At 65.7% G+C, this 53,831-nt stretch carries 60 protein-coding genes (2 of these 60 running past the window's edge); 26 read left to right on the top strand and 34 right to left on the bottom strand.

Features of this window, described 5'->3' with window-relative positions; all coding sequences use genetic code 11:
• From PSV33_RS12035 to PSV33_RS11980, 12 genes are all read right to left on the bottom strand, one after another.
• Nucleotides 1-899: the 5' portion of a TolC family protein gene (locus tag PSV33_RS12035; protein WP_300562069.1), read on the bottom strand. 457 nt of this gene lie to the left of the window's left edge; 899 of the gene's 1,356 nt are visible here — the first part of the coding sequence; its start codon is at nt 897-899; the stop codon falls past the left edge of the window.
• Between the two features lie 71 nt (nt 900-970).
• Nucleotides 971-1,384 (bottom strand): hypothetical protein, encoded by a 414-nt coding sequence (locus tag PSV33_RS12030; protein WP_300562067.1) that lies wholly within the window; start codon nt 1,382-1,384, stop codon nt 971-973.
• Nucleotides 1,385-1,505: 121 nt separating this feature from the next.
• Nucleotides 1,506-1,790 (bottom strand): copper-binding protein, encoded by a 285-nt coding sequence (locus PSV33_RS12025; RefSeq protein WP_300562065.1) that lies wholly within the window; start codon nt 1,788-1,790, stop codon nt 1,506-1,508.
• Between the two features lie 16 nt (nt 1,791-1,806).
• Nucleotides 1,807-2,205: a DUF411 domain-containing protein gene (locus PSV33_RS12020; RefSeq protein WP_300562177.1), complete on the bottom strand. Its 399-nt coding sequence runs from the start codon at nt 2,203-2,205 to the stop codon at nt 1,807-1,809.
• A gap of 90 nt (nt 2,206-2,295) precedes the next feature.
• Entirely contained in the window at nt 2,296-2,796 is a 501-nt protein-coding gene (locus PSV33_RS12015; RefSeq protein WP_300562062.1) for a cupredoxin family protein, read from the bottom strand.
• 17 nt (nt 2,797-2,813) lie between these two features.
• A complete protein-coding gene (locus PSV33_RS12010; RefSeq protein ID WP_300562059.1) occupies nt 2,814-3,323 on the bottom strand; it encodes a periplasmic heavy metal sensor in 510 nt (169 codons plus the stop codon).
• Between the two features lie 91 nt (nt 3,324-3,414).
• Nucleotides 3,415-4,833, bottom strand: coding sequence for a copper oxidase (locus PSV33_RS12005; RefSeq protein WP_300562057.1), 1,419 nt, complete (start codon nt 4,831-4,833; stop codon nt 3,415-3,417).
• 1 nt (nt 4,834) lies between these two features.
• The gene (locus tag PSV33_RS12000) at nt 4,835-6,253 is read right to left on the bottom strand and encodes a TolC family protein (protein ID WP_300562055.1); all 1,419 of its coding nucleotides are present in this window, start codon (nt 6,251-6,253) and stop codon (nt 4,835-4,837) included.
• An 8-nt stretch (nt 6,254-6,261) separates the two neighbouring features.
• The gene (locus tag PSV33_RS11995; protein WP_300562053.1) at nt 6,262-6,576 is read right to left on the bottom strand and encodes a hypothetical protein; all 315 of its coding nucleotides are present in this window, start codon (nt 6,574-6,576) and stop codon (nt 6,262-6,264) included.
• A 114-nt stretch (nt 6,577-6,690) separates the two neighbouring features.
• Nucleotides 6,691-7,137, bottom strand: coding sequence for a hypothetical protein (locus PSV33_RS11990; protein ID WP_300562051.1), 447 nt, complete (start codon nt 7,135-7,137; stop codon nt 6,691-6,693).
• Between the two features lie 30 nt (nt 7,138-7,167).
• Nucleotides 7,168-7,557: a DUF3703 domain-containing protein gene (locus PSV33_RS11985; protein WP_300562049.1), complete on the bottom strand. Its 390-nt coding sequence runs from the start codon at nt 7,555-7,557 to the stop codon at nt 7,168-7,170.
• Nucleotides 7,554-8,198, bottom strand: a complete 645-nt coding sequence (locus tag PSV33_RS11980; RefSeq protein ID WP_300562175.1) for a cation transporter — start codon at nt 8,196-8,198, stop codon at nt 7,554-7,556. The genes PSV33_RS11985 and PSV33_RS11980 overlap by 4 nt, the downstream gene beginning before the upstream one ends.
• A 70-nt stretch (nt 8,199-8,268) precedes the next feature.
• Between PSV33_RS11980 and PSV33_RS11975 the strand changes: the two genes are divergently transcribed.
• Entirely contained in the window at nt 8,269-8,742 is a 474-nt protein-coding gene (locus tag PSV33_RS11975) for a Cd(II)/Pb(II)-responsive transcriptional regulator (protein WP_300562047.1), read from the top strand.
• Between the two features lie 112 nt (nt 8,743-8,854).
• Here the strand turns inward: PSV33_RS11975 and chrA are convergent, their stop codons facing one another.
• Entirely contained in the window at nt 8,855-10,021 is a 1,167-nt protein-coding gene (chrA, locus tag PSV33_RS11970; protein WP_300562172.1) for a chromate efflux transporter, read from the bottom strand.
• 142 nt (nt 10,022-10,163) lie between these two features.
• On the opposite strand from chrA, the gene PSV33_RS11965 reads away from it, so the two are divergent.
• The gene (locus PSV33_RS11965) at nt 10,164-10,781 is read left to right on the top strand and encodes a class I SAM-dependent methyltransferase (protein WP_300562046.1); all 618 of its coding nucleotides are present in this window, start codon (nt 10,164-10,166) and stop codon (nt 10,779-10,781) included.
• Between the two features lie 63 nt (nt 10,782-10,844).
• Here PSV33_RS11965 and PSV33_RS11960 read toward each other — a convergent pair whose 3' ends face one another.
• Nucleotides 10,845-11,519: a DsbA family protein gene (locus PSV33_RS11960; RefSeq protein WP_300562045.1), complete on the bottom strand. Its 675-nt coding sequence runs from the start codon at nt 11,517-11,519 to the stop codon at nt 10,845-10,847.
• An 11-nt stretch (nt 11,520-11,530) separates the two neighbouring features.
• Entirely contained in the window at nt 11,531-12,697 is a 1,167-nt protein-coding gene (locus PSV33_RS11955) for an MFS transporter (RefSeq protein WP_300562042.1), read from the bottom strand.
• A gap of 561 nt (nt 12,698-13,258) precedes the next feature.
• On the opposite strand from PSV33_RS11955, the gene PSV33_RS11950 reads away from it, so the two are divergent.
• The gene (locus PSV33_RS11950; protein ID WP_300562169.1) at nt 13,259-14,950 is read left to right on the top strand and encodes a long-chain fatty acid--CoA ligase; all 1,692 of its coding nucleotides are present in this window, start codon (nt 13,259-13,261) and stop codon (nt 14,948-14,950) included.
• Nucleotides 14,951-15,169: 219 nt separating this feature from the next.
• Complete coding sequence (locus PSV33_RS11945; RefSeq protein WP_300562040.1) at nt 15,170-16,063, top strand: ion transporter; 894 nt, start codon at nt 15,170-15,172, stop codon at nt 16,061-16,063.
• A gap of 11 nt (nt 16,064-16,074) precedes the next feature.
• Here the strand turns inward: PSV33_RS11945 and PSV33_RS11940 are convergent, their stop codons facing one another.
• On the bottom strand, nt 16,075-16,632 hold the full coding sequence (locus PSV33_RS11940) for a YaeQ family protein (protein WP_300562038.1): 558 nt from the start codon (nt 16,630-16,632) through the stop codon (nt 16,075-16,077).
• A 105-nt stretch (nt 16,633-16,737) separates the two neighbouring features.
• Here PSV33_RS11940 and PSV33_RS11935 point away from each other — a divergent pair, with 105 nt between their 5' ends.
• The 3 genes from PSV33_RS11935 to PSV33_RS11925 are packed head-to-tail and all read left to right on the top strand — an operon-like array spanning nt 16,738 to nt 20,014.
• Nucleotides 16,738-17,742: an LLM class flavin-dependent oxidoreductase gene (locus PSV33_RS11935; protein ID WP_300562166.1), complete on the top strand. Its 1,005-nt coding sequence runs from the start codon at nt 16,738-16,740 to the stop codon at nt 17,740-17,742.
• 41 nt (nt 17,743-17,783) lie between these two features.
• A complete protein-coding gene (locus PSV33_RS11930) occupies nt 17,784-18,818 on the top strand; it encodes a methionine synthase (RefSeq protein WP_300562036.1) in 1,035 nt (344 codons plus the stop codon).
• Nucleotides 18,819-18,829: 11 nt separating this feature from the next.
• On the top strand, nt 18,830-20,014 hold the full coding sequence (locus PSV33_RS11925; RefSeq protein WP_300562034.1) for a serine hydrolase: 1,185 nt from the start codon (nt 18,830-18,832) through the stop codon (nt 20,012-20,014).
• A gap of 17 nt (nt 20,015-20,031) precedes the next feature.
• Here the strand turns inward: PSV33_RS11925 and PSV33_RS11920 are convergent, their stop codons facing one another.
• Nucleotides 20,032-20,934: a cytochrome c gene (locus PSV33_RS11920; RefSeq protein ID WP_300562032.1), complete on the bottom strand. Its 903-nt coding sequence runs from the start codon at nt 20,932-20,934 to the stop codon at nt 20,032-20,034.
• A gap of 57 nt (nt 20,935-20,991) precedes the next feature.
• Here PSV33_RS11920 and PSV33_RS11915 point away from each other — a divergent pair, with 57 nt between their 5' ends.
• The 5 genes from PSV33_RS11915 (at nt 20,992) to PSV33_RS11895 (ending at nt 24,167) form a co-directional block, all read left to right on the top strand.
• On the top strand, nt 20,992-21,747 hold the full coding sequence (locus tag PSV33_RS11915) for a TetR family transcriptional regulator (RefSeq protein ID WP_300562029.1): 756 nt from the start codon (nt 20,992-20,994) through the stop codon (nt 21,745-21,747).
• Between the two features lie 106 nt (nt 21,748-21,853).
• Nucleotides 21,854-22,366: a cupin domain-containing protein gene (locus PSV33_RS11910; RefSeq protein WP_300562026.1), complete on the top strand. Its 513-nt coding sequence runs from the start codon at nt 21,854-21,856 to the stop codon at nt 22,364-22,366.
• 167 nt (nt 22,367-22,533) lie between these two features.
• Complete coding sequence (locus PSV33_RS11905; RefSeq protein WP_300562023.1) at nt 22,534-23,223, top strand: glycine zipper 2TM domain-containing protein; 690 nt, start codon at nt 22,534-22,536, stop codon at nt 23,221-23,223.
• A 188-nt stretch (nt 23,224-23,411) separates the two neighbouring features.
• Nucleotides 23,412-23,693, top strand: coding sequence for a DUF427 domain-containing protein (locus tag PSV33_RS11900; protein ID WP_300562020.1), 282 nt, complete (start codon nt 23,412-23,414; stop codon nt 23,691-23,693).
• 36 nt (nt 23,694-23,729) lie between these two features.
• On the top strand, nt 23,730-24,167 hold the full coding sequence (locus tag PSV33_RS11895) for a universal stress protein (RefSeq protein ID WP_300562017.1): 438 nt from the start codon (nt 23,730-23,732) through the stop codon (nt 24,165-24,167).
• A 716-nt stretch (nt 24,168-24,883) separates the two neighbouring features.
• Here the strand turns inward: PSV33_RS11895 and PSV33_RS11890 are convergent.
• The 3 genes from PSV33_RS11890 to PSV33_RS11880 form a co-directional block, all read right to left on the bottom strand.
• Nucleotides 24,884-25,639 carry an SDR family NAD(P)-dependent oxidoreductase gene (locus PSV33_RS11890; protein WP_300562014.1) on the bottom strand — a complete coding sequence of 252 codons (756 nt, stop codon included), beginning with the start codon at nt 25,637-25,639 and terminating at the stop codon, nt 24,884-24,886.
• Nucleotides 25,640-25,688: 49 nt separating this feature from the next.
• Complete coding sequence (locus tag PSV33_RS11885; protein WP_300562011.1) at nt 25,689-26,336, bottom strand: protocatechuate 3,4-dioxygenase; 648 nt, start codon at nt 26,334-26,336, stop codon at nt 25,689-25,691.
• 69 nt (nt 26,337-26,405) lie between these two features.
• A complete protein-coding gene (locus PSV33_RS11880) occupies nt 26,406-27,104 on the bottom strand; it encodes a pseudouridine synthase (protein WP_300562008.1) in 699 nt (232 codons plus the stop codon).
• A gap of 41 nt (nt 27,105-27,145) precedes the next feature.
• Between PSV33_RS11880 and atpE the strand changes: the two genes are divergently transcribed.
• A complete protein-coding gene (gene atpE, locus PSV33_RS11875) occupies nt 27,146-27,388 on the top strand; it encodes a F0F1 ATP synthase subunit C (protein WP_300562005.1) in 243 nt (80 codons plus the stop codon).
• Here atpE and PSV33_RS11870 read toward each other — a convergent pair.
• From PSV33_RS11870 to PSV33_RS11850, 5 genes are all read right to left on the bottom strand, one after another.
• Nucleotides 27,385-27,639, bottom strand: a complete 255-nt coding sequence (locus tag PSV33_RS11870) for a VF530 family protein (RefSeq protein WP_300562002.1) — start codon at nt 27,637-27,639, stop codon at nt 27,385-27,387. The genes atpE and PSV33_RS11870 overlap by 4 nt on opposite strands.
• 129 nt (nt 27,640-27,768) lie before the next feature.
• A complete protein-coding gene (locus tag PSV33_RS11865) occupies nt 27,769-27,912 on the bottom strand; it encodes a hypothetical protein (protein ID WP_300561999.1) in 144 nt (47 codons plus the stop codon).
• Between the two features lie 37 nt (nt 27,913-27,949).
• Nucleotides 27,950-29,257, bottom strand: a complete 1,308-nt coding sequence (locus PSV33_RS11860; RefSeq protein ID WP_300561996.1) for an NAD(P)/FAD-dependent oxidoreductase — start codon at nt 29,255-29,257, stop codon at nt 27,950-27,952.
• 697 nt (nt 29,258-29,954) lie between these two features.
• Nucleotides 29,955-31,232: a cytochrome c gene (locus PSV33_RS11855; protein WP_300561994.1), complete on the bottom strand. Its 1,278-nt coding sequence runs from the start codon at nt 31,230-31,232 to the stop codon at nt 29,955-29,957.
• Nucleotides 31,229-31,990, bottom strand: coding sequence for a c-type cytochrome (locus PSV33_RS11850; protein ID WP_300561991.1), 762 nt, complete (start codon nt 31,988-31,990; stop codon nt 31,229-31,231). Before PSV33_RS11850 ends, PSV33_RS11855 begins: the two co-directional genes overlap by 4 nt.
• 138 nt (nt 31,991-32,128) lie before the next feature.
• Here PSV33_RS11850 and PSV33_RS11845 point away from each other — a divergent pair, with 138 nt between their 5' ends.
• Nucleotides 32,129-33,577 (top strand): PLP-dependent aminotransferase family protein, encoded by a 1,449-nt coding sequence (locus PSV33_RS11845; protein ID WP_300561988.1) that lies wholly within the window; start codon nt 32,129-32,131, stop codon nt 33,575-33,577.
• Here PSV33_RS11845 and PSV33_RS11840 read toward each other — a convergent pair.
• From PSV33_RS11840 to PSV33_RS11825, 4 genes are all read right to left on the bottom strand, one after another.
• Nucleotides 33,574-33,972 (bottom strand): hypothetical protein, encoded by a 399-nt coding sequence (locus tag PSV33_RS11840; protein WP_300561985.1) that lies wholly within the window; start codon nt 33,970-33,972, stop codon nt 33,574-33,576. The two genes, PSV33_RS11845 and PSV33_RS11840, sit on opposite strands and share 4 nt — an antisense overlap.
• Nucleotides 33,973-34,147: 175 nt before the next feature.
• Nucleotides 34,148-34,897: an alpha/beta hydrolase gene (locus tag PSV33_RS11835; RefSeq protein ID WP_300561983.1), complete on the bottom strand. Its 750-nt coding sequence runs from the start codon at nt 34,895-34,897 to the stop codon at nt 34,148-34,150.
• Entirely contained in the window at nt 34,894-35,973 is a 1,080-nt protein-coding gene (locus PSV33_RS11830) for a M14 family zinc carboxypeptidase (protein WP_300561981.1), read from the bottom strand. Before PSV33_RS11830 ends, PSV33_RS11835 begins: the two co-directional genes overlap by 4 nt.
• A gap of 146 nt (nt 35,974-36,119) precedes the next feature.
• A complete protein-coding gene (locus PSV33_RS11825) occupies nt 36,120-36,416 on the bottom strand; it encodes a 2Fe-2S iron-sulfur cluster-binding protein (RefSeq protein WP_300561979.1) in 297 nt (98 codons plus the stop codon).
• 107 nt (nt 36,417-36,523) lie between these two features.
• On the opposite strand from PSV33_RS11825, the gene PSV33_RS11820 reads away from it, so the two are divergent.
• On the top strand, nt 36,524-37,285 hold the full coding sequence (locus PSV33_RS11820) for an SDR family oxidoreductase (protein WP_300561977.1): 762 nt from the start codon (nt 36,524-36,526) through the stop codon (nt 37,283-37,285).
• 77 nt (nt 37,286-37,362) lie between these two features.
• Nucleotides 37,363-37,881, top strand: a complete 519-nt coding sequence (locus PSV33_RS11815) for a GNAT family N-acetyltransferase (RefSeq protein ID WP_300561975.1) — start codon at nt 37,363-37,365, stop codon at nt 37,879-37,881.
• Nucleotides 37,882-37,899: 18 nt separating this feature from the next.
• Here the strand turns inward: PSV33_RS11815 and PSV33_RS11810 are convergent, their stop codons facing one another.
• Nucleotides 37,900-38,058 carry a hypothetical protein gene (locus PSV33_RS11810; protein ID WP_300561972.1) on the bottom strand — a complete coding sequence of 53 codons (159 nt, stop codon included), beginning with the start codon at nt 38,056-38,058 and terminating at the stop codon, nt 37,900-37,902.
• 277 nt (nt 38,059-38,335) lie between these two features.
• Between PSV33_RS11810 and PSV33_RS11805 the strand changes: the two genes are divergently transcribed.
• Together PSV33_RS11805 and PSV33_RS11800 are read left to right on the top strand one after the other, a co-directional pair.
• A complete protein-coding gene (locus PSV33_RS11805) occupies nt 38,336-38,887 on the top strand; it encodes a methylated-DNA--[protein]-cysteine S-methyltransferase (RefSeq protein WP_300561969.1) in 552 nt (183 codons plus the stop codon).
• A gap of 190 nt (nt 38,888-39,077) precedes the next feature.
• The gene (locus tag PSV33_RS11800) at nt 39,078-39,440 is read left to right on the top strand and encodes a hypothetical protein (RefSeq protein WP_300561968.1); all 363 of its coding nucleotides are present in this window, start codon (nt 39,078-39,080) and stop codon (nt 39,438-39,440) included.
• Between the two features lie 19 nt (nt 39,441-39,459).
• Here PSV33_RS11800 and PSV33_RS11795 read toward each other — a convergent pair whose 3' ends face one another.
• Together PSV33_RS11795 and PSV33_RS11790 are read right to left on the bottom strand one after the other, a co-directional pair.
• Nucleotides 39,460-40,605 carry a metallophosphoesterase gene (locus PSV33_RS11795; RefSeq protein WP_300561967.1) on the bottom strand — a complete coding sequence of 382 codons (1,146 nt, stop codon included), beginning with the start codon at nt 40,603-40,605 and terminating at the stop codon, nt 39,460-39,462.
• 75 nt (nt 40,606-40,680) lie between these two features.
• Complete coding sequence (locus PSV33_RS11790) at nt 40,681-41,094, bottom strand: DUF2177 family protein (RefSeq protein WP_300561965.1); 414 nt, start codon at nt 41,092-41,094, stop codon at nt 40,681-40,683.
• A 103-nt stretch (nt 41,095-41,197) separates the two neighbouring features.
• Between PSV33_RS11790 and PSV33_RS11785 the strand changes: the two genes are divergently transcribed.
• Nucleotides 41,198-42,127 carry a DUF808 domain-containing protein gene (locus PSV33_RS11785; protein ID WP_300561962.1) on the top strand — a complete coding sequence of 310 codons (930 nt, stop codon included), beginning with the start codon at nt 41,198-41,200 and terminating at the stop codon, nt 42,125-42,127.
• A gap of 199 nt (nt 42,128-42,326) precedes the next feature.
• Entirely contained in the window at nt 42,327-42,836 is a 510-nt protein-coding gene (locus tag PSV33_RS11780) for a DUF1993 family protein (RefSeq protein ID WP_300561959.1), read from the top strand.
• 413 nt (nt 42,837-43,249) lie between these two features.
• Here PSV33_RS11780 and PSV33_RS11775 read toward each other — a convergent pair whose 3' ends face one another.
• Complete coding sequence (locus PSV33_RS11775) at nt 43,250-44,209, bottom strand: LysR family transcriptional regulator (protein ID WP_300561957.1); 960 nt, start codon at nt 44,207-44,209, stop codon at nt 43,250-43,252.
• 175 nt (nt 44,210-44,384) lie between these two features.
• Between PSV33_RS11775 and PSV33_RS11770 the strand changes: the two genes are divergently transcribed.
• From PSV33_RS11770 to PSV33_RS11745, 6 genes are all read left to right on the top strand, one after another.
• The gene (locus PSV33_RS11770; RefSeq protein WP_300562164.1) at nt 44,385-45,263 is read left to right on the top strand and encodes an alpha/beta hydrolase; all 879 of its coding nucleotides are present in this window, start codon (nt 44,385-44,387) and stop codon (nt 45,261-45,263) included.
• 472 nt (nt 45,264-45,735) lie between these two features.
• Nucleotides 45,736-46,965 (top strand): efflux RND transporter periplasmic adaptor subunit, encoded by a 1,230-nt coding sequence (locus tag PSV33_RS11765; RefSeq protein WP_300561955.1) that lies wholly within the window; start codon nt 45,736-45,738, stop codon nt 46,963-46,965.
• 47 nt (nt 46,966-47,012) lie between these two features.
• On the top strand, nt 47,013-50,246 hold the full coding sequence (locus PSV33_RS11760; RefSeq protein ID WP_300561952.1) for an efflux RND transporter permease subunit: 3,234 nt from the start codon (nt 47,013-47,015) through the stop codon (nt 50,244-50,246).
• A gap of 25 nt (nt 50,247-50,271) precedes the next feature.
• Entirely contained in the window at nt 50,272-51,687 is a 1,416-nt protein-coding gene (locus PSV33_RS11755; RefSeq protein ID WP_300562161.1) for an efflux transporter outer membrane subunit, read from the top strand.
• Between the two features lie 74 nt (nt 51,688-51,761).
• Nucleotides 51,762-52,025 carry a heavy-metal-associated domain-containing protein gene (locus tag PSV33_RS11750; RefSeq protein WP_300516246.1) on the top strand — a complete coding sequence of 88 codons (264 nt, stop codon included), beginning with the start codon at nt 51,762-51,764 and terminating at the stop codon, nt 52,023-52,025.
• Nucleotides 52,026-52,122: 97 nt separating this feature from the next.
• Nucleotides 52,123-53,148, top strand: coding sequence for a tRNA-dihydrouridine synthase (locus tag PSV33_RS11745; RefSeq protein ID WP_300561951.1), 1,026 nt, complete (start codon nt 52,123-52,125; stop codon nt 53,146-53,148).
• Here the strand turns inward: PSV33_RS11745 and PSV33_RS11740 are convergent.
• A protein-coding gene (locus PSV33_RS11740) for an NUDIX hydrolase (protein ID WP_300561948.1) crosses the window boundary here: on the bottom strand, nt 53,053-53,831 show its 3' portion. 109 nt of this gene lie beyond the right edge of the window; the window shows 779 of its 888 coding nt (coding positions 110-888); its start codon lies beyond the right edge, outside the window — the gene reads right to left on this strand; its stop codon occupies nt 53,053-53,055. The genes PSV33_RS11745 and PSV33_RS11740 overlap by 96 nt on opposite strands.

Genomic DNA, 53,831 nt, shown 5'->3' with positions numbered 1-53,831 from the left:
ATGTTGGCGTATGCCGGGCCGCGCTGCAGGTAGGTGGCTTCCAGTGCCCAGTCGGACTTTGTGTTGGCCTGGGCCAGCCGGAGTTCGGTTTCTGCGGCATCCACTTGCGAAGCCAGCACCGCCAGCGGCGGATGCTGGCGGAGTTCTTCTTTGGACAACTTGCCTTCCAGAACGGTGTTCTGCCAGTCCGGTGTTCCCAAGAGCGGACGGGTGGTCTGGGTGCCGGTCCAGCGCATCAGCATCAGGTCGGCATTTCTGGCTTGACTGTCCATCTGGCTGAGCCGGTCTTCGATCTCGATCAGGGCGGTGCGTGCGGCAAACACATCGGCCTGCGCACCTTTGCCCTCGCGGAAGGCAATGAGGGCGCCTTGCTCCTGCAGTCGCGTTTCTTCCAGTTGTTGCAGCAGCAGTGTGCGCAAGGCCAGCGTGTAATAACGGTCCAGCCATGCCAGGGCGGTGTCACGCTGGATGCCGGCGAGGGCTTGCTGTCGCTGCGCCTGGGCACGCTCGGCATCGCGCTCGAAGCGTTCGGCCTTGAGCTGGCGTTTTTCCGCGCGCGGCAGCTCTTGCATGAGACCGATGCGGCGCATGGTCATGAAATCCTGCGTCAGGCTCAGCTGCGCCGGCCCGCTGAGAGGCAGGTTGTCGACGCCCAGCTTGAGCACCGGATCGGGCAACTGGCCAGCCGACACCGCCATGTCGCGCGCGGAGCGGGACAGCGCGTCCTGGGCCTGTAATTGCCGGGAGTGCTGCACGGCCAGTTGCTGCGCTTCCCGCAGGGACAGTGGCGGGGGCGCCGCGCCGGTGGCCCACAGCAGCGGTGCGGCAAGTACCAGCACGGATGACAGCGCCGCTTCCCGAAGCGGGCGCGCCCAATGAATCACAAAAAATGCAAGCATGAAACCTCCGACGACATGACCCAAGCCGGAGCACACCACGTGCTCAGGCGAAAACCAGGAAGCGGAAGGCTTTAAAGGCGGAAGCAGCAGTGACGCACAGCCACCGACAGCGCAGTGGTGCGCGCCGGCACGGGCGCTTGCAGGGGCACACCCGACGGCGTCAAGGCCAGCAGACGGATCACCGGATAGTCGCTGGCTACCGCGGCCAGCAACGCAAGGGCGGGAAGCTGGTACTTGTCGGCAGTTTGCTGGTCGGCCTTGCAGTGGGCCGCGCAGAGGCTGGGTTGCTCATCGTCCATCGTCAATGCCAAGGACTCTGCGCAGGGCATGCCCGCGTGGGCCGCCAGGGCGGCGGCCTGGTTCACCCTGGACTCCGTGGTTCCACCACCCGGACAAGCGTAAGCGGCCATCGCGAGCTGCATGAACACCACGTTCACCAGTGCGAAAAGCACGATGAACAGGCGCTTGCGACGGTTCCAGGTCATGGGAGTGAGACGGATGAAGTCATGATGAAAGGCACAGCGGATTTTAAGCGCGAAGGTCGGCTTCTTGACAAGGCCGCTCACCACTGTGACTGATACGCATCACACAACCTGCTTTGGCAACTTATTTGGGCTCAAGGGTCAGAACAGTGTAGGCCCCGTTGACCTTGTCCGCCGTGAAGCTGACCTTGTCGCCGGCCTTGACCTTGTCGAGCAGGGCTTTGTCTTTTACCTGGAACACCATGCTCATGGCCGGCATGTCCAGGTTCTTGATTTCGCCGTGTTTGAGGGTGATCTTGCCGGCATCCTTGTCGACCTTGCGGACTTCGGCATCGGTGGTGGGCAGCGCAGCCTGCGCAAAGGCGGCCGAGGTGAGCAGGGTGGCGATGAGGGTAGTAAAACGTTTCATGGGAAATCCTTTCGGTTCAGGTGCGGTTGTAACTTTGATAGACGCGGTTGCCGCCATTGCGGCTGAAAAGCACCACGTCATACGGGTCTTTGCGGTCGCCGTAAATGGCGCCGTCCATGCCGGGTGAGCCGACTGGCATGCCGGGCACCGACAGGCCGAGGGCGGCGGGGCGTTCTTTCAGCAGACGATGCACCTCGCGGGCGGGCACATGGCCTTCGATGGCATAGCCGCCGACCAGCGCGGTGTGGCAGGAGCCGAGCTTCTCGGGCACGCCCAGACGCTTGCGGGCGGCGCTGTTGCCGCTGTCGTGCACCTTGACGTCAAAACCGTTGGCTTGCATGTGGGCCACCCAGTCCTTGCAGCAACCGCAGTTGGGGTCTTTCCAGACTTCGACCTGCGGCCGGGTTTGCGCCATCAGGGCAGGCGCCAGCAGCGTCGTGCCGGCGAAGCTGACGACGGTTTGAATAAAGAATCTTCTTTGCATGAATTTCTCCTTGAATGAAATTTAACGGGAGGCCGCGGCGACACTGATCTTGCCGACCATGCCGGCCTGGTAGTGGCCGGCGATCAGGCAGGCAAAGTCAAATTCGCCGGGGCGGTTGAAGGTCCAGATCAGGCCGCCGCGTTTGCCGGCACCGACGTGGGCCATGTAAGGCTCGTCGTGCTGCATGGCGGGAAACTTCAGCATCATGGCGGCGTGTTCATCGAGCTCCTGCTTGGTGCCGATGACCAGCTCGTGCAGCAGCTTGCCTTTGTTGCGAATCACAAAACGCACGGTCTCGCCCTGCCTGAAGTCCAGCTTGTCGGGCGTGAAACGCATGTTGTCGTCCATGGTCAGGGTCACGGTGCGGGTCACGGATTTGGCATCACCCGCGATACCCCATTCCTTCTGTTCCTTGATGACTGCCGCGGACATGTGCGTTTTTGGATCGTCGCCATGCGCCAGGCTCAAGGTGGTGGCACCCGCCAGCACCATGGCTGTGAGGGCACGATGGTATTTTTTCATGAGGCGTCTCTTTCTGGTCAATGTTTGTGGAGGGGGGGGACGGCTGGCACGGCTGTATCGGGAGCGCCGGTGTAGCCGCGCAACTGGGCGTAGCGGGCGATCTGCTCGGGCTTCAGCAGCGCGGCCTGTTGCAGGTGGGTGTCCAGGTGCGACTTGCGCAGCAAAGCCTGCAACCGCCCAATGCGTTCGGTATGGTCGGCCAGCCGGGCCGCATCGATCTGGCGCGACGCAAAAGCCTGGTCCAGCGCCCGTTCGGCTTGCACCAGTTGCGCGCCCAGGTCGCGGGCCTCGGCCTGGTGGCGCTTCATCAGCGCTTCGCTGGCCTGTTTCTGCTCCGTGCTCAGTTCAAGTGGGGTTGCCAGCTCCAGCGTGTGCATGGGCCCGGGGTAGCCGTTCAGCTCGGCGGTCTTGGCCAATGCCATGCCTTTGCCGGCCAGCAGGTCTGCGGTCTGCTCAGGAGAGAGGGACTTGATCTCACGCGCTTGTTCGCCCGCATACGGACTGGCGTTGGATGAAGGTGGGTGCACATGTTGACCAAATGTGCCTCCAGCCCCCGTCAGTAAAGCGCAGGCAGCTATCAATTTCAGAGTAATTTCGGTGCGCATGTTGTTCCCTGAATCAGTGCCCGGCATGGCCGGTCGGTTTGCGGATCTGCACTTCAGTCACTGGGCCGGGGCCGGCCGCCGGCATGGCCTTGCTGCCCGCGCGCGGGCGCGCCGGGTCGGGCAGGGCGCCGGTCCACTCGTAGGCCTGCGTGCCGGGCGGCTGCTTGTACCAGCCCGGGTCCCGGTAGTCGCCGGGCTTCTGGCTCTTGCGCACCTTGAGCATGCTGAACATGCCGCCCATTTCCACGCCGCCATAGGGGCCGGTGCCGGTCATCATGGGGGCGGTGTTTTCGGGAATTTCCATTTCCATCTCGCCCATATCGGCCATGCCGCGTTCACCCATGACCATGTAGTCGGGCACCGCCTTCTGCAGTTTTTTGATCAGGCCGCGGTGGTCCACGCCAATCATGGTTGGCACATCGTGACCCATGGCGTTCATGGTGTGGTGGCTCTTGTGGCAATGGAAAGCCCAGTCGCCTTCCTCGTCGGCCAGAAACTCGATCTGCCGCATCTGGCCCACCGCAATGTCGGTGGTCACCTCGTACCAGCGTGTTGATTTCGGCGTGGGGCCGCCATCGGTTCCGGTCACCAGGAACTCGTGGCCGTGCAGGTGGATCGGGTGGTTGGTCATGGTCAGGTTGCCCATGCGTATGCGCACCTTGTCGCCCTTGCGCACATTGAGCGTGTCGATACCCGGAAAGACCCGGCTGTTCCAGGACCACAGGTTGAAGTCCGTCATGGTCATGATTTTGGGCGTCATGCTGCCGGGGTCGATGTCGTAGGCGTTGAGCAGGAACACGAAGTCACGGTCCACCTCGTCGATCAGCGGGTGTTTGGCCTTCGGGTGCGTGATCCAGAAACCCATCATGCCCATGGCCATCTGCGTCATCTCGTCGGCATGCGGGTGGTACATGAAGGTGCCCGGTCGCCGCGCAACAAACTCATAAACAAAAGTCTTGCCGACCGGAATGGCCGGTTGCGTCAGTCCAGAGACGCCGTCCATGCCGTTGGGCAGGCGCTGGCCGTGCCAGTGCACGCTGGTGTGTTCGGGCAGCTTGTTGGTGACAAAAATGCGCACCCGGTCGCCTTCCACCACCTCGATGGTCGGGCCGGGGCTTTGCCCGTTGTAGCCCCACATGTTGGCCTTGAAACCGGGCGCCATCTCGCGCACCACCGGCTCGGCCACCAGGTGAAACTCCTTCACGCCAGCGTTCATGCGCCAGGGCAGGGTCCAGCCATTGAGGGTGACCACCGGGTTGTAGGGCCGGCCCGTGTTGGGCACCAGCGGCGCCATGGTGTCCGGTTTGGTTTGAAGCACGGGTTCGGGCAGCGCCGCCATGGCGACGCGGCTCACCGCGCTGGCGGCCACCGCGGTTGCCGTGGCAGCGGCGGCGCCGGCAAAAAATCGTCTGCGTTCGTTGTTGATGCTCATGTCAGTGTCCTTTGGCGTCGCTGCCGCCCGTAGCAGCGCCGGCGGCCAGGGGCGCCATGCCGGCGGAGGTCCCTGTCAGTGTGGTTTGAAGGTCGGTGTCGGCCAGCCAGAAGTCGCGCTGCGCTTCAATGCTGGCGTTGACGGCCGCGATGGATGTACGCGTGTCGGCGAGCAGTTCGAACACGCTGGAGAGCATGCCGTTGTAACGCAGCAGCAGCTCGTTGTTGATGAACTTGCGCAGCGGCACGACCTCGTCGCGGTAGTGCAGCGCCAGGTCATGGGCGGTGCGCCAGCTGTGGTAACTTTCGCGCGCCTCGGAGCGGGCCTGGATGGCGGTTTCGCGCACGCGCGCCACCGACTGCATGTACTGGCCCTGCGCGCGCGCATTGCTGGCGCCGCCCCAGTCGAAAATCGGCAGCGGCAGTTCCAGCTCCCAGCCACGCTTGATCTCCTTGTCACCGGTTGCATTGTCGAACGTGGTGTTGCGTGAGTACTTCGCGTCGAGGGCGTTGATGAAGCCGGTGCTGCGGGTCAGGCCCATGTTGCCGGCCACGTAGCCGGCCTGCGCCACGCTGGTGCGCACGTCGAGGCGATCGCGCAGGGCTCTAGCCTCGATGTCCGGCATGTCGGCCAGGGTTTTGGGCAGGTCCGGCAGGCGTTCGCTCAGCGTGAACTGCGTCTGCGTGCCCCACAGGCCCATCAGGCGTGTGAGTTTTTCGCGTGCGGCATAAGCCGTGTTCTGGCTGCGTGCCAGCTGCGCGCCGGCGTCGGCGACAAAAGCCTGCTCGCGCGCCTGGTTCAGCTTGCTCCAGTTGCCCACACGCGCCAGGCGCCGCGCCAGCTCGCCGCTGGCTTCGGCCGCCTCCTTGGCGTCTTTCATGTAGCTGGCGGTCTGCTGCGCGGCGACGGCGTTGATCCAGGCCTTGCGCGTGTCGGCGGCAAGTTTGACCACCTCCTGCGCAGCCTGCAGCTTGGCCACTTCGTGCTGCTGGCTCTGGTATTTGGCGCGCCAGGGCAGGGTCAACAGGCCGATGACGTTGAAGCCAATGCCGCGTTCGATTTCCACCTTGCTGCCTTCAACAAAACGGCCAATGGAAAAGTGCGGATTTGGCAGGGTGCCGGCGCGCACACGGTCGGCATCGCTGATGCCCAAGGAGGCCATGGAGGCGTGGATGCCGGGGTTGTTCAGCAGCGCAATACGCACGGCCGACTCGGCGCTCAGGGGCTCAGCCAGCAGCTGCGTCACCGCTTCGCGGGTTTCTGCGCTGTCGCCGCGCCCGACCGGGGCGTTGATACCCGCGGTTTTGCCCGCAGTCAGGGTGTTGATGTCAGCCTGGTTGCCGTCGGGCGACAGGCTGGCGCAGCCGGCCAGGGTCGCGACCGCCAGCAGGGCCATTGCAGATTTGTGAAATGAAAACATGGTGCAGCTCAGTGTTTGTGGGGATGGGTCGCCGCAGGTTTTGCTGTTTCCGGCACGGTGGGCTGGCTCGGTGGCGCGGCCCGCTGCTGCTCTGCCTTGAGGATGTCGACATGGCCGCGCGTGAAGCGGCCAACCTCGTTATTGGCTTTTTTCCAGTCCTCTCGCCCGGCTTCCACGCCGGTGGGCAGGTCGGAAAACACGGAGCGGTAGCGCACCGCCGGCACCGGCGCCGCCGGGTCGGCGGCCTCTGGGGGCGATGCGCCTTCGGCATGGACGCTGCCCAGCGGCAGGAGCAGCAGGTAAAAAAGGATACGGAAAGTCACAAAAATCTCCTGACAGACAAGCGGGGGCGACATTAAAAAATCGCGCGGATCCGGCAAAAAGGGCGGGCTCGCCCGTGCCGGATGGCAAGTACAGGCCCACTACGGGCCTGGAAGTCAGGAAATGGGTGGTTTTTGGCCCAGCGCGGCGACGGCGCTGGCAAACCGGACGGCTGGCGAGTGCGGCAGCGCGGGGGGGACGGGGAGGGAGGCGGTGCTGATCGTCAGCGGCGACAGCGCGACCGTGTGGCAGGTCTGGCAGGCGGCGCAGGAGTCGCAGTGCCCGGTGGCTTCCGGGGTCATGGGGCCGGACGCCTGGCCAGAGGTGTGGCCTGCGCAATCCGGAGGAGTCGCCAGATGCGTCATGGATGCTGCCGGTTCCATCCCCATGTCATGGTCGAAATGACCGTCAGCCTTTGATGGGTGGGCGTGAGGTGCTACAAAGCTTGTAGCGGGCGAAAGCGGTTGCAGATGGCCGGCGGCCATGCCGGTGGCCATGGCATCGCCCACCATCCCGCGCAGAAGCAGCAGGAAGATCATGGCGATGAACAGAGGACGGCGCATAGATAGATGATACGGCGGCAGGCGGAAAGTTCAAAAGCAAGGCGGCGAAGGCGGCACGGCCACCGCAGCAGCCTGCCGGATCAGCCGGCTCAAACGCGCATCAACCGGCATGGGCGCCAACGCGCTGACAGTGGCCCGACCGGTGTTGCCATCGGGCAGGCGCTGCAGGAGATGGCCCGGCGGCACCAGGGCCAGGCGCAGCACCTGCCCCACCGCCTCGCCGAAGTCCCGGGTTTGCAGCGCGAAGCGCAGCATCGCGGTATGCGAGGCCCAGTGCAGGGCAAACTGCTGCTGCCCCACCACATGCGCGGCTTCGAGCCAGGCCCAGCGATCGGCGAGGTCTGCAGCACTGGCCGTGCTGAAGCGACGCATCAGCTCCCAAAAAAGCCGACGGCGCTGCGCGGGCGTGAGGCTCTTCATGCCGTTTTTTGCGACAGGCGCCCGGCCCGCAACTCGCGCCTGGCCTGCAGCATTACCGACCCGCCGCCCCAGATGGCCAGACCGCCCATGACCGCGGCCACGGCCAGATCCGGCCAGGCGCTCCTGGTCCCGAACACACCCAGCGCAGCCAGCATCACGGCAACGTTGCCGATGGCGTCGTTGCGTGAGCACAGCCAGACGCTGCGCATGTTGGCGTCACCCTCCCGGTACGCATACAGCAGGGCAGCGACCGACACGTTGGCGACCAGGGCGAGCAGGCCGATCGCGCCCATGGTCCAGGCCTCGGGCGCGCCGCCCTGGGTGGCCACCCACCCGGCCCGCGCCAGCACAAACACGCCGAAGGCCAGCATGCTGGCGGCCTTGAGCAGCGCCGCGCGGGCACGCCAGGCCAGACCCAGGGACAACACCGCCAGGCTCACGCCGTAGTTGGCGGCATCGCCGAAAAAGTCGATCGCATCGGCCAGCAGCGAGACCGAGCCGGACTGGAAGCCGGCGCCGATTTCGATGGCAAACATGGCGAAGTTGACGACCAGCGCGATCCAGAGGATTTTCCGGTAACGCGGGCTGTTGGCCCGGGCGGCGGTGGCGTTGTGGTCGTGATCGCAGCAGTGAGCAGACATCGAGGGGTTCTCCAGCGTTTTCGGGTTGATGGCATGATTGGAAACCCTCAAGTCACTTCAAGGTCAAGCGATGCCTGCGTCAAGTCCCTTCGCCCTCAGGGGTTACCAGATCGGCGAGGCCGCGCGCCAAAGCGGCGTCAGCCCCGCGAACATCCGGTTTTATGAGAAAGAAAACCTGCTCAGCCCGCATGGGCGGGGCGACAACAGCTATCGTTTGTATAGCGATGGCGACGTGCACCAGCTGCGTTTCATTCGCCTGTGCCGGGCCATGGACATGTCGCTGGCCGAGGTGCGCACCCTGCTGGGCCTGGACCTGAACAACCGGGCCGACTGCGCGACCGCACGCGAGGCGCTGGACGGACACCTGGGCCATGTGCGCGCGCGCCTGACGGAGCTGAAGGCGCTGGAAAAAGACCTCCACGCCTTGCGCAAGCGCTGCGACGGCAGCGACACGCATTGCCACATCATCGAGGCGCTACACCAGCTGGCCGACCAACAGACCGCGGGTGCCGCGGCGCCCGCCCCCGGAAAGCGCCACGTCTAGGTAAGCCCGGGATTCGTCCCTCCGTGCGCGGCCGGCCGCCGACGATGTCTGCGATGACGTTGAGGGGTTGCAGAAAACCTCTGTATGGTCACCGCCTGGCTCCTGGCCTGCGTCAGAGCGCCATGGCCCAGCCGGCCACGGCGGCGAGCAGCACCACCCAGAACGGGGGAACTTTGGCATAAACCAGCAGGCCGAAGGCCGCCAGTGCCAGACCGAAGTCCGCCTTCGAATGGATCGCGCTGGTCCAGACCGGGTCGTACAACGCGGCAAGCAGAATGCCGACCACACCGGCGTTGATGCCCGCCATGGTGCTCTGAATGCCACTGCGCTGGCGCAGCATTTCCCAGAAGGGCAGTGCGCCCACAAGCAGAAGCCAGGCGGGCACAAACACGATGGCAAGAAAAAACAGGCCGCCGGCCCAGCCGGTGAGGGGACCCGTCATGACTGCTCCCAGAAAGGCGGCAAAGGTGAACAGCGGGCCGGGCACCGCCTGGGCCGCGCCGTAACCCGCCAGAAAGTCAGGGTTGCTGACAAAGCCGCCAGGGACCACCGTGGCCTGCAGCAGCGGCAGCACCACATGGCCCCCGCCGAAGACCAGCGCACCCGCCCGGTAGAAACCGTCCACCAGGGCCAGCAGGGGCGAGCCGGTGCTGGCCGCCCAGACGGGCAACCCGACCAGCAACAGGCCAAAAATTGTCAAGGCAAGCACGCCGGCCCGCCGGGAGACCGGGTAGTTCTGGTGCTGGACCGGCGGCTGTGGCGGCAGTTGCAGCAGCCATCGGCCGATCAGCCCGCAGGTGACGATGGCCCCGACCTGGCCCAGCGCAGAAGGCAGCACGAAAGTGAGCAAGGCTGCCAGGATGGCCAGGCCGGCCCGGGTCCTGTCGGGGCACAGGGACTTGGCCATGCCCCACACCGCCTGGGCGACCACGGCCACCGCGACCACCTTGAGCCCATGCACGATGCCTGAGCCTGCAAGCGCGCTGTACTGCGCCATGCCGTAGGCGAACAGGATCAGCATCAGCGCCGAGGGCAAGGTGAAGCCGACCCAGGCCGCCAGTGATCCGGCCCAGCCGGCGCGTGCCAGGCCCAGCGCCATCCCCACCTGGCTGCTCGCCGGACCGGGCAAAAACTGGCACAAGGCCACCAGGTCCGAATAATTGCGGTCGTCCAGCCATTTGCGGCGCTCGACAAACTCGGTGCGGAAGTAGCCCAGATGCGCAACCGGTCCACCGAACGATGTCAACCCCAGCCGAAGAAAGGCCAGCAACACCTCCATGCCGTTTCCCGACCGAACGGGCACGGTTGGCGACGCAGGCACAGCGGGGTTGGGGTCGGTCATGGAGGACAATTCTTTCACAGATGGCCTGCGTGTTCATGAAGGTTTTATGATTCATCATTGCACCGTTTGGAGGGCTTTCATGGAATCAAAATCACATTGGGACGAGGTTTACAGCACGCGGTCGTCTGAGGCCGTGAGCTGGTACCAGCCGCACGCCACCCTGTCGCTGGAGATGATTCGTGCCGTGGCCGCGGACAAGTCGGCACGCATTGTGGATGTTGGCGGCGGCGCCTCGAGTCTGGTGGACGACCTGCTGGCGCAGGGCATGACAAACGTGGGTGTGCTCGATATTTCTGCGGCCGCGCTAGCGGTGGCGCGGCGCCGCCTCGGGCCCGATCAGGCATCGCGTGTGCGCTGGATGGAAGGCGATATCACCACCCTCCGCCTGGAAAAGGCCAGCATCGACATCTGGCATGACCGGGCTGTCTTTCACTTCCTCACCGATCCGGCGGATCGCGCGGCCTATGTGGCGCAGGTCCGTCACGCGGTGCGGCCGGGTGGACATGTCATCGTGGCCGCGTTCGCGCCCGACGGGCCGCTCGAATGCAGCGGCTTGCCGGTTGTGCGTTATGCGCCGGATGCCTTGCATGCCCAGTTCGGCGGCGCGTTCGAGTTGCTTGAGCATGTCAAGGAAGACCATCACACGCCTTCCGGGCTGGTGCAGCATTTTGTGTATTGCCACTGCGTGATGCACTGACCGCGCTGGCTCTGCTTCAGCAGGCGCCCTGCAAATGAAAGGGCTGGCCCCAGCGTCGACGCGTCAGGGCTCCGGTGTTTGCCCGGCCACGAGCTGCGTCAGTCGCTCCGCCAGTACATCGGCCCCGGCATAACCATTCGTCAGGATCTGCGCCTGGCCGTCCCCCACGACGATCAGGGTCGGGAAGCCGCGCACGCCCCAGCGCTGTGCCTGCAGGAAATCGTCACGCGTCTGCTGGCGCATGGCGTCGCTGTCGAAGTCGCGCAGAAAGTCAATGTGGCCCCAGGCCTCCTTGGTTCGGCCATGCACTTCGTCCCAGACTTCGCCGAGGACTGCCGCCTTGGTGACATCGCGCCCCTGCGCATAAAAGGCCTGCTGGATCGCGTGGTACATGCGCAGCGCCAGCGCAGGCGCGTGGTTGCGTACCGTGACGACCGCGCGGCAGGCCGGCTCGGTGTCGTAGATGAAATCCTCACGCTCAAACAGCGCCGGTGAAAACGGCTGGCCCGAACGCTGCGCCACACCGGCCCAGGACTGGCGCAGCTTGTCCTTCAAAGCGGCGTCCATCACCTGCGTGTTGTAGGCCCTCAGGCCGCCCAGCACCAGCTGCACCGGCAGCTCGGGGAATCGCTCGAGCAACTGACCCAGCGGCACACTGAATCCGTAGCACCAGGAGCACATCGGGTCGCCGACGTAGATCAGGGACAGGGCGGGGGCGGCGGTCGGGCTGGCGGTCATGGCGTGCTGTCTCAGACGGGGTTTGCGGGGGGGGCGGTCACAGGCCGGACATGCGCCGGTTCAAAGGCCAGCGTCAGCAGCGCCAGCAGGCCGAAGGGCACGCCCACCCAGCCGAGCTGCGACAGGTGAACCTGCTCCAGCAAGGCGCCACTGATGACGGCGCCCAGTGCCGTGCCCACATACAGCATGGAGCCGTTCAGGCTCAGCAGCAGCGGCGCCTGGGCCGGGGCCATGCCGGCCAGGCGGCTTTGCTGCGGCGCCATCACGCCAAAGCCGGCGATGCCCCAGACGATGAGTGTGGCCATGGTGGCGTAGAGGTGGCCACGTGTCAGCGGCAGCAAGGCCATGGTGGTCACCAGCACGGCCAGTTGCACGCGCATGGTTGGCAGCGAGCCGAAGCGGTCGTTGGCCCAGCCGCCCGACAGCGTGCCGGCCACGCCGGCCAGACCGAACACCGCCAGCGTGATGGAAAGCTGCGTGGAGCTCATGTTGTTGAGCGCCTGCAGCACCGGGCCAATGTAGGCAAACACACTGAAAATCGCCACAAAATAAAGCAGGGTGCGCAGCCAGGTGCGCAGCACGGCGGGCTGCCGCGCCGCCGCGCCAAAGCCGGAAAAATTGGCGCCGGCCGAAGCCAGATGGGCGGGCAGCAGCCAGCTGGCCGCCACCAAAGCCGCCAGGCTGGCGCCGGCCGAGAGCCAGACCGGCACGCGCCAGCCGTATTCAAAACCGAGCCAGGCACCGACCGGCACGCCCACCGCGTAACTGACGCTCATGCCCAGAAAAGTGATGGACAAGGCCCGGCCACGCAGTGCCGGCGCCACCAGGCTCACGGCCAGCGCTGAGGCCGCGGCCGAGAACATGGCGCCCGCGCCCATCAGCACCCGGCCCAGCAGCAGCATGGCGAGGTTGCCCGACAGCGCGCACACCAGGCAGCCAGCGGCAAACAGGGTCAGGGCCAGCTGCACGACGCGTTTGCGCGGCCAGCGGGCGGTGGCCATGATCAGCACCGGCGCCAGCAGCGCGGTGGACACTGCGTAGGCCGTCATCGCCTGGCCGGCCGCGGCCAGGCTGATGTGGAGCGACTCGCTGAGTGGCACCAGAATGCCGCCCAGCACAAACGCACCACTGCCGATGACGAGGTTGCACAGGGCGAAGAGATACAGGACAGGCGGCATGGGATACAGGTGGGAAAACAGCACCCGGGCGTTCGACGTATACCGGGTGGGTACTGGAAATACTCAATGAAACAGGGCCTCAGCCCCATACAGGCGGGCGCAGACTGCTATTAAAAACAGAGCGACTGTCGTCCGGCTATTTGCTGATTGTGCCCGGATGTCGGCAAACGCGCGCGGCGTCCGTCGCCGCCGGGCGTCGCTTGAGCGCGGCCACGCACCGGACTGTACGGCCGCATCGTTCGCCGGCGCGGCCGGGCCGCCACAAGTCATTCGAGGGCAGGAGAGGAAGGAGGACGTCACAGGGTGTTTCCGTTTTGTTGTTGTTGTTGTTGTTGTTGTTGTTGTGCTTTTTGGCGATCCCCTCGGGCAAAGGTCTCAGGCCTCATCACGGTCAGGCGCGGTCGCTGAGGCGACAGCTTTTTATACGGAGCTTCCCCGATGCAATGACGGCGCAGCCGGGGTAGGCTGGAGGCCCGCCTGAAGTGAAACTGGAGCCCTGACTTGTCCGACCACCCCACCATTGCACCGACAGCGATCCACCCAGCTCCCCCTCCCCATGACCTGCATTACAAGGTCTGGCCCAGGCGCCTGCCGCACCGCATCTCGGCACCGGCCATTTCGCTGTGGCACAACCTGGCGGTCAGCGCGCTGCGTTACCCCGACAAGGCAGCGCTGGTGTTTTTCGGGCGTGTCTTCACCTATGCCGAGGTGCTTGAAAAAGCCGAGCGCCTGGCCGCCACACTGCACGAGATGGGTGTCAAAAAGGGCGACCGGGTGGTGCTGGACATGCAGAACTGCCCGCAATGGGTGATTGCCCACTTTGCCATCCTGCGGGCCAACGCCGTGGTGGTGCCGGTCAACCCGATGAACCGCGCGGAAGAGCTCAAGCACTACATCACCGACCCGGACGCGCGGGTCGCCATCACCGCGGCGGACCTGGCGTCCGAGCTGGTCAAGGCCAATGACCAGTTGCCGCCGGAGCAGCAGCTGCAGCATCTGATCGTCACCCATTACAGCGACGCCTTTGACCTTCAGGCCGAGGCGGCGACCTTGCCGCCAGCCTGGCAGGAGTGGCTGGGTACGCAGCACCCGGCGCCCGCGGCCGGCGACTGCCGCGTCACGGCCTGGACCGAGGCGCTGGCGCAGGGCGCGCAGGGCCGGCTGCCCGACCACACGGCCGCGTCGCAGGACCTGGCGGTGCTGCCCTACACCAGCGGCACCACGGGCCTGCCCAAGGGCTGCATGCACACGCATGCGAGCATCATGCACAACGCAGTGGCCAGCAGCCTGTGGGGCAACAGCACACCGGAAAACACCGTGCTTTCGGTCGTGCCCATGTTCCACATCACCGGCATGGTGTCGGTCATGCATGCCTCGATTTACGGCGGCGCAACGCTGGTCATCATGCCGCGCTGGGACCGCGAGCTGGCGGGCCGGCTGATCTCCAGATGGCGCGTGACACACTGGACCAACATCCCGACCATGGTGATCGACCTGCTGGCCAGCCCGAACTTTGCGGCCTTTGACCTGAGCAGCCTGGTCTACATCGGCGGCGGCGGCGCGGCCATGCCGCAGGCCGTGGCCCAGCGCCTGTGGGAGCAGTACGGCCTGCGTTTTGCCGAAGGTTACGGCCTGACCGAAACCGCTGCGCCCTCGCACAGCAACCCGCCCGACGCCACCAAGCAGCAGTGCCTGGGTGTGCCTTTCCTCAATGTCGACGCCCGCGTGATCGACCCCTTGACGCTGGAGGAAATGCCGCTGGGCGAGCAGGGCGAAATCATCATGTGCGGGCCGCAGAATTTTTCAGGCTACTGGAAGCGGCCCGACGCCACGGCGGCGGCGTTTATTGACATCGACGGCAAGCGCTTCTTCCGTTCGGGCGACCTCGGCCGGGTGGATGAAGAGGGCTACTTCTTCATCACCGACCGGCTCAAACGCATGATCAACGCGTCGGGCTTCAAGGTCTGGCCGGCCGAGGTGGAGGCGCTGATGTTCAAGCACCCGGCCATCCAGGAGGCCTGCATCATCTCCACGAAGGACGCCTACCGTGGCGAGACCGTCAAGGCCGTGGTGGTGCTGCGGCAAAGCCACAAGGGGCAGGTCAGCGAGGCGGACATCATCGACTGGTGCAAGGAGAACATGGCGGCCTACAAGTACCCGCGAGTGGTGCAGCTGGTCGACGCCCTGCCGAAGAGCGGCTCGGGCAAGGTGATGTGGCGCACCCTGCAGGAGGCGGAAAGCCCGACCCGCTGAGAGTTTTACGATAAAAGTGGCTGTAGCCCTTGTTGGAAAAGCGCAGACAGCTATCAAAAACAGAGCATTCGGGCTGCGCCTGCCGCCGGAGCCGGTCCGGCCGGTGCAGGCGCACGCGGTGTCTGGCTGCTGGGCTGCGCAGGCGCCCGGCTACATCGGTTAAGGTTCGATTCCCGGACTTGGAACAGGTGCAACGCTGCACATGCGTTGCCTGCGCTCATGGAAAAACCTTCACTGCCCCCCTTTGACTCCTCGCACGACAAGCCGCTCGCCGGCTGGCGGCTGCGCGTTTACACCATCATTTTTGAAGCGGACACCCGTGCCGGACGCCTGTTCGACCAGGCCCTGATCGCCGTCATCCTGCTCAGCGTCGCCGTGGTGATGGCGGACAGCGTGCAGTCGGTGCACCGGGTGTATGGCAACGCCTTGAACGCACTGGAGTGGATTTTCACGCTGCTGTTCACCGCCGAATACATCGCGCGCCTGCTGTGTGTGCGCCGGCCGCTGCAGTACGCCACCAGCTTCTTCGGCATCATCGACCTGGTCGCCGTGTTGCCGACCTACCTGGCGCTGTTTTTCCCGGAGCTGCATGCACTCATCGATGTGCGTGTGCTGCGCCTGCTGCGGGTGTTCCGTATCTTCAAGCTCGCCGCCTATGTGGCCGAGTACCAGTTTCTCGGGCGCGCCCTGGCCGCCAGCGGCCGCAAGATCCTGGTGTTCCTGTCGGCGGTGCTGATGGTGGTGCTGGTCATGGGCACGGTGATGTATGTGGTCGAAGGGCCGGGCAACGGGTTCACCAGCATCCCGATCGCGGTCTACTGGGCGATCAGCACGGTGACGACGGTGGGGTTTGGCGACATCACGCCCAAGACGGACCTGGGCCGGCTGATTGCGTCCTTCATGATGCTGATGGGCTGGGGCATCCTGGCGGTGCCGACCGGCATCGTGACCGCCGAAATGGCCGCGCAGCGGAGGCACCAGCTGTTTCAGACGCCGACCACGCGCACCTGCCACGAGTGCCTGACCGAGGGGCATGCTGCGGAAGCGAATTTCTGCTTCAACTGCGGCGCCCGGTTGCCGCCTTACCAGCAGCAGGCCGACAAGGGGTCCTGACGACGTGAACTCTAGCCGCCGGCCGTGAGCCGGATCGGCGTGATCTCGACCGACTCACTGCCGGTGCTCATCCAGACCGTGCCGTCCTGGATCGTCACCTGAAGCTGGATGGTGCGGTTGGCGAGCTTGGCCAGCGCCTGACTTTGCGCTGCCTCGATCTGCCAGACCACCAGGTTGGCCGCGCGCGTGAGCTTGCTTTCGATGGCTTTCCACCACACTGGCGTGCTGCTGGCGAAGCTGTAGACGGTGACACGTTCGGCACGTCCGGCGGCGCGCATCAGGCGTTTGTCGTCGGGCTGGCCGACGTCGATCCAGTGCAGGATCTGGTCGGTGTAGTCCTTGTGCCACAGGGCGGCCTCGTCGACATCCCACAGGTCCTTGGCGAACTCCAGCTTGCCCTTGTTGTCGTCGGCTGTCACGTTCAGGGCGTAGGCCAGCAGGCGGATCATCATGCGCTCGTCGGCCTCGGAAGGGTGGCGCGCGATCGTGACGTTGTGGTCGGCATAGACGCCGCGGTCCATGTCGGCAATGGCCAGTTGTGCTTTGTAGATGGTGGCTTTGAGTGCCATGAAGGTCTGCTGGTTGGGTGAGGGGCGGGTGGTAACCCCCTATTGGAACAGACCTTTGCCAGGCCGCGTGTCCGGCTGCGGCAGGCTGGCTATAGTTCATGCATGATCCGATTGTCCGTTCTCGACCAGTCCGTTGCCGTCACCGGCCGCAGCGAAGATACCTCCATCCGCGAAACGCTGGCGCTGGCGCAGCACTGCGAGGACCTCGGCTACGAGCGCTTCTGGGTCAGCGAGCACCACAGCCACCCGACGATTGTCGGCAGCGCGCCCGAGGTGCTGATGGCCGCCATCGCCGCCACCACGCAGCGCATCCGCATCGGCAGCGCCGGCGTGATGCTGCCGCACTATTCGGCGCTCAAGGTCGCCGAACAGTTCCGCGTGCTGGAGGCGCTGGCCCCGGGCCGCATCGACCTCGGTGTCGGGCGCGCGCCGGGCTCGGACGGGCGCACCGCGCAGCTGCTCAACCCGAATGCGCGTCATGCGGCCGATGACTTTCCCCGCCAGGTGCGCGAGCTCCAGGCCTGGGTCAACGGCGTTGATCTGCCCGAAGGCCACCCGGGACGCGGCGTGACCGCCAACCCGACCGGCCCGGGCGCGCCCACGCTGTGGATGCTGGGCAGCTCGAATTACGGCGCGCAACTGGCGGCGCATTACGGCCTGCCCTACGCGTTTGCGTACTTCATTACCGACGGCCAGGGGGCCGAAGAGGCGCTGGCCCTGTACCGCGAGCTGTACCGTCCCAGCCCGCAACATCCCGAACCGCAGCCCGCGCTGTGTGTGTGGGCGCTGGCCGCCGATACCGAGGCCGAAGCCTGGCAACTTTTTTCCAGCCGCGAACGCTGGAAAATCGACCGCAACAAGGGCGCGCTGGGGCCGCTGCAGTCGCCGTCGGAAGTCGCGCGGCGGCCTTACAGTGCGGCTGAGCAGGCCGAGGCCGACAGGCTGCGTCGCACCGCACTGGTCGGCAGTGCCGGACAGGTCGCTGGCAAGCTGCATGCGCTCTCGGACGCCCTGCAGGTCGAGGAACTGGTGGTCATCACCTGGACCCATGACCCGGTGGCACGCCGCCGCTCCTACGAATTGCTGGCGGCCCAGTTTCCCGCAGCCTGAAATTTCAGAAAATACTTGCACAGAACAACAGGAGACCTTTCATGACACGACCCCTTTTCAGCGCCACCATTGCCGGCAGCCTGCCCAAACCCGCCTGGCTGTCGGAAACCCACAAACTCTGGCCGCAGTGGAAGGCCGAGGGCGCCGACCTGGCCCAGGCCAAGGCCGACGCCACGCTGCTGTGGATCAAGGCGCAGGAGGACGCCGGCCTCGATGTGATCGGTGACGGCGAGCAGTCGCGCCAGCACTTCGTGCACGGCTTTCTCGAGCAGGTCGAAGGCATCGACTTCGAGCACAAGGTCAAGATGGGCATACGCAACAACCGCTACGACGCCATGGTGCCGCAGGTCGTGTCGGCGCTCAAGCTCAAGGGGCGTGTGCATGCGGCCGAAGCGCAGCTGCTGCGCGCGCACACGACCCGAAAAATCAAGTTCACCTTGCCCGGCCCGATGACGATCGTCGACACCGTGGCCGACCAGTTTTATGGCGACCGCGTGAAGATGGCCATGGCGTTTGCCGAGCTGCTGAACCAGGAAGCACTGGCGCTGCAGGCCGACGGCGTGGACATCATCCAGTTCGACGAACCGGCCTTCAATGTCTACATGAAAGACGCCGCCGACTGGGGCGTGAAAGCGCTCGAGCGGGCCGCCCAGGGTCTGACCTGCACCACGGCGGTTCACATCTGTTACGGCTACGGGATCAAGGCCAACACCGACTGGAAGGAAACGCTGGGCCAGGAATGGCGCCAGTACGAGGCGGTGTTTCCCGCCCTCGCCAAAAGCAGCATCCAGCAGGTCAGCCTGGAGTGTTACCACTCGCATGTGCCACCGCACCTGATGGCGCTCCTCGAGGGCAAGGACGTGATGGTAGGCGTGATCGACGTGGCGAGCGACGAGATTGAAACCCCCGAGCAGATTGCCGACACCATTGGCGAAGCCCTCAAATACGTGCCGAAAAACCGCCTGCTGCCCTGCACCAACTGCGGCCTGGCGCCCATGGACCGCGAGGTGGCCCTGAAGAAACTGCAGGCGCTGGCCGAGGGTGCGGCGCTGGCGCGTGAACGTTACGGCGCGTGAGGCGGGCAACCATGACTGAACTGGCTTTCACTGCACCGGCCGCGGTGGGCCTGTGTCCTGAGCGTTTGCAGCGCCTGCTGACCGTGCTGCAGGCCGACATCGACTGCGGGCGCCTGCCCGGCGCGGTGGCGCTGGTGGCGCGCCGCGGCAAGGTCGCCCTGTTCGAAAGCCTGGGCCGGCAGGACCCGGCGGCCGGCAGCCCGATGACCCGCGAGTCCATTTTCCGCATCTACTCCATGACCAAACCCGTGGTGTCGGTCGCGGTGATGATGCTTGTGGAGCAGGGCAAGCTGTTGCTCAGTGACCCGGTGGCCAGGCACCTGCCGGAATTTGCCAACCAGAAGGTGGCCGTGGAGCAGGGCGGCCAGGTAATGCTGGCCGATGTTCACCGGCCCGCCACCGTGCAGGACCTGTTGCGCCATACCGCCGGGCTGACCTACGAATTTCTTGGAAACGCCGACGTGCAGCGCCAGTACGCCAGGCTGCAGATCGGCTCGCGCGAACGCAGCAATGCCGAGTTTTCCAGAGTGCTGGCCGGCTTGCCACTGATGTACCCGCCCGGCAGCGTCTGGGAGTACAGCCGCGCGACGGACGTGCTGGGACGGCTGGTCGAGGTGCTCAGCGGCCAGACCCTGGGTGCGTACCTGCGCAGCAACATCTTCATTCCCCTGGGCATGCACGACACCGCTTTCTCGGTGGACCCGGCCCACCATGCGCGTATCGCCGAACCCTTTGCCCACGACCCGGACGGCGGTGTGCCGATGCGCGTGCTGGAGCCGCGCCGCGCGGCGGCCATGGAAAGCGGCGGCGGCGGCCTGCTGTCCACCACCATGGATTACGCGCGTTTTCTCCAGTTCATGCGCAACCGGGGCGAACTCGACGGCGTGCGCCTGCTGGGCCCACGCACCGTGGACTTCATGACGGCCGATCACCTGGGCACCATTCCCGTCACGGGTGACGTGTTGCCACCCGGGTATGGCTTCGGCCTCGGCTTTGCCGTGCGCACCGCCACCGGCATCGCGTCCGTGCCCGGCTCGAAGGGGCTGTATTACTGGGGCGGCATCGCCGGCACCACGTTTTTTGTGGACCCGGTCGAAGACCTGTATGCGATCCTGATGATTCAGGCACCCAACCAGCGTGACCACTACCGGCCGCTGTTCCGTCAACTGGTCTACAGCGCAATGCTCGACGCCTGAATGTCGATGAGGGGCGTTCAGCCCTTGGGCTGCGGCGCCAGGGACTGCAGGTAGAGGTACAGGGCCTGCATGTCGGTATCGTTGATCTCCCGCAGCGAGCCAAAAGGCATGACTTTGATCTCGCTTCCGTCGGCGCGTTTTCCGCTCTTGAACATGCGGCTGAACGCGGTGGCGTTGGGGTACTGGCCCATGACCGAGCCTTCGCCCGGGGTGAGGTTGGCGGCCGCCGGCCAGTCGGGCGGACCGCCGGGAATCTTGCCGCCCGCGAGTTTCTCCCCGTGACAGCCCATGCACATATTGGCGACATAGGCGCCGTGAGGCACGTTGACACCGGCCTCAACGGGGGCGGACGGCGGCAGTGTGTGGTCGATTTTGGCCGCCGCGTCCGTGATCACGCCGAATCCATAGAGGGCGCGCACCGGCACAGGCAGCTCCAGGATGGGGCCCCCACCCGGGGCGGGCGGCAGACTGCGGATGTAGCCCACCAGCGAGGCGAGGTCGGTGTCGGTGAAGCGATTGAAGTCCTCGCTGGGCATGATCATCAGCGGGCGTCCGTCGGGAGCCACGCCGTGGCGGATGCTGCGCACCCAGTCTTCGGGCTTGTAGCCCGCCACCACATTGCCTGGTCCGGGGCTGATGTTGGGGCCGCCAATACGCAGGCCCTTGCCATCGTCCACAAACAGTTTGCCGGCGCCGTTGGCGCCATGACAGTCCACGCAGCCGCGCGAGGCATACAGGTATCTGCCGCGCCCCAGCGCCTGTGCGTCTTCGCCCCAGGCCACGGGCGACACCGTCACGGCCACCTTGCGTTGCATCTTTTGCCCGGCGAGCTGCACGCCCGCCAGCACCGCCGCGCCGGCCAGGCCCAGCAGCACGGCCATGCCGATGACGATGCGCTTGATCCAGATCTTTTTCCTCATGATTCCCTCAGTGTGTAAAATGTAGTTTGCTGGCAAAAATGAACACATAGTTCAAAAATGAATGATAAATTAAAATTAATGGCACCGTCAATACCCCCGCTGCCACCCGTTTTGACGCGCTGGTTGATGGTCGGGGAGGGGGCCGGTGAGCGGCCCGGCAAGCGTGAGCGCACGCGACTGCAACTGGTGCAGGCGGCGATCCAGGTGTTCTCGGCGCGTGGGGTGGCGGGCGCCACCATCCAGGAGATTGCGGAGGTCGCGAGCATGACCACCGGCACCGTCTACAACCACTTCGCCACCAAGGAAGCGGTGCTGCAGGAGGTGGCGCTGGTGCTGGCCCGCACCTTGTGTGAGCGCATTGCCCAGAGCTACCCGCAGGTCAAGGAAGGCGCGGAGCGCATGGCCATCGGCCAGCGCCGCTACATCTGGCTGGCCGAGCAAAGCCCGCAGTGGGCCCTGATGCTGCTCGATGTGTCGGCCGCCACGCCGCTGCTGTTGCAGGGCGTCCTGAAATACGCATTGGCCGACCTGCGGCTGGGCGTCAAGCAGAAGAGCTTCAAGGTGACCAGCGAAGAAGCCGCCATGGACATGATTAACGGCGCGGGCGCGCAGGCCATGCTGCGCGTGGCGATGGGGCAGGCGCCTCCCGACCATGGCGTGGCCGTGGCCACCCTGGTGCTGCGCGGGTTGGGCGTGCCACCCGACGAGGCTGCCGCCGTGGCCCGCCGGCCGTTGCCACCCTTTCCTGAAGAAGCGCCATCGGCAGAGGCGGTACCGGCGAGCGGGCGCAAGGCTGCGCGGGCCAGGGGCTGACGCTAGCGCAGGCGCTGATAAGCTGCCTCCCCGCGGGATCCATCCATCGCAGGCTGGCCTTGTGGTGGTGCTTGACTCGACCGCGCCGTGGTGTAGGCTTGCCTTCATGAGCACCCATTCCCACGACCCATCCCGCATCGCCGATCACTCCCATGTCAACACCGACTGGAAACACGACGGTGTGCGCGTGATCCCCGGTGGACAGCTGGACGGCAACGTGCCGTCCACGCCCGGCATGGACCGCAAGGCGGCGATCAATTTCGCTCGCGTCGGTGCCCAGAAACTCTGGGCCGGCACCGTCACCATCCATGCCAACGCCAAGACCGGCGCGCACCATCACGGTCATCTGGAAAGCGTGATTTATATCGTCAGGGGGCGTGCCCGCATGCGTTGGGGCGAGCACCTGGAGTTCACCGCCGAGGCGGGTCCGGGGGACTTCATCTACGTGCCGCCCTATGTGCCGCACCAGGAAATCAACGCCAGCCCGACCGAACTGCTCGAGTGTGTGCTGTGTCGCAGCGACGGCGAAGCGGTGGCCATCAACCTCGATATCGCGCCGGTTGAAAAGCCCGAGCAGGTGTTGTGGATCGATCCGACCCACCCGCAGGGCGGCGTGTAAAGCACAGGTCAAGCCGCGGTGAGCAGCGGGTGAAGATGCCCGCAAGTGCGCAATAACGCACGTTTCGAAGCGGGTCGCGCTAACCTTCCCTTACGAATGTCACGTCGTCCTACATCCGCGTTCACATGAGTTGGTTACAACTGAGGCTCAACCAAGGAGTACCCATCATGGATACAAACAACCAGACACCCGCCACCCCCGGCAGCCAGCCCGCTTTCTCGCAACGCATGCAGCACAGCAAATCGCTGATAGCGATTGTGGCCGTGCTCGGGGTCACCGTGATGGCGCTCGCCGCCGCACTCGTGGTCAACCGCTCCGATGCCCAGCCCGGCGGCACCGAAGCCCTGGCGCCAACGACGCAGTCCAGCACGGCCGCCAAGCTGGCCAGCAACAACACAACCAGCCCGACCGCGGCAACGCCTGCCCGACCGGCGCCAGCCAAACCGGTCGTTCAGCCACGGCCTGTCGTCGTGGCCCAGGCCCCGGCGCCCAAGCCAGTGGTCTGCGCCGACTGCGGCACGGTCGAAGCCGTGACTGCCGTGCAGCGCCAGGGCCAAGTCAACGGTGTGGCCGTGGGCAACACCACGGTCGGCCTGGGCACGGTGGCCGGTGGCGTCATCGGTGGCCTGCTGGGTAACCAGGTGGGCGGCGGCAACGGCAAGACGGCCATGACGGTACTGGGCGCTGCTGGCGGCGCCTTTGCCGGCAACCAGGTTGAAAAGAACATGAAGAAGGTCACCGTGTATCAGGTGCTTGTTCGCATGAACGACGGCTCGACCCGCACCGTCGAAGTGTCCAGCTCGATTCCCGTGGGCTCCCGCGTGATTGTTGAAGGCAACAACCTGCGCATGGCCTGATTCGCCGCCGCCTCGGCGGCACGCCCAGGGAACCGCATAGAAGCGTGATGCTCACCCATCACGCTTTTCTTTTTGCCTTTCGCAGACCGGGCCCGCAGGCTTTGCGGAATGTGCGAAGATTGTTGGCAGGCAAACCCCCTTTTTTCCTCCGCATACGGCGGACCCCGGCAACCCCTGAAAGAAGCGATATGAAGGCCATCTGGAACGGCGCAGTGATTGCGCAAAGTGACGACACCGTGGTGCTGGAAGGCAACCACTATTTCCCCGAAAGTTCGCTCAATCGCGACCACATCACCTTCAGCAACCACCACACCATGTGCGCATGGAAAGGGCAGGCCAGCTACTACTCCCTGCTGGTCAATGGCGAAATGAACACCGACGCCGCCTGGTATTACCCCGACCCGAAACCCGAGGCCGACAACATCAAGGGCCATGTGGCTTTCTGGAAGGGTGTGAAGATCGAACCCTGATGCAGGGCACCGAGTTTTTGTGAAGAAAGCCTGATCATGTTCAAACACATCCTGCTGCCCGTGGACGGTTCGTCCACCTCAATGATGGCGGTCGACAAGGCCCGCGGACTGGCCCAGGCTTTCAAAAGCACGGTGACGGTGATTTACGTGATCGATCCCTACGCCTTCAGCGGGGTCGGCACCGATTTCGCCTATGGCCAGGCCCAGTACCTCGGGGCGGCCACGGCAGAAGCCAACGAAGCCCTCAAGGGCGCCACACAAGTGCTGGAAGCGGCAGGCGTGACAGTCAAGGCCTCCATCATTGAAGGCCACGCGATTTACCGGGGCATTCTGGAGACTGCCAGTGCGGTCGGTGCCGACCTGATCGTGCTTGGCTCCCACGGCCGCCGCGGTCTGGAAAAACTCGTGCTCGGCAGCGTTGCCGCGCAGGTGTTGTCGCATGCCCACCTGCCGATTCTGGTGGTGCGGGATTGAGTTTTTCGCGTATCCTTTTCGCGTATCCAATAGGCCGCTGGCCAATTTAGGGCGGGCGCAGTTGGCTATAAAAGTAATAGCGAACTCCTGCGCTGTCTGTCATCCCTGACTTGATCCTGGATCCATGTCTGCCAACTACTTCAGCGCTTCGCTTGTTTGTAGTTCACCAGCAAGCCGGGGGTTGCCCGGCGGCAACTCACTTTCTTTTTGCGTCGCCAAAAAGAAAGTAAGCAAAGAAAAAGGCGACCCGATGGTCTGGGTCCTTACGCTTCGCTGCAGGCAACCTGCGCTGCTCGACTGCGGCGGGGGTCGGCAGAACTCGGCTAGCGCCTCGGACAACTGCCGCCCTGATCCCGCCTCCGTCTGCGCTGCTCGGCCCAGCCCGACGGGTGGAGAAAGAAACCCGGATTCGGGATCGGGTGCGGGGAGACATGACGCGCGCAGCGCGTCATGTCGGAGTCAAGTGGCCGTCATGTTTGCACGCGGTTGCAGCACACGCAGCCACATGAAGCCCCCCTCCATCGCCCAGCGGAGCGAGGGAGGGTTAGGGGTGGGAGTGGGGAGTTAGTCCTGCTGTCCATGGCGGACCGCAGGCGCAGCGTGACGCCGAAAAATATTTCCACCGAGAGTTTACGCACGAAATATGCCCTCAGCCCAATACCCACATGCGAAAGAAGCTATCAAAAGTATAGCTAACTGAGGTTGCTGACCGGACTTCAGTCACGCACGTCGGCCACCGGCTGGCTGCCAAAGTCTGGCCGGGCCAGGTAGGCCAGGATGCGTGCGGCGGCTTCGTCCGGCGACGTCAGCTGGCCCTTGTCCTTGAGGTTGATGAAATTGACCTGGTCGGGAAAGGCCGACGCGTCGGCGCTGCGCAGCTGGACCTGCATGTCGGTGTCGATCACCCCGGGTGCCAGCGAGCAGACCGCTGCGCCGTTGGGCTTGAGGGCTTCCTCGAGCGCCACGCAGCGCGTGAAGTGGTCCATGCCGGCCTTGGCCGCGCAGTAGATGGACTGCGAGGCCATGGCCTTGCGTCCCAGACCCGATGAGATATTGAGCACCTTGCGCCGCGCCGGCCAGCTTTCGGTGGCGCGCAAAAAAGCCGCGCTCAGCTGCATGGGCGCTTCCAGGCCGACGCGCAGCCCCAGGCGCAGGTCGTCGGCATCGGCGTCGCTGAGCGGTCCGATGCGCGGAATCATGCCGGCATTGTTGATCAGCACGGCGCTGGAAAAAACGGCGTGGGCCTGCTCGCGCAGCCATTGCTCGAGCCGCGCGCTGGCGTCTGCGCTTCGCGCCAGGTCCAGCGTCCACTGCAGCAGCGGCGTGCCGGCAATTTTGGCCTGCGCGGCCAGCGTCTCATTGGCCTTGCGTGAAATGCACAGCAGGGTGTTGCCCGGCATGAGCAGCTTGCGCGCCATGGCCAGGCCCATGCCGCGGGAGGCACCGGTGAGGATAAAGAGGTGTTGGGTCATGGCTGGGATGTTACCGACAAACAGCGGCGCCGACCGGTGTGCTGGCGGTTCAGGCGGCCAGCACGATGGAAAAGCGCGCCTGCAGGCCGTCGCTGCCCGGCGCAAACGGCACGGTCAGGGCCGCCCGGTCCGCCTCGCCGAGGCTGCGCCATAAAAAGTCGCGTGGGTTGCCGGGATCGTCAGCCACATACAGCTGGGTGGTCAGCAGTTCCCGCTGGCCAAGCTTGACCTTGAGGTGGATGTGCGGTGTACGCCCGCCATACGCCACCGGGCGCAGGGTGCGAAAGCGGTAGCGGCCTTCGGTGTCCGCCGTCATGCGGCCAAAGCCCTGGAAGCGGCGGTCGGCGCGGTTGCCGTCACCGGGGTGGTGGTAGTGGCCGGCGTGGTCGCATTGCCAGATCTCCACCTGCGCACCGGCCACGGGTTTTCCGGCCAGGTCGGTGACGCTGCCCTCGAGCCAGGCGCTTTGCCCTTCAGGGTAGTTCAGTGCGCCGTTGCGCAGCAGGTCATGGTCGCTGTCCCGCGGCAGAACCACCGGATAAAACGGCCCTTCGGTTTGCGCCGGGGTGGCGCGGCGGCTGGCGACCGGCTGGGCGCGCGAGCCCAGCCACAGCGCGGGCGCCGCCATCAGTGCTGCGGCCACGGTGCGGCGGCGCAGCGGGGCGCCGGGGGAGGGGGCTGGCGGGACAGGGCGCATCGACAATCTCCGGTGATCAGTTTGGGATGCAAAGCCTGCGCTGAAGTTCCAGCCTGGCGCGCCGGTTGGTCAGAAGGGCGCGGGGCTGTCGAACTGCAGGGGCAGGCCGCTGACGGGATGCACAAAACCCAGCGCGCAGGCATGCAGCAGCAGCCGGGGCGCGCGGGCCTGCACGTCCTCGGGTGCATACAACCTGTCGCCCAGAATCGGGTGGCCCAGGGCCTGCAGGTGCACACGCAGCTGGTGCGAGCGGCCGGTGAGGGGTTCAAGTTCCACGCGTGTGCTGCGGGTGGCGGCGTCAACCGCCACGGCCCGCCAGCGTGTCTGGCTGGGCTTGCCCCGTTCATCGTCGATGATGCGCAGTGGCCGGCGCGGCCAGTCCACCACGATGGGCAGGTCGATCAGGCTCCAGCCTCCGGGATCGGCGCTCACGGCCGCAGGCTGGCCATCCACCACGGCGATATAACGCTTGTGAATCTGGCGCCGCTCGAACAGCGCGCCCAGGGCTCGCTGGATGCTGATGCTGCGCGCCATCAGCATCAGGCCCGAGGTGGCCATGTCGAGACGGTGCACCACCAGCGCGTCGGGGTAGCTCGCCTGGACGCGTGCGCTCAGGCAGTCCTGCTTGTCCTCTCCCTTGCCAGGCACCGCCAGCAGGCCGGCGGGTTTGGCCAGCACCAGCAGGGCGGCATCTGCGTACACTAGTTCAAAACCGCCCGGGACGCCATGACCTGCGAGGTCATGGTTTTGCTGCAGTGTCGCGTTCATGATTCACCCATCAGCAAACAAACTGGACAAGGAGAGAAATCATGAGTGACGCAGGTGCCATTTCGATTGCATGCGGTTTGATGATCGGTCTGGGCGCGATTGGCGCCTGCCTGGGGATCGGCGTGATGGGCGGCCGTTTCATCGAAGGGTCGGTGCGCCAGCCCGAACTGATGGAGCCGTTGCAGGTCAAGATGTTTTTGCTGGCGGGCCTGATCGATGCCAACTTCCTGATCGGTGTCGGCGTGGCCATGATGCTGCTGTTCGCCAACCCGATGGCCACCTAGCTTTTGGGCGGCGGGAAGTTGTGCACGGTCGGGGCGGCACGCCGCTGCTCACGCAGCATGAAGAGGTAAAGGCTTTCCACTTTTTCCCGGGCCCAGGGGGTCTTGCGCAGGAACTTCAGGCTGGACGCGACACTGGGCTCGAAAGTGAAGCAGCGGATCGCGATGCGCTGGCCGAGCTCCTCCCAGCCGTAATGGTCTGACAACGCCGTGACCATGGCTTCCAGCGTGACGCCGTGCAACGGGTCTGTCATGGAGCCCCCACGCTTGTCGCTTCGCGTGCCTTCGGCGGTTCGCTGCCCCTTGCACGAAGAAGAGGGGCGCTGCGCCTGCGGCCCGGCAAAGCCGGTTCCGCGGCCCCGGCTGGTAAAGAGGTCACTGCCTTATTTGTTTTTCAGCTTGCCGCGCAGGGGCACTTGCGTGACGATGGTTGGGCGCACCGCATCGGGCGACACCGCTTTCGGGGGCGCCGTGTCCTTCTTGGGCTTCTTGACCATCTTGTCCTTGTTTTGCTGTCCTTTTGCCATGGTGTTCTCCGGAAGGTTGAGGGGGTTAGCGTGATTATCAGTGCAACTTGATGCGCGGACGATAGGTGCGGTCAATCATTTCCGACAGCGTGATCAGGGCGGTTTTTTTCCATCCGCCCAGCGCCAGCTGGTGCTGCTTGTGCAGCGCCCAGTACATGATCTTGGCGAGTTGCCCCTCGATGAAAAAGCTGCCCTTGGTCAGGCTCCCCATCAGGCTGCCGACGGAGGAATACTCCGACAGCGACACCAGCGAACCCTGGTCCCTGAAGACAAAGGGCGACACGGCCTCGCCGCGTTGCAGCCGCGGCAGCGCCCTGACCAGGTACATGGCCTGCTGGTAGGCGGCCTGCGCGCGCGGCGGCACCCAGGTGCCGTCGGGCTGCTGGCAGGCGGCGCAGTCGCCGAAGGCATAGATGCTGGGGTCGGTGGTCTGCAGGTTGCCGTTGACGACGAGCTGGTTGAGCCGGTTGGTTTCCAGGGGCGCATCGCCGCCCAGTGTCTTCAGGAAATCCGCGGCCTTGACGCCGGCCGCCCAGACCGAGAGGCTGGAGGAAATCACCTTGCCGCTGGCCATCTTCAGGCTGTTTTCCGTGACCTCCACCACTTTTTCATTGGTATGCACCTCGATGGCCAGCTTGCGCAGTTCGCGCAGTGCCGCGTCGCTCAGCCGCTCGGGCAGTTGCGCCAGCAGGCGCGGCGCCGCCTCGACCAGCACGATCTGCAGGTCTTTTTCGGGGTGGATATGGTCAAAGCCGAAATTGGCCAGTACCTTGGCCGAGGCGTGGAGCTCGGCGGCAAGCTCCACGCCCGTAGCGCCACCACCGACGATGGCCACCGTCAGGCGGCCGCTGCCGGCGCTGCGCGGCACGGTTTGCGCCCGTATGCAGGCGTTGATCAGCCGGTTGTTGAACCGTTTGGCCGCCTGTGGGCTGTCAAGCTTGATCGTGTGTTCGGCCGCCCCCAGGGTGCCGAAGTCGTTGGTCTGGCTGCCCACCGCAATCACCAGCGTGTCGTAGCCGAGCTGCTGGGCCGGCGTGATCTCGCGCCCGGCCTCGTCGTGGCTGGCCGCCAGCTGCAGGGTCTTGGCGGCGCGGTCCACGCCCGCCAGGCGGCCGAGGCGGAACTTGAAATGGTTCCAGCGCGCCTGCGCCAGGTACTCGATCTCTTCGGCGTGGGTGTCAAAACTGCCGGCCGCCAGCTGGTGCAGCAGCGGCTTCCACACATGGGTGCGCGCGGCGTCCACCAGCGTGATCTCAGCCTGGCCCTTTTTGCCCAGACGCTTGCCCAGTTGCGTGGCCAGCGCCAGCCCCCCTGCGCCCCCGCCGACGATGACGATGCGTTCCATGAATTTTCCTCCTCGGCATCAGGCTGCCGGCAGTGTTGTTGTGGCGACATGGTAACTGCCGGAGGTGCGTGATACGGCTGCGGGTTTGGGGTGGGGACTCTATCGTTGTGAAAGTTGGTTCAGGGGAGCTATTTTTTTTGGTGGTGGGTGTACATCAGGCGGTGGTGGTTTTCCAGCAAGCCGGGGGTTGCCCGGCGGCAACTTACTTTTCTTTTGCGTCGCCAAAAGAAAAGTAAGCAAAAGAAAAGGCGACCCGACTGTCTGGGTCCTTCCGCTTCGCTCCAGGCAACCTGCGCTGCTTGACTCCGGCGGGGGGCGGCAGAACTCGCTTCGCTCGGACAACTGCCGCCCTGATCCCACCTCCATCTGCGCTGCTCGGCCCAGCCACACGGGTTGGGAGAGGGAGGCCGAATTCGGGGAGACATGACACGCGCGGCGTGTCATGTCGGATTCAAGCGGCAGTGATGTTTGCTCGCGGGCGCAGCACAGGAGGCCAAATGAAGCTCCCCTCCATCGCCCAGCGGGGCGAGGGAGGGGCGGGGGAGGGAGTGGGGAGTCGGACCCACTGTCCATCGCTAGCCCCCAACGCAGCGTGAGGCTTGGGGCGACTGGCAGGAAGTGCCTCGCCCGCCGGGGCGAGACCCGGCTTGCTGGCGGCACCACTGCAGATCGAGGAAGCAAAAAAGGCACCTGACACTCACCGCTGATTCTCCCCCCGCATGCGATGGATCTCGGTAGGCGTCACCGCGCTGGCCTGGTGGCCCCAGGCGCTGCGCAGATAAGTCAGCAGCGTGGCCAGCTCGGTGTCGTCGAGCACCAGCACAAACGGCGGCATGCCGAAGGGGCGCGGGTTGCCGGCCGTTGCCGGCGCATATCCGCCGTTGAGCACGATCTGTACGAGGTTGGCGGTGGAGTCCATGGTCACGGCGCGGTTGCCGGCCAGCGGCGGGTAGGCGCCGGGCACGCCTTGCCCCTGGTCGCCGTGGCACTGCGCGCAATGCTGCTCGTAGAGCTTGGCGCCGGCGGCCGTGGTCGGGCCTGGCGCCGCGGTGGAAGTGCGGGCTGCCGGCGCGGGTGGCAGCGATTGGAGGAACACGGCCATCGCCGTCAGGTCGGGATCGCTCAGGTGCTGGGTGCTTTGCAGCACCACCTCGGCCATGGGCCCGAGCACCGAGCCGCGCGGCGACACACCGGTCTTGAGCAGGGCCGCAATGTCCTGCGGCGTCCAGTCGGCCACGCCGGCCTCCGACGCCGAGGTCAGCGAAGGTGCGTACCAGTTCTGCATCGGGATCAGGCCGCCAGCCAGGTCCAGCGGGGTGTCGGTCGCCCCCAGCGCATTGCGCGTGCTGTGGCAGGCGCTGCAGTGGCCCAGGCCACGCACCAGGTAGGCGCCGCGGTTCCACTCGGCCGTCTGTTTCGTTTCCGGCTCGTAATGCCCCGGGCTGAAATACAGGGCGCGCCACACCGCCAGCGCGGCCTGCGTGCTGAAGGGCCAGCGCAGGGCATGGGGTGTGTTGGGCTGGACGGCCGGCGGCAGGCTGTGCAGGTAGGCGTAGAGCGCATCCGAGTCTTCCCGCGTGACTTCGGTGTAGTTGGTGTAGGGGAAGGCCGGGTAGAGCAGGCGGCCGTCCCGGGAGCGGCCGTTGTGCATGGCACGCCAGAAATGAGTGGACGACCACTGGCCGATGCCGGTGCCGGGGTCGGGTGTCAGGTTGCTCGAGAAAACCGTGCCGAAGGGCGTGTCGATGCCGCGACCGCCGGCGTAGGGCGTGCCGCCGCGTGTGGTGTGGCAGCTCATGCAGTTGCCAGCGCGTGCGAGGTAGGCGCCACGTTCTATCCGCGCCGGCAGGGTGGCTGCAGTGGCCATCGGGGTTGTGACATCGGGTTCGTCCCGCACATTGAGTTGCCAGACGAGGGCGGCCAGTGCCAGCGCCGCCGCTGCGCTGCCAAGAATCCACGTGGTCAGCCTTTTCATGGCCGGGTTCCCCGCGGTGTGGCGGCGCTGCCGCAGGTCGGCACCACAAGGCCGCCGGGCGCGGGCGGCGGGGCCGCCGCTGCTGGTTTGCTGCTGGCCGGCAGGGCTTGGGCTGCCAGCCAGCTGGTGGCCGCATGGATGTCTGCGTCGCTCATCCGCCCGACGATGTGGGCCATGCAGTCCGGCGCGTGGGCGCGCCGCTGTCCGGTGCGCCAGGCGCCGAGCTGCGCGTTCAGGTAGTCGCGCGGCAGCCCCAGCAGGCCCGGGACATGGGGGGTGACCCCGGTCATGGCCTGACCGTGGCAGGACACGCAGGCCGGCAGGCGCTGGCCGGGGTCACCGTGCAAAACAAGCGCCTGTCCGCGTTGCAGCACCCCGGGCGCAGCAGCGGGTGCGGCCGGGGGCGGGTAGGGCAGCTCCAGCGCCGAAAAGTAGCGCGCAATTTCCATCAGGTAGTCGTCGGACAGCGGATCGACAAGCTGTGTCATCAGCGCGTAGTGGCGCCGGCCGTCGCGGAAGTTGAGCAACTGGTTGTACAGGTAACCGGCGGGTTTGCCCGCCAGGCGCGGGTAGTAACCGTCGGGGCCGGCGCGACCCTGGGCGCCGTGGCAAGCGGTGCAGGCCATGGTGCGTTGGGCGATGGTGTCTTCAAAAGGTGCGGCGGCCAGCGCTGGAGCGAGGGCGAGGATGGAGCCGGCCAGGGTGGCGACCGCCAGCCGGTGCACCCAGGGGAAAGTCGCTGAAGAAGTTGTTGACATGTTCGCATCATGAGCCATGGCGCCGACGGACGTAAGACTCAGATGCCGTGCAAAAAACCATATCAGATGAAAAAACTGAAAAAATTACAATATCAGATTCGGCCCCCGGGCCGTGCCGGAACCAGGAGCGGGCAAGCCATGAAGCGTTACGAACAACTGGTCGAACTGCTGGCCACGGACATCCGCAACGGGCGGCTGGCGCCGGGCGCACGTTTGCCCTCGATCCGGACCATCACGGTGCAGCACGGCCTGAGCGCGTCCACCGCCTTCAAGGCCTACTACCGGCTGGAAGAAAAGGGTCTGGTTCGGGCACGTCCGCGATCGGGCTATTACGTGATCGGCCCGCCGGCGCAGCTGCCACCGCCCGCCGCACTGTCGGGCCGTGAAAAAAGGACATCGGCGCTGGTGTCGTCGCGGCTGCACATCAGTGAGCTGGTGTTTTCGGTACTGGACGCGGTGCAGGATACAGACATCGTGCCGCTGGGCTCGGCCTTTCCCAGCCCGGACCTGTTTCCGCTGCAGCGCCTGGGCAAGTCGCTGGCCCGTGTCGCACCGCGCCTGCACGGGCGGGAGATGGTGGCGCATCTGGCGCAGGGCCACCCGGCGCTGCGCCAGCAGATTGCGCTGCGTTATCTGGCGATGGGAATGGCGCAGCCGATGGACGAGCTGGTCATCACCAACGGTGCGCTTGAGGCCCTGAATCTGTGCCTGTCAGCGGTCGCGCAGCCGGGCGATCTGGTGGCGATCGAGTCGCCCGGGTTTTACGCCAGCCTGCAGGCGCTGGAACGGCTGAAGATGAAAGCGCTGGAAATACCGGTGCACCCGCAGGACGGGCTGGACCTGGCCGCGCTGGCCAGGGCGCTGGAGCGGCACCCGGTGAAAGCCTGCTGGTTCATGACCTCGTTCCAGAACCCGACCGGCACCAGCTTGCCCCGCGAGAAAAAACAGGCGCTGGTGGCGTTGCTCGCCGGGCGCGGCATTCCGCTGATCGAGGACGATGTCTACGGCGAGCTGTACTTCGGCGAGCGCGCGCCGTGGCCGGCCAAGGCCTTTGACCGCGAGGGCCTGGTGATGCACTGCAGCTCCTTCAGCAAGACGCTGGCACCGGGCTACCGCGTGGGCTGGGTCTCGCCCGGGCGTTTCGGCGAGCGTATTGCCGGGCTCCAGCTCATGACCACCCTGTCGGCCAGCCTGCCGGCCCAGCTGGCGCTGGCCGACTACCTGCAGCACGGCGGTTACGACAAGCACCTGCGCAAGCTGCGTCATGTGATGGAGGCCCGGCTGGCCAGCTTGCTGGCCGCGATCGTGCGGCATTTCCCGCCCGGTGTGCGCGTGGGGCGGCCGGCGGGCGGCTATTTTGTCTGGGTGGCATTTGACGCGGGTTTTGATGCCCTGGCCCTGCACGAGGCAGCGCTGGCACGCGGCATCAGCGTGGCGCCGGGGCCGATTTTTTCAGCGCGCCGGGATTTCCGCCATTGCCTGCGGCTCAATGGCGGCCATCCCTGGAGTGCGCGCCTGGAGGACGCGGTGCAGACGCTGGGTATGCTGGCCCGCCGGCAAAGCCCGTATGCCGGGCCGGACGCCTAGCGTTTCGGACTGGAGCGCAGGCAGGCGAGAAGGTGGTCCCAGCTCGCCTGCAGCTCGTTCATGCGAGCGCCTTTGTCGAGCACCGCGCCGCTGGCCGCCTCGGTGCGCCGGACCACCTTGGCCAGGGCGCTGGCCGGCAGCGGGCCGACCTGCTTGCGCATGGCGCCGGCCTTGAGGCGCATGCTGGAGATCGCGTCCTTGACCTGTGACTTGTTGGAAGCGCAGGCAATGCCACCCACCAGTTCGGCCATCTCTGCCAGGGCCGGGTCCAGGTACCAGACTGCCGCCGTGCCCAGCGCCAGTGCCCAGATGCGCTTGTCGCGCGTGGGCGCGACGTGCACCGACCCGACAGCGGGTGCCGCGGCCTCCTGGGACTGAACAATGGGCGTTTTCATGGGAATGCTGAGCTTGGCAGGCAAAGCTGAATTTTCCCTGACTTGTCCGGCGCCTGCTGGCCGGTGCCTGCAAGACCCCCTGCGACTGCTGTGCACTTTGATGGCGATACTGATGGCGATACCGGCCACAGCGCCTGTCAGGAAAGCGCGGGCAGCTATCAAAAACAGAGCAAATTCATGATGCGGCCAGCCAGCGGTGAAGCTGTTCGCCAACCCAGCTGGCGTCGTCGTGCGGCAGGTCGTGGCCGGCCCAGGGGTGGCTGTGGTGGGCTGCCTGCCAGGCCCGGGCCACCCGTTGTGAGCAGCGCGGGTCCACCAGTCGGTCCGCCGTCGACGACAACACCAGCGCGGGACAGGTCGGCGCCTGGGGGGCGCACGAAAACTGCGCGGCGGCCAGCAGCTGTCGCCAGGCGTTGGCCCGGCTCACCGGGGCTGTCTGGCGAATCTGGACCCATGCCGCGAGATCGGCCTCGCGCGAGGAGGTGTTGTTGCAGGTCAGCCGGTGGATGGTGCGTTCGGCGTGGTCTGCGTTGTGCCAGCGCGCGGCCAGCAGCGCCAGGGCCGGCCAGTTGCCGGGGCGCAGCCGTTCGGCCACGGGGCTGAAGGGCCGCATGCTGCTGTTGATGAGGACCAGCCGGCTGACCTCCTGCGGATGCTGCTGCGCCCAGTCGGTCGCCACCATGCCGCCCAGCGACATGGCCAGCAGGTGCCAGGGCGGCGCCACGCCCTGCGCCTGCAACTGGCGGCGTGCCAGCGCCATGATGGCGCGCACCGAGGACGGCGACGCTTGGCCGTGAAACACGCCGTTGCCCGGCAGGTCCAGCGTCACGACCTGGCCGGCGCCCGGCAGGCCGGCCAGTTGCTTCGCCAAGCCGCCCCAGTGCCTGGACTCGCGGGTCAGGCCGCGCAGCAGGACCCAGGTCATGGCATCCGCTGCGGGCGCCAGTGCGCGACCGCCAGTTGGCCGAGCTGGGATCGGCGCTCGCCCGAGGGTAGCCAGCCCGGCGCAGCGTAGGCGGCGCGGGTCAGGAAATCGAGCAGGTCGGCATGGCGCCTGAGCACCCGCTTGACGCGGTGCGCCTTGATCGGGTTGAACATGCCGTGGCGCGAGAACAGCTGGCGCGGGTTCTTGCGTATCCACAGCCAGGAGCCAAGCTCGAGTGTCATCGGCAGAAACACGTGGCCGGCCGGCGCCTGGTCATAGGCGTGGTCCCAGAGGTCGCCGTGCAGCAGGTACTGGTTGCTTTGTGGCTCGAAGCTGTAGTCATGGTGCGGGTGCGATTGCTCGAGCATGGTCTTGAGCGCGAACATCTCCGGCAGATGTGGCATCAGCCGGCGCGTTTTGGCGTAGGGAAACCAGAGGCTGTCGTCAAAACCGTAGCCCGAGTGGCAGTCCAGCGCCAGGCTGAAGGGCCGGCTCGCCAACTGCTCGCGGACCACCTGCAACAGGGCCGCGCTTTCGGTTTCCATGGGCGCGCCGGGCCGGCCGCAATACCAGGGCAGCAGCGGACCGAAGGTCTGCCCGCCCGCCAGGAAGGGGACCGGACTTTCTGCTTTTTGCGGTGCGTTGCGCATCAGGTCCACGCCGTGGGGGTTGGCGCGCTTGTGTGACCACATGCCGCCCGGATTGACGATGGGCATGAACACCAGCCGCACTTTTTGCAGTTGCTGGTGCAGCAGTTCGTCCCATTGGAGGCGGAATAGCAGCGCCCGCATCCAGGCCAGGATCAGCTGGGTGCCGATGCGTTCCAGACCGTGAATGCCGCCGAAAAAACCGACGGCCGGTGCCTGCGGGTCGCGCGAACCGATGCTGGCGGTGTACAGCGCGAAAGACGGGCCGCGGGTGGCAATCTCGCCCACCGCCTGGATGTCGAAATGTGCGCTGCCGGCCAGCAGAATGGCCTTGAGCTCTTCGTGTTCGGCAAAGGTGGCGGCGCTGTCAGGGGTGGCCGACAGACGGGAGAGGTCAAAACCGCCGGCAGGCGGACGCAGAAAGTCCATGTCTCCATCCTGACACAGCGGTGTGACAGAACGATGTGCGGCGCCGACTGTGGCGGCTGATTTTAAATTGCTATGAAAAGCATAGCTGCTTGCGCTCGCCCCTGTTGGGCTGGAGCCTGATTTCGTTCATCTTTTTTGGTCGACGTTCAGAGCGGCAGCGTGATCACCAGGTCGGATGCCGGGTAGGCGACGCAAGGCAGGATGTAGCCGTCGGCTTTTTCTTCGGCACTCAGACCCGGCCACTCGATGCGGTAGACCACCCGGCCGCTGGCCAGGCGGCAGATGCAGCTGCGGCAGGTACCGTTGCGGCAGGAACTTTCAAGCGTGATACCGGCCTGCAGTGCCGACTGCAGCAGGGGCTGCGAGGCGGGCGCCGCGAAGGGCGGGCCTGCGGATTCCAGCCGAGCCTGGAAAACGGCGCTGTCGTCGGGTATGGCGGGCATGGTGCCAGTTTAGGCGCTGCCGCGTACGCGACGGCCGGTCCCAGGCGGGACAGGTTCTGGCAAGGCGGTCCGTATGATTTTCCTTTTGTCGTTCAAGGAACCCTCAGGTGCAAACATCATTCAAGGACAGGGTCGCCCTCGTCACGGGCGGCGGCGGCGGGATAGGGCGCGCGACCGCGCTGGCTTTTGCGCGGGCGGGCGCCCGTGTTGTCGTCGCCGACATCGCCGCCGATGCCGGCCGGGAGACGGCGGCGCTGGTGCAGGCCGCGGGCGGTGAGGCGAGTTTTGTCCGCACCGACGTGACGCAGGCGGACCAGGTGCAGGCCATGGTGGCCCACACGGTGGCCGCTTATGGCCGGCTCGACTGCGCCTTCAACAATGCGGGCATCGAGGAGGAACACCTGCGCCTGGCCGACTGCAGCGAAGCCACCTTCGATCGCATCATGGGCATCAACGTCAAGGGTGTGTGGCTGTGCCTGAAGTACCAGCTTGCGCAGATGCAGCAGCAGGGCGGCGGCGCCATCGTCAACACCGCCTCGGTGGCCGGCCTGGTCGGCGCACCCAAGATGGCGGCCTACAGCGCCAGCAAACACGCGGTGCTGGGCCTGACGAAATCGGCGGCGATCGAATACGCACGCAAGGGCATCCGTGTCAATGCGGTGTGCCCCGGCGTGATTCGGACCGCCATGTACGAGCGCGCTGTCGCGTCCGACCCGAAGATCGGTGTGGCCGCCGCGCAGATGCACCCGCTTGGTCGCCTGGGCGAAGTTGACGAGGTGGCGGCCGTGGTGCTGTGGCTCAGCTCGGACGCGGCCTCTTTTGTCACCGGGCATGCCCACACGGTCGATGGTGGCTTGACCGCCGTTTGAGCGCAGCAGGGGGCGCAGAGGCATTTGCTGCGACAATCCGGGTCCCCCAACAACGATTCGTCTGCGCGTCTTTTTTCATGTCCAGCTACCAAGTTCGCCCCGCCACCGTGCGTGATGCCAAAGCCATCGCCGAAATCAACGACGCCTCTTCGCGCGCCGCCTACAAGGGCCTGGTGCCCGATGACCAGCTCGGCACCCTGGCGGTGGACAAGCGCCAGCAGTTCTGGCGCGACGCCATCGAATACATGGAGCCGCAGGTGCATGTGGCCACCGACGGCGAGCGCATCGTCGGCTTTGTCGGTTTCGACCGCTCGCGCGACAAGGGCACACCCTCGACCTGCGGTGAGATCTGGGCCATTTATGTGGACCCGGCGCACTGGGACAAGGGCGTCGGCGTGCTCCTCTGGGATGCGGCCAACGACGGCCTCAAGGAAGAAGGCTGCACCAAGGTCACCCTCTGGGTGCCGGTGCGCAACGAACGTGCACTGCGCTTTCACGAGCGGGCCGGCTTCAAACGCGAGATGACCTCGCTGAAGACGGTGGTGATCGGTTCCGTCAAGCTCGAGGAAATCCGTCTCAAGCGCGACGTGGGCTGAAGCAGCCCGTTACCGGGTTCAGGACGGCACGTCGATCACGCGTTCGTCGTCCGGAATCACCGGCATGTCTTCTTCCGGGCTCAGCGGCAGGTCGTCGGTGTCGTCGTCCTGCCCGGCGGCTTCCTCCGGACTGTCCTGGTTGCGGCGTCCGCTGCCGCGGGTGATGGATGTGGGCATCATGTGCTCCGCTGGATGGTGGTGATGGGGCCTCCATGGTGCGCCGTTTGCATCGGCCGGCGTTTGCGAAAAACCCTGTTCGTCTGTCAGCGCAAGCCGACAGGGCGACGAACGGACGAAGCGGCCGGGGCTGGTGTTCAGGCATGTTTTTGGGCGCGGGCCGTTGCTGGAATTGCGCCAGATGCTATGAATTCAATAGTGCTGTCCAACCGGCAGGGAGCCAACGGAGCCACCGGAGCCACCGGAGCCACACGCCTGTATTACGATGACTGCTTGCATGCACACCGCCACCGACACGCCCTTTTTCGCCTTGTTTGACACCGCCATCGGCTGCTGCGGCATCGCCTGGGGCGAGGCCGGCATCCGGGGTGTGCAACTGCCCGAAGGCGGGGCGCCGCAGACCCGCGATCGCATGCGCGAACGTTTTCCCGACGCGCAGGAGCTTGGGCCGTCCGCCGCTGTGCAGGCCGCCATCGAAGGCGTGGTGGCGATGCTGCGCGGGCAGGTGCACGACTTCAGCACGCTGGTGCTCGACCTGCGCGGCGTGCCCGAATTTCACCAGCGTGTGTATGCGGTGGCGCGCAGCATCGGCCCCGGCCAGACCCTGACCTACGGCGAGGTAGCCGCCCGCCTCGGCGAGCCCGGCGCGGCGCGGGCGGTGGGCCAGGCGCTCGGACGCAACCCTTTTGCACCCGTGGTGCCTTGCCACCGCGTGCTGGCAGCCGGCGACAAGCCGGGCGGATTTTCAGCCAGCGGCGGCATCCGGACCAAGCTCAGGCTGCTGCTCATCGAAGGCGCCATGCGCGGCACCCCCGGCCTGTTCGACTGACCCGCCGGTTCCCCCTGCAGGACAGGCCGGGTCCAGTGGCTCCCTTGTCCTACAGCCAGCGCCTCCCCCTCCGCACAAGGTGCAGGCGCTGCGTGCCGGAAAGTGTTGTGTGCGCCCGAAACCATGGCCCTCCATGACTTGGGTGACGCAGTTTTTCTGACCCCCACCGTATTCACCAAAGGACTTCACCATGGAAAAATCCACCGCCAGCGCCTACCCCGGCTCCGTCAGCTCGTCGAACGAAAGCGCATTGCTGCGTGGCGTGGACCAGGCCGGCAGCACGCTTCACGACACGATTGACAAGGTGGCCGAACCTGCCCGCAACACTGTGGATCGTGCCGCGAGCGCAGCCCACGAGACGGTCGATAAACTGGCCAGCGGCGCCAACTCGGTGGCCGGCAAGTTCAGCGACCAGGCGCATCGCCTGACCGACGCCCCCATGCAGGCCGTCGACCATTCCAAGGCCTACATCAAGGACCATCCGCTGCAGGCGGTCGGCTTTGCGATGCTGGCCGGTTTTGTGTTGGGCCGCCTGACCGCCCGCCGCTACTGATCTGCCCGGCCGGCAAGTCTTAAACGGGGATCAGCCGCAGGTGCGTGATTTCCGAGGGCGCCCCGAAACGCTTGGGCGGCCCCCAGTATCCCGTGCCGCGGCTGGTGTAGATCCAGAGCTTTTCCAGCCGGTGCAAACCGGCAGTGAAAGGCTGCTGGAACCGCACGAAAAAATTCCAGGGCCAGAATTGACCGCCGTGGGTATGGCCCGACAGCTGCAGGTCAAAGCCCGCTTTCTCGGCCTCGTGCGCGCTGCGCGGCTGATGTGCCAACAACACACGCAACGGTGCGTGGGCTGGTGCGCCGGCGATGGCGGCGTGCGGATCGCTGCGGTGGCTGGCATCAAAATGCCCGGCGCTGTAGTCGGCCACGCCGGCCAGCACGAGCGCCTGCTGCGCAGCCGCCTGTCCATGCTGCAACACCACATGTTCATTCATCAGGACACGAATCCCCAGACGCTGCAGTTCATGAATCCAAGCGTGGGCGCCCGAGTAGTACTCGTGGTTGCCAGTGACAAAGTAGGTGCCGTGGGTAGACGTGAGCCCGGCCAGCGGCGCCACATGGTGCGCCAGTTCGGCCACCGTGCCGTCAACCAGGTCGCCCGTCACCGCCACCATGTCCACCTTCAGCATGTTGACCGCACGCACGATCGCCTGCAGGTAGCCTTGTTTGATGGTGGGGCCGACATGGATATCGCTGATCTGGGCGATCGCAAAGCCGTGCAGCGCAGGTGGCAAGCCGCTGATCGGCACGTTGACTTGCACCACGGCGGCCGTGCGTCTGGCATTGAAGAATCCGACCAGGCTCATGAACAGCCCGGCCGCAGGAACTGCAGCGGCCGAGACCCGCGCCGCGGCATCGAGCGAAAACGCCGCAGGCGCCACGGCCAGCAGTGCCAGACCAGCCAGCAGCGCCGCGTCGCGCAGCAGTGTCAGCACAAAGAGCGAGGAAAACAGGCCCATCGCAAGCATGCCGGTCCAGGCCATGCGGTCCGACAGCGGCTGCGACTTGAAGCGCCGGGCGGTCAGCCCCAGCGGCGTCAGCACCGCAGAGGCCAGCAGGATCAGGCCCAGCAGCCACTGCGCGGCCGGCCAGCCGGCCAGCCCGGGAACCAGACGGATGCCCACGTAGGCATGCAGAAAAAACGAGAACAGCAAAAGCGGCATGGACAGGGCGGGAAGTGGAGAGCTTTCGTCAGCTGGCTCCAAAGCGGCCAAATACAAGAGACACGGCAGACCTGGCTACGCGGCATCCCGGGCGCGTGGGCGGGCCGCGAGGAAGGCCACCGTGGCGGCTGCTGCCGTCAAGGCAGTGCCCCAGAGCATGTCCACCAGCGTCAGCTCCAGCGGCCAGCCCTTCAGGGTGGCCAGGTTGCTCAGGTCGTAGGTGCCGTAGGCCAGCAGACCCAGCAAGGCGCCCAGAGTGGCCGCATGGGTCCAGCTGGAGCGCTCCAGGGCGGGCAGCACGGCAAACACCACCACCCCGACCGGGTAGAGCAGGTAAAACGCAGCGGCCGGCAGCAGCAGGGGCTGTGCGCGCATCAGCGGGCCTATCCACGTCTGGTACTGCTGAGGCATCAGCAGCCCGAGCCAGAGGCCGTCGGCCACCAGCACAAAGAGCAGGGCGGCGAGGTAGGCGATCAGTGTTTTTTTCATGGTGGCGGCCATTCTGCGCGGATTTGCCCCCGACCGTGCGGCGGGGCCTGCTTGCCCGACGACAATATGTTTTTTTTGTTCCCCTCTTTTCAGGAAGACCTTCATGGCCAGTAGCCTGTTTGCGCTGATCGACGACATTGCCACGGTACTCGACGATGTCGCCTTGCTGACCAAGGTGGCCGCCAAGAAAACCGCGGGTGTGCTCGGGGACGACCTGGCGCTGAACGCCCAGCAGGTTTCCGGGGTGAAAGTGGACCGTGAACTGCCCGTGGTGTGGGCGGTGGCCAAAGGTTCTTTTCTGAACAAGGCCATCCTGGTGCCGGTGGCGCTGACCATCAGCGCGTTTGCGCCCTGGGCCGTCACGCCCCTGCTGATGGTCGGCGGCGCTTTCCTCTGCTACGAGGGTTTCGAGAAGCTGGCGCACAAATTCCTGCACAGCCGGGCCGAAGACGAGGCGCGGGAAAAGAAATTGCTGGAGGCGCTGTCCGATTCCTCGGTGGACCTGGTGGCGGTCGAAAAGGACAAGATCAAGGGCGCGATACGCACCGACTTCATTCTCTCGGCCGAAATCATTGCGATCACGCTGGGCACGGTACAGGCCAGTCCCTTCGTCACCCAGGTCGTGGTTCTCAGCGGGATTGCGATTGTCATGACAGCGGGTGTGTACGGACTGGTGGCCGGCATCGTCAAGCTCGACGATGCGGGGCTCTACCTGAGCCAGAAACCAGGCGACAGCGGGGCAGCCCGCCTGCGGCGCAGCCTGGGTCGCGGCATCGTGCTGACCGCGCCCTGGCTCATGAAAGCCCTGTCGGTGGCCGGCACGGCCGCGATGTTTCTGGTTGGCGGCGGCATTCTCACGCATGGCGTTCCGGCGCTGCACCACGCCATCGAAGCGCTGGCTGAACGCGCCGGCAGCGTGTTGGGAAGCGTCATCCCCTTGCTGGCCGACGCGCTGGTGGGCATGCTTGCCGGTGCGCTGGTGCTGGGCGTTGTGACGCTGGTCCAGCGTATGCGGAACCAGAAATCCGGCTGAGGGTTCGCCGGGGGGCCGGCCCGCGCAGACGCCAGACCGCAACGCCTGGCCGCGCCTGCGCTTCCCGGCCCGATTGGCCATAATGACTGGCGTTGCGCGCGGTGCGGCTGTGAGCCCGTCGGCAGTCATCGACTCCGGCCGGAAGGTCGCCGAGCGACGCCTTCTGCTTTCTTTTTCTTTAATCATCAGGACACTTTCCATGACCCTTTCGATGTACCAGGCTTCCGTTCCTGTTTTCAAGCAGATGCTGGGAGGCCTGAGCGGCGTTCTGGCCAAGGCCGAGGCACATGCCACGGCTCGCAACATCACACCTGCTGCCCTGCTGCAGGCGCGGCTCTACCCCGACATGTTTGCCTTGCTGCGCCAGGTGCAGGTGGCCTGCGATTTTGCAAAAAGTGTGTCGGCACGCATCGCCGGCGTGGAAGTGCCGGGCTTTGAGGACAAGGAAGAAAGTTTTGCCGATCTGCAGGCGCGCATTGCCAAAACCCTGGCCTTTATTGACAGCCTCACCGCAGGGCAGATTGACGGCAGCGAAGCGCGCCAGATTGTGACGCAGGCCGGCACGCCGAAGGAAAAGATTTTCAGCGGCCAGTCTTACCTGCTGAACTACGGCTTGCCGCATTTCTTTTTCCACACCACAACGGCCTATGCCATCCTGCGCCACAGCGGGGTGGAGATCGGCAAGAAGGACTACATCGGCAGCTATTGAGCGCTGGCCCGAGCCGGCGTGCGTCTATTTTTGTGGCGACGGCCGGGCGGGCCTGCCATAGGGCACCTTCGCCGAGGGTCGCGGCCATGGGGCCGAGGTTTCATCAAGGTGGTTCTGCGATCCTTCAGCAAAGGGCCAGCCCTGGCGTGGGGCGGCCGTGGCATTGTCCATCTGCGGGGTGACAGGAAGACTTTGGGGAATGCTGCGCGCAGTGCGGGGGGCGTCAAGCCGGGCCATGGAGTCTCCTTCAAACATTCAGCCAATTTAGGCCTCTCGTCCAGCGCCGCATGTAAGACGTGCCCGCGTCCCTTGTAGGACCAGCCTGCAAGACGGCAGGGCTTGAGCCCGGCGACCACAGCGCGATCGCCACAAACGCCCGGCACCGGGGAGAAAAGGGAAAGGGGCCGGTCAGCTCACACCAGGGCGGGCGGTGCGTGTTCCGTGCGAACGGGCAGGGTGCTCTTGCGCTGGATCAGGTCGTGTCTTGAAAACAGCTCGGCAATCCAGTCCACGAAGACGCGCACCTTGTTGCTCAGGTGCCGATTCGGCGGGTACACCACGTGGATGGGCTTGGGCTCGGTGCACCAGCCGCCGAACAGGGGCTCGAGCGCTCCGCTGCTGATGTGGTGCTGGACCAGAAAGGTCAGGGTCTGCAGGACGCCCAGGCCGGCCAGCGCTGCAGCCACGCCGGCATTGGAGTCATTGACCGCCAGCTGGTGCTGGCCGTCGACCTCCACCATTTCGCCGTCCTTCTGCAGTGTCACGTTGTAGAGCTTGCCGTCGCGCGGCGAAAAGTAGCGGATCAGCTTGTGCGCGCGCGCGAGTTCGCGCGGGTGGGCCGGCACGCCATGGCGCTTGAGGTAGGCGGGTGAGGCACAGGACATCAGGTAAAACTCCCCGATCCGGCGGGCGACCAGCGACTGGTCGGTGATCTCGCCGCCGCGTATCACGCAGTCCACGTTTTCGGCAATGATGTCGACCGGTCGGTCGCTCACGCCGAGTTCAATCTGGATGTCGGGGTAGCGGGCATAAAAATCCGGCAGCGCGGGGATGATCACCGCCATGCCGAGCGAGGCCGGAATGTCCACCTTGAGCCGGCCGCGCGGACTGGCCTTGGCCCGCGACATGCTCGACTCCAGTTCCTCCATGTCGCCCAGCAGGCGGCCGGCGCGCTCATAGTAGGCCGCGCCGTCGGCCGTCACCGTGACTTTGCGGGTGGTGCGGTTGAGCAGCTTGGTGTCCAGCTCTTTTTCCAGGGTCTGGATCAGCCGCGTCACCGTGGCCTTGGGCATGCCGATGGAATCGGCGGCCTTGGTGAAGGTGCCGGCTTCGACGACACGCACAAAAGCCTGCATGGCAGAAAACTTGTCCATCCGGAAATCCTCGTTAGCCTGGCTGCGAAGAATAGCCCGAAACAAGGGCAGTTTAAGGGCCGATTGTTCCATCTCTGGAACAAAGTAATTACGGTTTGCCCATTTATTGATCAGTCCATAGCGCCTATCTTCTGCTGCATTGCAACAACAACGGAGCCGCTTGCGGTTCAAGATGATGACAAGCCAGCAGCATTCCAGTCAGGCCAGCCCGAAAGCCCCGCCGCCCTGCGTGGAAAAGCAGGTCGACATCGGGCAGCGCGAGCCGCTTTCGGCCCGCTTTTATGGGCATCGGTACGGCGCTCAGGTGGTGCCGCTGGTGCTTCACTTTCACGGCGGGGCGTTTGTCGGCGGATCGCTCGAAGGGGGCGCATGCATCGGCAGCCTGCTTGCGGCCAGCGGTGCGGTGGTGCTGTCGCTGGACTATCCGCTGGCGCCGGCCCATCCCTTTCCGCAGGCTGTCGAGGCCGGTTACGACGCCTTGGTGTGGGCCAGCAAGGCCAGGCACAAGCTGGCGGGGCATGAAGCCCCGATGTTTGTGGCCGGGGAGGAGGCCGGCGGCAATATTGCAGCGGCCGTGGCCCTTCTTGCGCGGGACCGTCATGGCCCTGCGCTTGCCGGCCAGATCCTTCTGTCACCGATGCTGGACCCTTGCCTGGGCACAGCGTCGCTGCGCGATGTCCATGCCGGTCCGGTGGGCTGCACCTGGGCCGACGGCTGGCACAACTACCTGCCTCGCCTGGAAGATGCCAGCCATCCGTATGCAGCGCCGGGTTCGGTTTTTCGCCTGGCCGGTTTGCCGCCCACGCTGCTGATCACCGCGGAGGACGACCCCCTGCGCGATGAGACACACGCCTATGCCGAGCGGCTGCGCGCCGCGGGGTTGTTTGCCCACGAGGCCGTGTTGCCCGGACCAACCGGATGGCCCCGCAGTTATCTGGAGGCAGGCCCTGCGCAGGCTGGCTGGCCGGCGGTGGTGCAAAAGCAGTTTGGCGATTTTTTTGCCAGCATGGCTGCCGCTCAAAGCGTGCAAAGCAGCCTGCTGTCGGTTTCCTGATCCGTATTTTTCCTGTTTTTTCCTGTTTTTTCTTGAGTGAGTTTTCCATGTCATCGATGCGTTCACGCAAGCACCAGTGCCGCCTGCTGGCCGTCACGTCCCGGTTCGCCCTGGCTTGCGCACGCGGCTGCTCCCGGGCACAGAAACCATCACGTCAGAAGCTATTTCCCACAGGAAAGATGTGGTTTTTGTCCGCACGTCTTGACCTTGCCATCGTTGGAGGGTTGAAAGTTCACACCGTTCCATGTTGAGGACGTTTCATGACGGGATTTCCTGTTGATGCCGTGAACCGCAGGCGCTGCGCTGGCCAGATGGCCAGGGACGGCTGCCTGCAAGGCGGCACCAGGTGTGCAGCCCTTCGGGTCGCTTAGTCGCCATCTGTTCATTTTCGTTTTTTTTATGTCCGGGCATCGATATGTCTGCGGTGCCCGGACGCCGTCATCCGAGTTTTTCATCTCCATAAGGTTCAACCATGCCATCGATTCAACTTCACAACAACAAGCGCCGTCTCCTGGCGGTCGCGCTGGGCGTTCTGGCCGTAGCCGGCATGTCTGCCGCCGTTTTTGGCGTATCCGGCGCCGGTGCCCGGGCGGATGTAGTTGTCGCCCCCGCCGCCATGCCTGTCTCCGTGGCCACTGTTGTGCCGAGCGACGTGGCGACCTGGGACGAGTTCTCCGGTCGCCTGGAGGCGGTCGAGCGCGTGGACATCCGCTCACGTGTGGCCGGCACCGTCCATGCGGTGCATTTCCGTGAAGGCGCGCTGGTCAAAAAGGGCGAGTTGCTGCTGACCATGGATCCGGCACCCTATGCAGCGGAAGTGGAACGTGCCAGCGCACAGGTCGCGGCCGCGCAGGCGCGGCTGGCACAGGCCAAAGGCGAGCAGGAACGTTCGCAGCGTCTGTGGAGCGAGCAAGCCATTTCCAGGCGCGAGTTTGACGAACGAACCAACGGAAAGGGCGAAGCCGATGCCAACTTGCGCGCCGCCCAGGCCGCGCTGCAGACGGCCCAGTTGAGCCTGGGCTACACCCAGGTGCGTGCGCCGGTGGCTGGCCGCGTCGGCAAACTGGAAGTGACGGTGGGCAACCTGGTGGCCGCCGGCCCCGGTGCGCCAGTGTTGACCACGCTGGTCTCCGTGAGCCCCATCTATGCGAGCTTTGACGTCGACGAGCAGGTGATTGCCAAGGCCCTGAAGGATGTCAACGCGGGTGGCGATCGCAGGCTCGAGCGCATCCCGGTGCAGATGGGCACCGCCGCCAGCACAGACACGCCGTTCGAGGGCCGGCTGCAGCTGGTCGACAACCAGGTCGATGCGAAGAGCGGTACGGTGCGCGCCCGCGCGGTGTTCGACAACAAGGGTGGCCAGTTGATGCCCGGCCAGTTTGCACGCATCCGCATGGGCCAGGCGACGCAAGCCACCGCCCTGCTGGTCAATGAGCGCGCCGTCGGTACCGACCAGAACAAGAAGTTCGTGCTGGTGGTGGGCGAGGGCAACAAGGCCGAGTACCGGGAAGTCACTTTGGGCGCATCGGTCAACGGCCTGCGGGTCGTCAAGAACGGCCTGGCGCCCAACGAACGCATCGTCGTCAACGGCCTGCAGCGCGTGCGTCCCGGCGCGCTGGTGGCGCCGCAGCCGGTCGAGATGTCGGCCAAGGCGGAATTGTTGAATGCCGACAAGCCCGTCAAGGTCGCCGCGAAGTCATGAATGAATGCCGGAGCCGGGAGGCTCTGGCCTGAACAAGAAGAACTGCCATGAATCTTTCGAAATTTTTTATCGACCGGCCGATTTTTGCCGGCGTGTTGTCGCTGATGATGCTGATCGCGGGCCTGGTCGCGCTCGGGGGCCTGCCGGTCTCCGAGTACCCCGAGGTGGCGCCGCCCTCGGTGGTGGTGCGCGCCCAGTACCCCGGTGCCAACCCCAAGGTGATTGCCGAAACCGTGGCCATGCCGCTGGAGGAATCCATCAACGGCGTCGAGGGCATGCTGTACATGGGCAGCCAGGCCACCACCGACGGCGTGATGACGCTGACGGTGACCTTCAAGCTCGGCACCGACCCCGACAAGGCGCAGCAGATGGTGCAGAACCGCGTCTCGCAGGCCGAGCCACGCCTGCCCGAGGAGGTGCGCCGGCTCGGTGTGACCACCGTGAAGAGCGCGCCCAACATCACGTTGGTGGTGCACCTGGTCTCGCCGAACGACCGCTACGACATCAATTACCTGCGCAACTATGCGGTCCTCAACGTCAAGGACCGGCTGGCGCGCATCCAGGGCGTAGGTCAGGTGCAGATTTTTGGCGGCGGCGATTACTCGATGCGTGTCTGGCTCGATCCGCAAAAGGTGGCACAACGCGGCCTGTCGGCCAGCGACGTGGTGGCTGCCATCCGCGGCCAGAACGTGCAGGCGGCCGCCGGCGTGGTCGGTGCCTCGCCAGGCCTGCCGGGTGTGGACATGCAGCTGTCGATCAATGCCCAGGGCCGCTTGCAGAACGAGGACGAGTTCGGCGACATCATCGTCAAGACCGGTAGCGACGGTGCTGTAACGCGCTTGCGCGACATCGCCCGCCTGGAGCTGGGCGCGTCCGATTATTCGCTGCGTTCATTGCTCAACAACAAGCCTGCCGTGGGTATGGGTGTGTTCCAGGCGCCCGGTTCCAACTCGCTGGAAATTTCCGACGCCGTGCGCCAGGCCATGGACGACCTCGCGAAAAACATGCCCGAGGGCGTGGAGTACCGCATCGCCTACGACCCGACGCAGTTTGTGCGTGCGTCGATCAAGTCGGTGATCACCACCCTGCTCGAAGCGGTGGCACTGGTGGTACTGGTGGTGATCCTGTTCCTGCAGACATGGCGCGCGTCCATCATTCCGCTGCTGGCGGTGCCGGTGTCGGTGGTCGGCACTTTTGCGGTGCTGCACCTGCTGGGTTTTTCGATCAACGCGTTGAGCCTGTTCGGACTGGTGCTGGCCATCGGCATTGTGGTCGACGACGCCATCGTGGTGGTGGAAAACGTGGAGCGCAACATCGAGGCCGGCCTGTCGCCGCGCGAGGCGACTTACCGCGCCATGCGCGAGGTGTCCGGGCCCATCATCGCGATTGCGCTGGTGCTGGTCGCGGTGTTTGTGCCGTTGGCCTTCATCAGCGGCCTGACCGGCCAGTTCTACCGCCAGTTCGCGGTGACGATTGCGATTTCTACCGTGATCTCGGCGATCAACTCGCTGACCCTGTCGCCGGCACTGGCCGCGCTGCTGCTGAAAAGCCACGACGCGCCGAAAGACGCCCTGACGCGTGGCATGGACAGGGTGTTCGGCCGCTTCTTCGCGTGGTTCAACAGAATATTCAGCCGTGGCGCCGGCGCCTACAGTGGCGGTGTCAGGGGCGCGATCTCGCGCAAGACACTGATGCTGGTGGTGTACGGCGTGCTGGTGGCGGCCACGGTCGGTGTCTTCAAGCTGGTTCCCGGTGGTTTTGTGCCGGCGCAGGACAAGCAGTACCTGATCGGTTTTGCGCAACTGCCCGACGGCGCCACGCTGGACCGCACCGAAGACGTGATCCAGCGCATGGGCGAGATCATGAAGAAGAACCCGAATGTGGAAGACGCGATTGCCTTCCCGGGCCTGTCCATCAACGGCTTCACCAACAGCTCCAACTCCGGCATCGTGTTCGCCACCCTCAAGCCCTTTGCCGAGCGCAAGAGAGCCGACCAGAGCGGTGGTGCGGTGGCAGGACAGCTGAACGGGGCATTTGCCGGCATCCAGGACGCCTTCATCGTGATGTTCCCGCCGCCACCGGTCGAGGGCCTGGGCACCACCGGCGGTTTCAAGCTGCAGCTGGAGGACCGCGCCTCGCTCGGTTACGACGCGATGGATGGTGCAGTGAAGGCCTTCATGGGCAAGGTGGCGCAGGCGCCCGAGATTGCCGGTACTTTCACGAGCTGGCAGGTCAACGTGCCGCAGCTTTATGCCGACATCGACCGCACCAAGGCGCGCCAGCTCAATGTGCCGGTGACCGATATCTTCGACACCATGCAGATCTACCTGGGCAGCCTGTATGCAAACGACTTCAACAAGTTCGGCCGCACCTACAGCGTACGCGTGCAGGCCGATGCGCCCTATCGCGCACGCGCCGAGGACGTGGGCCTGCTCAAGGTGCGCTCGACCACCGGCGAGATGGTGCCGCTGTCGGCGCTGATGAAGGTGAACTCCAGCTTCGGCCCGGAACGCGCCATGCGTTACAACGGCTACCTGTCGGCCGACGTCAGCGGCGGCCCGGCACCGGGTTATTCGTCGGGCCAGGCGCAGGCAGCGATTGAACGCATCGCCGCAGAAACCTTGCCCAAGGGCATAGGCTACGAATGGACCGAGCTGACCTACCAGGAAATCCTGGCCGGCAATTCGGCGGTGCTGGTGTTCCCGCTGGCCCTGCTGCTGGTGTTCCTGGTGCTGGCCGCGCAGTATGAAAGCCTGACCCTGCCGATCGCCATCATCCTGATCGTGCCCATGGGCCTGCTGGCGGCCATGACCGGTGTCTGGATTTCGGGCGGCGACAACAACGTCTTCACCCAGATCGGACTCATGGTGCTTGTGGGTTTGTCGGCGAAAAACGCCATCCTGATCGTCGAGTTTGCGCGCGAGCTCGAATTCGCCGGCCGCACGCCGGTGCAGGCCGCGATCGAGGCCAGCCGCCTGCGCCTGCGCCCCATCCTGATGACCTCGCTGGCCTTTGTGATGGGCGTGCTGCCGCTGGTGCTGTCCACCGGCGCCGGCGCCGAGATGCGTTCGGCCATGGGTGTCGCGGTGTTTGCCGGAATGATTGGCGTGACGGCTTTTGGCCTGTTCCTCACGCCGGTTTTTTATGTGGCGCTGCGCCGCATGGCTGGCAACCGACCACTCAAGCTGCATGGCGAAGTGCCCCACATCGAGGCCTTCGCCGGGGGTGGCGGCGCGCCAATGCACGCCCAGCCCGCTGCGGCCATGAAACACCATGAATAAACCAAAACAGCTTGAGGAGTTCACCATGAACCGTACTTCTTCCCGACTGCGCCATGCGCTTGTGCCTTTGCTCGCCACCCTCGTGCTGGCTGGTTGCGCCACGCCCGCCGCTGTCGATCCTGCGCGTCTGCCGGCCACGCCGCCGGCCTTCAAGGGGCAGCAGGATGCCTCTCGCGTGCTGGCGGCCACGCCCATCAGCGCAGAAGCACAACCCCAGGGCCGCTGGTGGACGGTGTTTGCTGACCCGGTGCTCGATCAGCTGGTCGAGCGTTCCGGCCGCAACAACAGCAGTGTGCAGGTGGCCGCCGGCCGCCTGGCGCAGGCACGCGCGATCGCGCGCAGCACCGATGCGGACCGTTTGCCGCAGGTCGATCTCGGCGCGGGAGCGGTGCGTCAGCAAAACAGCACCACCGGCAACCGGCCGCAAACCGTGGTCAGTGTGGGTGCCAATTTGTCTTATGAGGTGGACCTGATCGGCCGGCTGTCGCTCGCCACGGACGCTGCGTCGCAGGACGTCCGATCGCGCGAGGCGCTGCTGCGCAGCACCCAACTGCTGGTGCAGGCCAATGTGGCTCAGACCTATTTGCAGTTGCGCGCGCTTGATGCCGAACGCACGCTGGTGCGGGACACCCTGCAGGCCTACCGCAACACCTTGCGCCTGACCGAGGTGCGCTTGCGGGAGGGTGATGTCGCCGAGCTCGATGTGGCGCGAGTGCGCACCGAGGTGGCATCCACCGAGTCGGAAGGGCTGGCGCTGGACCGGCGCCGCGCCGAGCTCGAACACACGCTGGCCGTGCTGGTCGGTGACGTGGCTTCCACTTTCGAGGTGAAACCTGCCGACTGGTCCACCGCGCTGCCGGTGATCCCTGCCGGTGTGCCGAGCACCGTTCTGGCTCGGCGGCCCGATGTGGCGGCGGCCCAAAGCAGCATGCAGGCGGCGCAGGCCAGGGCCGGCGTGGCCAAGGCCGCCTGGTTCCCGAGTTTTGCGCTGACCGCTGCCGGCGGGTACGCGGCGCCCGAGATCGGCGATCTGTTCAGGATGTCCACCCGCGCCTGGGGCGTGGGCGCCTTGCTGTCGTTGCCGATTTTTGACGGTGGCCGCCGCGAAGCGGGCGTGCAGAACGCGAACGCGGGACTCGATATCGCGCTGGCCAATTACCGGGAACAGATCCTGGTCGCCTTCAGGGATGTGGAAGACCAGCTCTCGGCCCTGCGCCTGCTCGGTGAGCAGTCCGAAGCGCAATCGCGCTCTGTGGCCTCGGCCAGCCGCGCGACGGTGCTGTCGGACTCGCGTTACCGCAACGGACTGGTCAGCCAGCTTGAGCTGCTCGATGCCCGGCGCAGCGAACTGCGCAACCGGCGCGAGGCACTGCAGGTGCGCGCCGCGCAGTATGTGGCCACGGTCGGACTGATACGCGCCCTGGGTGGCGGCTGGGCCTGACCTGGCTCATGGTCGACCGGCGCTTGCAGGGGTGACTTCCCACAAGCAACTGCCATCAGAAAACGGAGAAATCAATGATCGCATTTCAGGTAGAAGACATGACCAGCGTGCATGGCGTCAACGCCATCACCCGAGCCGTCAAGGCAGCCGACAAGATGGCAAGGATCGAGATTGACCTGGCTTCCCAGCGGGTTGCGATCGGGTCGGCGAAGGCCGATGCGTCCGTACTCGGTCGTGCCATCCGGGAGGCGGGTTACACGCCGGTGGACACCCGGTTCGCCCGGGAGCGCTCAGTCCCGATCGCCGAGTCCGCTTATGGAAGCCTCTGGTGGGGGTAGACGCTGCGCCCGGGGCGCCGTCACCGCGCATCTGTTAAAACACCGGGATGCCTGCCCGTGTTCTGTCTGCCTGCCGCTGCCTGTCCGTCTCCCGGCCATGACCATTCTGCTCGCCCCCATGGAAGGGCTGCTCGACTTCGTGCTGCGCGACATCCTGACGCGGGCCGGTGGCATCGACCGCTGCGTTTCCGAATTCATCCGCATCACCGACCAACTGCTGCCCGAGCGCGTCTTCACGCGCATCGTGCCCGAGTTGCACACCGGCGGGCGCACCCTGGCAGGTGTGCCGGTGCGTGCGCAGCTGTTGGGATCGGACCCGGTGTGCCTGGCTGAAAACGCCGCCCGGCTCGCCACGCTGGGGCCGGCCGGCATTGACCTCAACTTCGGCTGCCCGGCCAAGGTGGTCAACCGCCACGGCGGCGGTGCCGCGCTGCTCGAAGAGCCGGACACGATTGCGGCCATCGTCGCGGCCGTGCGGCGCGCCGTGCCGGCGCACCTGCCGGTGTCGGCCAAGATGCGTCTCGGGTTCAATGACGACAGCAAGGCGATTGACTGCGCGCAGGCGATTGCCGACAACGGCGCCGACGAACTGGTGGTGCATGCGCGCACCAAGGCCCAGGCCTACCGGCCGCCGGCTTATTGGGAACGCATTGCCGACATTCGCGCGGCGGTCAGCATTCCGGTGGTGGCCAACGGCGAGATCTGGACGGTGGACGATGCGCGTCGGTGCCGGCAGGCCTCGGGCTGCGAGATGCTGATGCTGGGCCGCGGCGCGGTGGCCGACCCGGGTCTGGCGCTGGCCATCTGCGGAGGCGCTGTTGCGGGGCTGACCTGGGTCGCGCTGCTGCCGCTGGTGGCCCAGTTCTGGGAACTGGTCTGCAGCCGGCTGGATGCGCACTCGCGCGCCGGACGCCTCAAGCAATGGCTCAATTTTCTGCGCCGCCGTTATCCCGAGGCAGAGCGGGCTTTCCAGGCGCTGCGCACCGTCAACCAGCCGGCCGCCATCACCGTCTGGCTGGCTGGGGCCTTAGCCGAACAGGGCCTCGAAGCCGGCGTCGGGTTCGAACCGCCTGTTGCGGTAGCTCAGGCGCGTGGGGCCGGGCAGGGCCTGCTCGCGCACTGAATGGCGCGTGTCGCCGGGATAACAGATGACCCGGCTGCCTTCGTGGTCGAAGGGCTCGGGCTGAATCACCGGCGGCCGGCGCCCGCGGGCCTCGGCCAGGACACTCTCAACACCCGCATGGCGCGACAGATGCGCCAGGCTCATGATCTGCGGCGGCGCCAGCTCGATCTGCCGGTCCCAGTACTGCTGCAGCGCATGGCGCGGGCTCAGCCAGATGCTCTCTGTGGTCTCGAAATTGTCGTGGCTGGCTACCTGACCGCCGGGCACCGCTGCCACGAAAAAACGCGTGTCGAAACGCTTGTTGGTCACCGAGGGGGTGACGGGGGTGATCCAGCGTGACCAGGGCACCACGTTGAGCGTCTGCAGGCGCAAGGCCATGCGGGCCAGCACGGCATTGAAGCCGTGGCCTTCGCGCAGCAACGCGGCCGCCTGGTCGGCCAGGCCGGGCAGGGCTTGCCCCGGGTGGCCCTGCGCGAACAGCACGCCCGACTCTTCAAACGCCTCTCGCAGCGCCGCCACGTACACGGCGCCGGCTGTGCGCAGGTCGATGCCAGGCTCGCTCAGCCCGGCATGCAGCACCTCCAGCGGCTGGTCCAGGTGGGCGGCCATGTCCAGTTCGGCGTCGGCAGCATCGATCTTGCCGCCGGGAAACACATAGGCGCCGCCCAGTACGTCGGACAGGC

It is taken from the genome of Polaromonas sp. (genome assembly GCF_029945895.1).
Lineage (GTDB): Bacteria > Pseudomonadota > Gammaproteobacteria > Burkholderiales > Burkholderiaceae_C > Polaromonas.
The sequence above is the reverse complement of the archived record's forward strand: the minus strand, read 5'-3'. Positions and strand labels throughout refer to the sequence as shown.

What these genes read in the sequence shown, in the direction of transcription:
- PSV33_RS12030 (WP_300562067.1), bottom strand. Translation starts at nt 1,384, where the DNA reads ATGACCTGGAACCGTCGCAAGCGCCTGTTCATCGTGCTTTTCGCACTG.
- PSV33_RS12025 (WP_300562065.1), bottom strand. Translation starts at nt 1,790, where the DNA reads ATGAAACGTTTTACTACCCTCATCGCCACCCTGCTCACCTCGGCCGCC.
- PSV33_RS12020 (WP_300562177.1), bottom strand. Translation starts at nt 2,205, where the DNA reads ATGGCGCAAACCCGGCCGCAGGTCGAAGTCTGGAAAGACCCCAACTGC.
- PSV33_RS12015 (WP_300562062.1), bottom strand. Translation starts at nt 2,796, where the DNA reads ATGAAAAAATACCATCGTGCCCTCACAGCCATGGTGCTGGCGGGTGCC.
- PSV33_RS12005 (WP_300562057.1), bottom strand. Translation starts at nt 4,833, where the DNA reads ATGAGCATCAACAACGAACGCAGACGATTTTTTGCCGGCGCCGCCGCT.
- PSV33_RS12000 (WP_300562055.1), bottom strand. Translation starts at nt 6,253, where the DNA reads ATGTTTTCATTTCACAAATCTGCAATGGCCCTGCTGGCGGTCGCGACC.
- PSV33_RS11990 (WP_300562051.1), bottom strand. Translation starts at nt 7,137, where the DNA reads ATGCGCCGTCCTCTGTTCATCGCCATGATCTTCCTGCTGCTTCTGCGC.
- PSV33_RS11985 (WP_300562049.1), bottom strand. Translation starts at nt 7,557, where the DNA reads ATGAAGAGCCTCACGCCCGCGCAGCGCCGTCGGCTTTTTTGGGAGCTG.
- PSV33_RS11980 (WP_300562175.1), bottom strand. Translation starts at nt 8,198, where the DNA reads ATGTCTGCTCACTGCTGCGATCACGACCACAACGCCACCGCCGCCCGG.
- PSV33_RS11975 (WP_300562047.1), top strand. Translation starts at nt 8,269, where the DNA reads ATGCCTGCGTCAAGTCCCTTCGCCCTCAGGGGTTACCAGATCGGCGAG.
- chrA (WP_300562172.1), bottom strand. Translation starts at nt 10,021, where the DNA reads ATGGAGGTGTTGCTGGCCTTTCTTCGGCTGGGGTTGACATCGTTCGGT.
- PSV33_RS11965 (WP_300562046.1), top strand. Translation starts at nt 10,164, where the DNA reads ATGGAATCAAAATCACATTGGGACGAGGTTTACAGCACGCGGTCGTCT.
- PSV33_RS11960 (WP_300562045.1), bottom strand. Translation starts at nt 11,519, where the DNA reads ATGACCGCCAGCCCGACCGCCGCCCCCGCCCTGTCCCTGATCTACGTC.
- PSV33_RS11955 (WP_300562042.1), bottom strand. Translation starts at nt 12,697, where the DNA reads ATGCCGCCTGTCCTGTATCTCTTCGCCCTGTGCAACCTCGTCATCGGC.
- PSV33_RS11945 (WP_300562040.1), top strand. Translation starts at nt 15,170, where the DNA reads ATGGAAAAACCTTCACTGCCCCCCTTTGACTCCTCGCACGACAAGCCG.
- PSV33_RS11940 (WP_300562038.1), bottom strand. Translation starts at nt 16,632, where the DNA reads ATGGCACTCAAAGCCACCATCTACAAAGCACAACTGGCCATTGCCGAC.
- PSV33_RS11930 (WP_300562036.1), top strand. Translation starts at nt 17,784, where the DNA reads ATGACACGACCCCTTTTCAGCGCCACCATTGCCGGCAGCCTGCCCAAA.
- PSV33_RS11925 (WP_300562034.1), top strand. Translation starts at nt 18,830, where the DNA reads ATGACTGAACTGGCTTTCACTGCACCGGCCGCGGTGGGCCTGTGTCCT.
- PSV33_RS11920 (WP_300562032.1), bottom strand. Translation starts at nt 20,934, where the DNA reads ATGAGGAAAAAGATCTGGATCAAGCGCATCGTCATCGGCATGGCCGTG.
- PSV33_RS11915 (WP_300562029.1), top strand. Translation starts at nt 20,992, where the DNA reads ATGAATGATAAATTAAAATTAATGGCACCGTCAATACCCCCGCTGCCA.
- PSV33_RS11910 (WP_300562026.1), top strand. Translation starts at nt 21,854, where the DNA reads ATGAGCACCCATTCCCACGACCCATCCCGCATCGCCGATCACTCCCAT.
- PSV33_RS11905 (WP_300562023.1), top strand. Translation starts at nt 22,534, where the DNA reads ATGGATACAAACAACCAGACACCCGCCACCCCCGGCAGCCAGCCCGCT.
- PSV33_RS11900 (WP_300562020.1), top strand. Translation starts at nt 23,412, where the DNA reads ATGAAGGCCATCTGGAACGGCGCAGTGATTGCGCAAAGTGACGACACC.
- PSV33_RS11895 (WP_300562017.1), top strand. Translation starts at nt 23,730, where the DNA reads ATGTTCAAACACATCCTGCTGCCCGTGGACGGTTCGTCCACCTCAATG.
- PSV33_RS11890 (WP_300562014.1), bottom strand. Translation starts at nt 25,639, where the DNA reads ATGACCCAACACCTCTTTATCCTCACCGGTGCCTCCCGCGGCATGGGC.
- PSV33_RS11885 (WP_300562011.1), bottom strand. Translation starts at nt 26,336, where the DNA reads ATGCGCCCTGTCCCGCCAGCCCCCTCCCCCGGCGCCCCGCTGCGCCGC.
- PSV33_RS11880 (WP_300562008.1), bottom strand. Translation starts at nt 27,104, where the DNA reads ATGAACGCGACACTGCAGCAAAACCATGACCTCGCAGGTCATGGCGTC.
- atpE (WP_300562005.1), top strand. Translation starts at nt 27,146, where the DNA reads ATGAGTGACGCAGGTGCCATTTCGATTGCATGCGGTTTGATGATCGGT.
- PSV33_RS11870 (WP_300562002.1), bottom strand. Translation starts at nt 27,639, where the DNA reads ATGACAGACCCGTTGCACGGCGTCACGCTGGAAGCCATGGTCACGGCG.
- PSV33_RS11865 (WP_300561999.1), bottom strand. Translation starts at nt 27,912, where the DNA reads ATGGCAAAAGGACAGCAAAACAAGGACAAGATGGTCAAGAAGCCCAAG.
- PSV33_RS11860 (WP_300561996.1), bottom strand. Translation starts at nt 29,257, where the DNA reads ATGGAACGCATCGTCATCGTCGGCGGGGGCGCAGGGGGGCTGGCGCTG.
- PSV33_RS11855 (WP_300561994.1), bottom strand. Translation starts at nt 31,232, where the DNA reads ATGAAAAGGCTGACCACGTGGATTCTTGGCAGCGCAGCGGCGGCGCTG.
- PSV33_RS11850 (WP_300561991.1), bottom strand. Translation starts at nt 31,990, where the DNA reads ATGTCAACAACTTCTTCAGCGACTTTCCCCTGGGTGCACCGGCTGGCG.
- PSV33_RS11845 (WP_300561988.1), top strand. Translation starts at nt 32,129, where the DNA reads ATGAAGCGTTACGAACAACTGGTCGAACTGCTGGCCACGGACATCCGC.
- PSV33_RS11840 (WP_300561985.1), bottom strand. Translation starts at nt 33,972, where the DNA reads ATGAAAACGCCCATTGTTCAGTCCCAGGAGGCCGCGGCACCCGCTGTC.
- PSV33_RS11835 (WP_300561983.1), bottom strand. Translation starts at nt 34,897, where the DNA reads ATGACCTGGGTCCTGCTGCGCGGCCTGACCCGCGAGTCCAGGCACTGG.
- PSV33_RS11830 (WP_300561981.1), bottom strand. Translation starts at nt 35,973, where the DNA reads ATGGACTTTCTGCGTCCGCCTGCCGGCGGTTTTGACCTCTCCCGTCTG.
- PSV33_RS11825 (WP_300561979.1), bottom strand. Translation starts at nt 36,416, where the DNA reads ATGCCCGCCATACCCGACGACAGCGCCGTTTTCCAGGCTCGGCTGGAA.
- PSV33_RS11815 (WP_300561975.1), top strand. Translation starts at nt 37,363, where the DNA reads ATGTCCAGCTACCAAGTTCGCCCCGCCACCGTGCGTGATGCCAAAGCC.
- PSV33_RS11810 (WP_300561972.1), bottom strand. Translation starts at nt 38,058, where the DNA reads ATGCCCACATCCATCACCCGCGGCAGCGGACGCCGCAACCAGGACAGT.
- PSV33_RS11805 (WP_300561969.1), top strand. Translation starts at nt 38,336, where the DNA reads ATGCACACCGCCACCGACACGCCCTTTTTCGCCTTGTTTGACACCGCC.
- PSV33_RS11800 (WP_300561968.1), top strand. Translation starts at nt 39,078, where the DNA reads ATGGAAAAATCCACCGCCAGCGCCTACCCCGGCTCCGTCAGCTCGTCG.
- PSV33_RS11795 (WP_300561967.1), bottom strand. Translation starts at nt 40,605, where the DNA reads ATGCCGCTTTTGCTGTTCTCGTTTTTTCTGCATGCCTACGTGGGCATC.
- PSV33_RS11790 (WP_300561965.1), bottom strand. Translation starts at nt 41,094, where the DNA reads ATGAAAAAAACACTGATCGCCTACCTCGCCGCCCTGCTCTTTGTGCTG.
- PSV33_RS11785 (WP_300561962.1), top strand. Translation starts at nt 41,198, where the DNA reads ATGGCCAGTAGCCTGTTTGCGCTGATCGACGACATTGCCACGGTACTC.
- PSV33_RS11780 (WP_300561959.1), top strand. Translation starts at nt 42,327, where the DNA reads ATGACCCTTTCGATGTACCAGGCTTCCGTTCCTGTTTTCAAGCAGATG.
- PSV33_RS11775 (WP_300561957.1), bottom strand. Translation starts at nt 44,209, where the DNA reads ATGGACAAGTTTTCTGCCATGCAGGCTTTTGTGCGTGTCGTCGAAGCC.
- PSV33_RS11770 (WP_300562164.1), top strand. Translation starts at nt 44,385, where the DNA reads ATGACAAGCCAGCAGCATTCCAGTCAGGCCAGCCCGAAAGCCCCGCCG.
- PSV33_RS11765 (WP_300561955.1), top strand. Translation starts at nt 45,736, where the DNA reads ATGCCATCGATTCAACTTCACAACAACAAGCGCCGTCTCCTGGCGGTC.
- PSV33_RS11760 (WP_300561952.1), top strand. Translation starts at nt 47,013, where the DNA reads ATGAATCTTTCGAAATTTTTTATCGACCGGCCGATTTTTGCCGGCGTG.
- PSV33_RS11755 (WP_300562161.1), top strand. Translation starts at nt 50,272, where the DNA reads ATGAACCGTACTTCTTCCCGACTGCGCCATGCGCTTGTGCCTTTGCTC.
- PSV33_RS11750 (WP_300516246.1), top strand. Translation starts at nt 51,762, where the DNA reads ATGATCGCATTTCAGGTAGAAGACATGACCAGCGTGCATGGCGTCAAC.
- PSV33_RS11745 (WP_300561951.1), top strand. Translation starts at nt 52,123, where the DNA reads ATGACCATTCTGCTCGCCCCCATGGAAGGGCTGCTCGACTTCGTGCTG.